Here is a 56,159-nt window from a genome sequence, read left to right on the forward strand (position 1 = left end):
ATGGAAGAGTTCGTGCCGCTGGCGGAGCGGATCGTCGAGGCGGTGCTGGAGAGCCGGCCCGGGCTGGCCACCTCCGCCGGCGACCACCGGTACGACGACCGGCTCCCCGATCTCTCCGCCGACGCGGTGGCGGCTGACCAGGGCATGCTCAAGGAAGCCGCCGACGCGCTCTCCGAACTCGACCCCGACGCGCTCGACGTCGAGGAGCGGGTCGACCACGCGCTGCTCAGCGCCCTGGTCGACCGCGAGCTGTTCGAGCTGAGCGAGATCCGGGCGTACGAGTGGGATCCGCTGCGGCACAACCCCGGCCCGCTGCTGCACGCCCTGCTCGCCCGCCCGTACGCCCCGGCCGAGGAGCGCCTGACCCACCTGGCCGGGCGGCTGTCGGCCGTACCGGACGCGCTGGCGACCGCGCGCGCGACGCTGCGCGACATGCCGCGGATCCACGCCGAGACGGCGGTCGGGCAGTTCACCGGCACCGCGGCGCTGGTCCGCGACGAGGTGCCGGCGCTGCTCGCGGAGGCGCCCGCGCTGTACGGCACGGTCGAACCGGCGGCGACCGCCGCGATCGCCGCGCTGGAGGAGTTCGTGGCCTGGCTGCGCGTCGGCCTCGCCGCCGACAGCGGGCCGGGCCGGGACCCGCGGCTGGGCCGGCGGCGCTGGGAGGCGCGGCTCTGGCACACCCTCGACACCGAGCTGGGCGCCGCGGAGATCCAGCGCCGGGCCTGGGCCAATCTGGACCGGGTCACCGAGGAGATCCGCGCGGCGGCCGTCGAGCTGGTCGGCGGCCCGGGCGACGACGCGACGGTACGCCGGGCGCTGGACATGCTCGCGGCCGAGCACCCGGACGACAAGTCCATCGTGGACCTCGCCTCGGTCACCCTGGACGAGGCGAGCGACTTCGTCCGCCGGCACGACCTGGTCACCCTGGTCGACGATCCCTGCGTCATTCAGGAGATGCCGGAGTTCGCCCGGGGCGTGGCGGTCGCCTACTGCGACTCGCCCGGCCCGCTGGAGACGGCGGCGCTGCCGACCTTCTACTGCATCTCGCCCACCCCGGCCGAGTGGCCGGCGCATCGGGTCGAGTCGTTCTACCGCGAGTACAACGACCACATGATCCGCAACCTGACCGTGCACGAGGCGATGCCCGGCCACTTCCTCCAGCTCGCCCACGCCCGCCGGCACGTCGGCCCGACCCGGGTCCGCCCGCTCACCGAGTCCGGGGTGTTCATCGAGGGGTGGGCGGTCTACACCGAGGAGCTGATGGCCGGCCTCGGCTTCGGTGGCCTGCCGGTGCGGTTGCAGCAGCTCAAGATGCAGCTGCGGATGACCATCAACGCCCTGCTCGACCAGTTGGTGCACGGCGAGGAGCTGCCCGAGTCGGAGGCGATGGCGCTGATGACCGAGCGCGGCTTCCAGGAGGAGGGCGAGGCGGCCGGCAAGTGGCGGCGGGCGCTGCTCACCTCCACCCAGCTCTCCACGTACTTCGTCGGCTACAGCGAGATGGCCGACATCGCCGCGTCCCGCCCCGAGGGGGTGTCGGTGCGGGACTGGCACGACGCGATGCTCGCGCACGACTGCCCGCCGCCCCGCCACCTGCGCACCCTGCTCGGGATCTGACCGCTGCCGGCCGTCGCGCGGGTTCAGCGCCGCGCGGCGGTCGCCGTCGCGTCGATCAGCCAGCGGGAGATGGAGTACGCCGGCGGCAGCTCCGCCGGCAGCGCGTCCAGCGGGAACCACCGCGCCTCGGCCAGCTCGTTGCCGTCCACCACCGGCTCGGCGGCCGGGTCGGCGACGGTGGCGGTGAAGCCGGCCAGCAGCACGTTCGGGCCGGAGATCGCCCAGGGCTGACTGCCGAAGTAGGCGACCGTGTCGAGCGTCAGCCCGACCTCCTCGCCGACCTCGCGGTGCACCGCCGCCTCCAGCGACTCGCCCGCCTCCACGAAGCCGGCGACCAGCGCCCAGAGTTCCGTCGGGCCGTAGGTGTGGCGGACCAGCAGCAGTTCGTCGGGGCCGTCGGCCGGGCCGGGGCGGGTGATGGCGGTGAGCACCGCGGCGGAGAGCCGGATCGGCACGTACAGGTCGCAGTCGGGGCAGCGCCGGGCCGTCTCGCCCGGCACGTCGGCCAGCTCGGCCCGGCAGGCCCCGCACCACCGGTGGGTACGCCGCCAGGTCGCCACGGCCAGCGCGCGGCCGGCGAGCGCGGCGAGCGGCTCCGGGAACGTGGCGGCGAGTGACCGCCAGCTGTGCCAGCGGCCGGCGTCGTCCTCGGCCGAGGCGGCCTCGGTCACCCAGGCCGGTACGCCGTCCAGCGTGCCGATCGGCGCCCACCGCGTCCCGGCGGGCAGGTCGGCGACGCTGAGGAAGTGGCCGTCCGGGCCGGTCAGCAGCCTGCGGCCGGCCACCGGCAGGGCCAGATCGGTCGGGTCGGGCGGCACGCTGGCGTCGGCGCCCGGCAGGAAACCGACCGCCCCGGTCACGAGGGGCTCGACGGGCGGCGGTCCACCACGCTCGCCCCGGTCGGCGGGTCGAAGGCGGTCGCCCCGACGGTCTCGGTGTAGCGGCTCAGCGACACCTCGGTCGACCGGCCGTCCAGGGTGCCGGTGAAGGTGCCGAGCACCCCTTCAGTGGTCACGCAGGCGGTGAAGTCGCCGGCGGAGCGCTGCACGTCGACGCAGGTGGCGTGGTGGCCGGCGACGGTGGTGTCGCTCTGCACGATGACCGCCGCCGGGTCGAGGGCGGCCTCGGTGAGCAGCCGGATCACGGCCGGTGGGGTGAGCTGTCCGCGCTTGGCGGCCTCCTCCCAGGCGGCCACCGCGGGCTTCCCGGCGGTGGTCACCGGCGGCAGCACCGAGCAGGAGCTCCGCCCGGCGGCGGTCTCGCACCGGGTGACCGCTTCCTGGGTCACGGTGATCTTGCCGGCCGGCCAGCTGTACGCCGCGCGCAGCGGCTCCTGCGTCTGGGCCAACGTGGCGGTCCCGCCGTCGGACAGCCGGTAGTCGGCGGCCCAGGTCGAGGTGAGCGAGGCGTCCAGCCGGGCGGCGAGGTCGTTGACGAGGTCGGCGCGGCCCAGGGCCCGGCCGGCGTCGTCCAGGGTCTGGCAGCCGGTCACCGAGAGCGACGCGATGACCGGCACGGCGAGCACGCGGAGGGCGGTCGATACGGCGGGCATGGCGACCAGCCTTGTCGATCGGGTCCACCGCATGCAAACCGGTTGCCGGTTGAGGACCGAGAATCCGGGAATGTCCCGTGTCACCCATCGCCGGTGCGGGGTTCGGGCCGGCTGCGTCGGCGCGACTCCGGTCGGGTGGAGACGTGCGACCGTCGGACGCCCGATACGCTGCGTTCAACACCTGCCCCAGCCGCACCGTCGCGGCCCATACCGGATTCGCACACACGAACGAGGAGCGACTCAGTGGCAACCATCGAGGGAATCGTCGCCCGGGAGATTCTCGACTCGCGGGGAAACCCGACGGTCGAGGTCGAGGTAGGGCTCGACGACGGCACGATCGCCCGCGCCGCGGTGCCCTCCGGCGCCTCCACCGGCGCCTTCGAGGCGATCGAGCTGCGCGACGGTGACTCCGACCGCTACCAGGGCAAGGGCGTCGAGAACGCGGTCGCCAACATCGAGGACAAGATCGTCGACCAGATCATCGGGTACGAGGCCAGCGAGCAGCGGCTGATCGACCAGAAGATGCTGGACCTCGACGGCACGGACAACAAGGCCGAGCTGGGCGCCAACGCCATCCTCGGCGTCTCGCTGGCGGTGGCCAAGGCCGCCGCGGGCAGCGCCGAGCTGAGCCTCTTCCGCTACCTGGGCGGCCCGAACGCGCACCTGCTGCCGGTGCCGATGATGAACATCCTCAACGGCGGCGCGCACGCGGACTCCAACGTCGACGTGCAGGAGTTCATGATCGCGCCGATCGGCGCGCCGAGCTTCCGGGAGGCGCTGCGCTCGGGCGCGGAGGTCTACCACGCGCTCAAGTCGGTGCTGAAGAAGAAGGACCTGTCGACCGGGCTCGGCGACGAGGGCGGCTTCGCCCCGAACCTGCCCAGCAACGCCGCCGCGCTCGACCTGATCGCCGAGGCGGTGGAGAAGGCCGGCTACCGGCTCGGCACCGACATCGTCTTCGCGCTGGACGTGGCCGCCACGGAGTTCTTCGACAACGGCAGCTACACCTTCGAGGGCAGCGCGAAGAGCGCCGAGGAGATGAGCAACTACTACACCAAGCTCATCGGCGACTACCCGATCGTCTCCATCGAGGACCCGCTCTCCGAGGACGACTGGAGCGGCTGGGCCACCCTGACCGCGGCGGTCGGCGACCGGATCCAGATCGTCGGCGACGACCTGTTCGTCACCAACCCGCAGCGCATCGCCCGCGGCATCTCCGAGAAGTCCGCCAACGCGGTGCTGGTGAAGGTCAACCAGATCGGTTCGCTGACCGAGACCCTGGACGCGGTGGACCTGGCCCACCGGGCCGGCTTCAAGTGCATGATGAGCCACCGCTCCGGCGAGACCGAGGACACCACCATCGCCGACCTGGCGGTCGCCACCGGCTGCGGCCAGATCAAGACCGGCGCCCCGGCCCGCTCGGACCGGGTGGCCAAGTACAACCAGCTCCTGCGGATCGAGGAGGAGCTGGCCGACGCGGCGCGGTACGCCGGCGCCGGCGCGTTCCCGCGTTACCGTTCGGCCTGAGACGCGAAAGGCCTCGGGGGAGGGGTGTGACGATGCAGCAGCGCCGCACACCGGGTGGCCAGCGTCCCGCCCGTCGACCGACCGGTCGGCCGGGCGGGGCCCGCGGCGCCCGGACGTCGGTCCGCGACGGCGGGGTCCGCGCGGAGGCCCGGACGGCCACCGGCCGGGTCCGGGGCGCCGAGGGCGTACGCGCCGGCAACCGCCCGGCCGCGGCCCGGCGTACGGCGGCCGGCGGCACCATCCGGCGGCTCGCCGCACCCCACCCCCGACGCTTCACCGGGCGGGCCACCGTGCTCTTCGCGGTGCTGATCGCGCTCGCCCTCGCGTACACCTATCCGGTCCGGGTCTACCTGGACCAGCAGGTGGACATCGAGCGGATGGAGGCGTCGCAGGCCGCGCAGCGGCAGCGGATCTCCTACCTGTCCGCCGAGGCCGCGAAGTGGCAGGACCCGGAATACATCAAGATCAAGGCCAGGGAGCGGTTCTACATGGTCGCCCCGGGCGAGACCCCGGTGGTCGTGCTCAACGACCCGGCGGGCGCGGCCCGGGACGCCGGCAGCGGCCGGCCGGCGACCCCGCCGAAGACCCCCGACCCCTGGTACGACACGCTCTGGTCGAGCGTCCGGGCGGCGAACGCCGACAGCCCGGAGAAGTGACCGGCCGAGCACCGAACGAGAGATGGGCACCGTGACTGTCGTACCACCGCAGGAGCCGGCGGCGGACTCCGTACCCCCGCCGAAGCGGGAACCGGCCACCGAGGCCGACCTGGCCGCGGTGGCCGCGCAGCTCGGACGCCCGCCCCGCGGCACCCGGGCGGTGGCCCACCGCTGCCCCTGCGGCCTGCCCGACGTGGTGGAGACGACCCCACGGCTGGCCGACGGCACCCCGTTCCCGACGCTGTTCTACCTGACCTGCCCCCGGGCGACGGCGGCGTGCAGCCGGCTGGAGTCGGCCGGGCTGATGAAGGAGATGGCCGACCGGCTCGCCGAGGACCCGGAGCTCGCGGCCCGCTACCGGGCGGCGCACGAGGACTACCTCACCCGCCGGGAGGCGATCGGCGAGGTGCCGGAGATCGCCGGCATCTCCGCGGGCGGTATGCCCGGCCGGGTGAAGTGCCTGCACGTGCATCTCGGCCACGCGCTCGGCGCCGGCCCCGGGGTCAACCCGTTCGGCGACGAGACGCTGGCCCTGGTGGAGAAGTGGTGGGCGGCCGGCCCGTGCGTGGACGTGCCGGCGGCGGAATGAGCGTGCCCGCCGGACCGGACCAGATCGTGGTGCGCCGGGCCCGCACCGGCGACGTACGGGGCATCCGGCGACTGATCGACACCTACACCGACGACCGTCGGCTGCTCAGCAAGGCCACCGTCACCCTCTACGAGGACGTGCAGGAGTTCCGCGTCGCCGTGGACGATGACGGCGTGGTCGTCGGCTGCGGCGCGCTGCACGTGATGTGGGAGGACCTGGCCGAGATCCGGACGGTCGCCGTGGATCCGGCCTGCCGGGGGCGGCGGATCGGCCACCGGATCGTCGGCGAGCTGATCGACGCCGCCCGGGAGCTGGGGGTCGCCCGGATCTTCGTGCTCACCTTCGAGACCCGGTTCTTCGGCTCGTTCGGCTTCACCGAGATCGACGGCGCGCCGGTGCCACACCCCGTCTTCGAGCAGCTGCTCCGCTCGTACGACGAGGGCGTCGCCGAGTTCCTCGACCTGGAACGGGTCAAGCCGAACACCCTGGGCAACACCCGGATGCTGCTGCGGCTCTGATCGAGTCCGGATCCTCCGTCGCCCTGCGTAGCCAAGCTCCCTGCCCCTGCCTACCCTCGCGGAGACTTTGCTCTGCTGCCTTATGCGCAACAGTTACGGAAAGTGCCGTCCAGCTGGCGAGGGTGCCTCACCTCCCGTGGTGGACGTGCAGCTCAGGTGGGTGTTGCTTATACGGCAGCAGAGCAAAGGCGTCACACTTCCCTTGCCTTCCCGGCAGGTCCGTCACGGTGCGTAAGAGTTGCGGAAAATAACGCTGTGTGAGCGCATCGCGGTTGGCCTTTCGCCGGGGCGACCTGCCGTAGGGTTGCTGCCGTGACGACGCGTGTGGCCGCCATCGACTGCGGGACGAACTCCATCCGTCTGCTGGTCGCGGACCTGCCCGATCCGTCCGCAGGCCCCGAGGCGCCGCTGGTCGACCTGACCCGCCGGATGGAGATCGTCCGGCTGGGCCAGGGCGTCGACCGGACCGGCCGGCTCGCCCCGGAGGCGATCGAGCGGACCCGGGTGGCGCTCGCCGACTACGCCGCCGAGATCGAGAAGTTCGGCGCCGAGCGGGTGCGAATGTGCGCCACCTCGGCCTCCCGCGACGCCTCCAACGCCGGCGACTTCCGGGCCATGGTCGAGCGGACCCTCGGGGTCGCGCCCGAGGTGGTCACCGGTGACGAGGAGGCCCGGCTGTCGTTCACCGGCGCGGTGCGCGGCCTGCCCGCGGGCGCCGAACCGCCGTACCTGGTGGTCGACATCGGGGGCGGCTCGACCGAGTTCGTGGTCGGCACCCGCGAGGGTGGGGTCGAGGCCGCCGTCTCGATGGACATCGGCTGTGTCCGGATGACCGAGCGGCACCTGCACGGCGATCCGCCGAGCCTGGACGAGATCGCCGCCGCGCAGGCCGACATCGCGGTCGCGGTGGACCGCGCGCTGGAGGTCGTCCCCGGCCGCCGGGCCGCGACCCTGGTCGGCCTGGCCGGTTCGGTCACCACCGTCGTCGCCATCGCCCAGGACCTCCAGGAGTACGACCCCGAGCGCATCCACCACACCCGGGTGTCGTACGACGCGGTGGCCGGGGTGACCGCCGACCTGCTGGCGAAGACCCGCGAGCAGCGGCTGGCCATCCCGGTGATGCATCCCGGCCGGGCCGACGTGATCGGCGCGGGCGCGCTGGTGCTCCGGGTGATCATGGAGCGGGCCGGGATGTCCTCGGTGGTCGCCTCCGAGCACGACATCCTCGACGGCATCGCCTGGAGTCTCCTGCCGGCCACGAAGCCCTAGGCTGGTCGGATGGCGGTCAGGCGGATCAAGCCGAACATCCACTCCGACGACTTCGACGGCAGCCGCCGGTTCTACAACGACCTCATCGGCCTCGGCGGCGGCGACGGGCTGGACTGGATCCTCTTCTTCGGCGGGGAGACCCGCGAGGTCCAGCTCTCGGTGATGAAGCGCGACATCAGGGCAGGCGTCCACCCCGACGTGTCGATCGAGGTCGACGACGTCGACGAGGTGCACGCCCGTTGCGTCGCCGCCGGGGCCGAGATCGTCTACCCGCTCACCGACGAGCCGTGGGGGCTGCGCCGGTTCTTCGTCCGCGACCCGAACGGCGCGGTCATCAACGTGACCCAGCACGACGAGGGGTGACCGCCGCGGTCGACGCAGCCCAGCTACCATGTTCTTGACGGTACTGCGCACTGCACAGTAGTGTGCGATGCGTGGACACCACACAACTGCTCAAGGGTGTGCTCGACCTGGCCGTCCTCGCCGTCCTGCGCGACGAGGACGGCTACGGCTACGACATCCTGCGCCGGCTGCGCGACGCCGGCCTCGACGAGGTCGGCGACGCCTCGGTCTACGGCACGCTGCGCCGGCTCTTCGCCGCCGGCCTGCTCACCACGTACGTGGTGCCCAGCGAGTCGGGGCCGCACCGCAAGTACTACGCGCTCAACGCGGCCGGCCGTGACCAGCTCACCCGCTCCGGCAAGATCTGGCGCTCGTTCGCCACCACCATGGATGCACTGCTCGACGATCGGGGGATGGCGGCATGACCGTCACTGGGCAGGAGATCACGGACTATGTGCAGCGGGTGCGGGCCGCGCTGGCCGACCTGCCGCCCACGGTCCGCGACGAGTTGACCGAAGACCTGCCGGAACACCTGACCGAGGTCGCCGCCGAGGCCGACGGTACGCTGGTGGAGCGGCTGGGCGAGCCCGAGGCGTACGCGGCCGAGCTGCGCGCCGCCGCCGGCGCCGGTCAGCCCGGCGAGGCGCACCGGGGGCTGGAGCAGCGGGTGGCCGCCGTCGCGCACCGGGCCCGCGTCCGGCTGACCGGCGCCGATGCCCGGCTCGGCCCGATCTTCGGGTACGCCACGGCGAGCGAGTTCCTCCGGCTGCTCCGCCCGGCCTGGTGGGTGCTGCGGGGCTACCTCGCGGCCATGTTCGTCACCGGGCTCACCACGGGCGGCACCTTCGGCGTGCTGCCCCGGGTGGGCGGCAACGACGTCGCCGGGCTGGTGCTGCTGGCCGGCCTGGTGCTGGCCTCCATCTGGCTGGGCCGGCGCACCGCCGAGCTGCGCCCCTGGCAGCGCCACGCGCTGCAGGTGGTCACCGTGGGGCTGGCCATCTTCGCCCTGGTCGGCGCGGTCACCATCGACGAGCGGGCCCGCTGGCAGGGCGACTACGGCTACGACCCCAGTTCGGTGCGGAGCCCGTACGACCAGATCCAGGACGTCTTCGTCTACGACGGCGAGGGCCGGCTGGTGAGCAGGGCCCGGCTCTTCGACCAGAACGGCACCCCGATCCGGCTCGGCTGGCCGACCTGCACCGACCCCTCCCTGCCGGACGTCAACCCGGTGCAGCGCGGCTACCCGTACTGCCCCGAGAACGCGCCCTACCGGCCGCAGTCGCCGGCCACCGCCCCACCGCCGCCCGGCACGGCCCCCACCACCACTGCCCCGGCCCCCACCACCACCGCCCCGGCCCCGCCGCCGTCCGGTACCGCCCCGCCGACGCCGGGCGCGCCGGCCGCGACGACGCCCCCGCCGGTCGACCCGGCGCCCGTTCCCACCCGCTGAGCGGCCGATCCTGGGAATTGACTGAACGGACGATGGGAGCGGGACAACGGATCCCGATCTTGATCGCTACGGTGTCGTCTGCTCGTCCACCCCTCGGAAGGAACTCAGTTGTCAGAGCAGGTCGCACCGCCCCCCGCGCCGCAGGCCACGCAGCCCGAGCCGGCCCTCCCGGCGCAGCCGGAACCGAAGGGGCCGGGCCTGCGCAAGGCCTTGGGCATCGTCGGCGCGGTGGTCGGCTTTCTGGTCGTCGTCGGTCTGAAGTTCGGCCTCGCCACCGCCGTCGGCAACCTCCTCGACCCGGACGAGGCGGCCGAGGCCAAGGCCGGTGACTGCATCGCCGAGCTGCCCCAGGTGACCGGCACCGAGGAGCGCTCGGTCAGCGGCGCCGACGTGGTGAAGTGCACCTCCGCCGAGGCGGTGTACAACGTGGCCGGTCGGGTGGACGGCCAGACCGAGGCCCAGGCGAAGTCGGGCGACGCGTGCGAGCAGTACATCAAGCAGGGCGACGACGGCTACGTCTTCTACAGCATCTCCCCGGGCGGCAAGGGCTACCTGCTCTGCCTGACCAAGCGGAGCTGACCCGGTACGACGGGCACGGCCCACGGCGGCGCGGGGACACCCTCGCCGCCGTCGGCGTACCCGGGTTCTCCGGATGGTGAACGCGAGGTATATGCCACTGCCCTCTCGTCTTCCCGGGGCGCTCACGGCGTGGCAGGCTACCGGCACGTAGGACCACTGGGCGACCAGCCAACGTTGACTGACCGCTAGGAGGACGGACCCATGGGCGAGATGGTGAGCTACGCCGGCAACGGAGGGACGCGCGAGGGGTATCTCGCGATACCCTCCGGCGGTGCGGCCAGCCCGGCGGTCATCGTCATTCAGGACTGGTGGGGCCTCGTACCCCACGTCCGGTCGGTCGTCGACCGCTTCGCCGAGGCGGGTTTCGTGGCCCTCGCCCCGGACTTCCGGCACGGCGGCCCGGCGAGCAAGCCCAGCGAGCCGCGGCAGATGCTGAACAGCACGCAGATGGACGAGGCGGCGGCGGACATCGCGGTGGCCGCGGACTACCTGACCGGGCGTCCCGAGGTCACCGGCAAGGTCGGCTGCGCCGGTTTCTGCGCCGGCGCCAGCCTCGCCCTCTGGGCGGCGACCCGCTCCGAGCGGATCGTCGCCACCGCCGCCTTCTACCCCCGGCTGCCCTGGGACGGGATGAGCGCCGAGTGGGCCGACTACGCCGGCAAGGCGGCGGTCATCCACTGCTCCGAGGCCGACGGCCTCTCCGGCGCCGACGGCGTGCAGGCCGTCCGCCGCGCCGTCGAGAGCGCCGGCGGCAGCTGCCAGACCTACGACTACCCGGGCACCGCGCACGCCTTCTTCAACGAGGACCGGCCGGCGAACTTCGACCAGCGCAGCGCCGCCACCGCCTGGGCCCGTACCCTCGAACTCTTCCGGGCCAAGCTTGGCTGAGCCCCGTACCCCCGACGAGGTGGTCGCCCGCGCCGCGCGGGCGACCGACCTGGCCGACCTCGACGGCGCCGTCGCCAACTGTTTCGCCTGCCCCCGCCTGGTCGCCTGGCGGGAGGAGGTCGCGCGCACCAAGCGGGCGGCCTTCCGCGGCCAGGAGTACTGGGGGCGTCCGGTGCCCGGCTTCGGCAACCCGGACGCCCGGATCGCCATCCTCGGCCTCGCCCCCGCCGCGCACGGCGGCAACCGCACCGGACGGATCTTCACCGGCGACCGCTCCGGAGACGTGCTCTTCGCCGCGCTGCACCGGGCCGGCCTGGCCAACCAGCCGACCAGCGTCGCGGCCGACGACGGACTGTCCCTGCACGACACCCGCATCTTCGCCGCCGTGCGCTGCGCGCCGCCGGACAACAAGCCCACCCCCGCCGAGCGGGACACCTGCGCCCCATGGCTGCACCGGGAGGTCGGCCTCATCCGGCCCACCCTGCGCGTCGTGGTCGCGCTGGGAGCCTTCGCCTGGGCGGCGTGGTGGCCGGTGCTGCACCAGGTGTACGGCATCCGCCCGCCCAGCCCGCGACCGGTCTTCGGCCATGGGGCACACTGGTCCGGATCGGCCGCCCCCGACCTGCTCGGCTGCTACCACGTCAGCCAGCAGAACACGTTCACCGGGCGGTTGACACCAGGGATGCTGGACGACGTGTTCACCCGGGCGAAGCAACTCGCCGGAGTGGACTGAGGCTGCGTGGGGCGGTGGCGATGAACCTCGGCGTACTGCGCAGGTGGTGGCCCGTCGCCGCGGTGATCCTGCTGCTCGCCGTTGGGGCGCTGGCCGCCGGGCACTCCTCGATCGGCGCCAGCCGCATCCCACCGGTCGCCGACACCATCCCGTACGTCCCGGACTACCCGTCCGCCGAGCCGGCCCCCTCGATCCCGATCGAGCCGCGGGACGGCGCCGAACAGACCCGGGCCGAGGTGCCGCAGTGGATCGCCACCGTGGCCATCGTCCTGCTCGGGCTGGCCATCCTGACCGCCCTCGGCTACCTGGCCTGGACGCTGCTCCGCGGCGCACTGCGCCGGACCACCCGGGCCGTCCCGGTGGCCCGCGTCCGGCGCACCGCCGAGGGCACCGCCCGGGAGGTGGTCGCCGTCCTCGACGCCGGCCTGGTCGAGCTGGACGACACCGCAACCGACCCGCGTACGGCGGTGATCGCCTGCTGGGTCCGGCTGGAGGAGGCCGCGACCGAGGTCGGCGTGCCGCGCCGGACCGGCGACACCCCCACCGACCTGGTCGGTCGGCTGCTGCGCGGCGACCCGTCCGCCGGGGTGCCCGCCATCGCCAGCGCCGACGTGCTGGACGGCTTCGCCCACGTCTACCGCGAGGCCCGGTACGCCACCCACACCGTCGACGAGCACATGCGTGACCAGGCCAGGGCGGCGCTGCGCCGGCTGCGCGGCGAACTCACCGCCCTGGCCGCCGCCGACGAGGTGCCAGCGTGAGCGCGAGGAGTGAGCCGATCCTGCGAGCCCCGCAGTCGCGAACTCAGGTGGCATCGTGAGCGAGCGGACGGGCATCGACGACCTGCTCAGCTTCGAGGAGGAGGCCCCGCCCCCCGCCAGGCGGGACCGGGGCGGGCGCGGGCGGTGGGTGTTCCGCTTCCTCGCCTCCGCCGCCGCGCTGACCGCCGTGGTACTGGTCTGCCTGCGCGCGGTCGGCCTTCAGGTCTCCGTCTGGATCGTGGTGGCCGGCGTGCTGGCGGTGCTCGCCGTCCGCCGGGTCACCGCCGCGCTCTCCCCGCCGCCCCCGCCCCGGGCCGGCGGCCGGGCCCCCGCGGGCGAGGAGCCCGACTCCTGGAACTGGGCCGCCCGGGACGCGCTGCGGGGCGCCATCAACGGCTGGGAACGGCCGCTGGACTGGTGCTCCGGCCGGCCGGAGCGGTTCGCCGAGCGGGTCCTGCCCCGGCTGGCCGAGCTGGCCGACGAACGGCTGCGCCAGCGTCACGGCGTGACCCGCGAGTCCGACCCGGCGCGGGCCCGCGCCCTGCTCGGGGAGCAACTGTGGACGTTCCTCGACACCCCTTCCCGCCGCCCCCCGTCGCCGCGCGACCTCGCGGCGATCGTCGCCGAACTGGAGAAGATCTGATGAACGACATGGACCGCCGCATCCCCGCCACCGAGGTCGGCCACCTGGCCCGGGCGGTGCTGGACGCGGTCGGAACGGTCGTGGTCGGCAAGCGGGAGGCCCTCGAACTGGTCCTCGCCGGCATCCTCGCCGGCGGGCACGTGCTGCTGGAGGACCTGCCCGGGCTCGGCAAGACGCTCACCGCGCGCTCCTTCGCGCAGGCCCTCGGGCTGGACTTCCGCCGCCTCCAGTTCACCCCCGACCTGCTGCCGGCCGACGTCACCGGCTCGTTCCTCTACGACCAGCGCAGCGGCGACTTCTCCTTCCGGGCGGGTCCGGTCTTCACCAACCTGCTGCTCGCCGACGAGATCAACCGAACCCCGCCGAAGACCCAGTCGGCGCTGCTGGAGGCGATGCAGGAGAAGCAGGTCTCCGTCGAGGGCGTGACCTACCGCCTGGACGAGCCGTTCCACGTCCTCGCCACCGCCAACCCCATCGAGTACGAGGGGACGTACCCGCTGCCGGAGGCGCAGCTGGACCGGTTCCTGCTGCGCGTGTCGTTCGGGTACCCGCAGCGTGAGGAGGAGTGGGAGGTGCTGCGCCGGCGGATGGCCCGCCGCCACGAGGAGGCCGAGATCAAGCCGGTGGTCGACGCGGCCACGCTGCGCGCCATGCAGGCCGCGCTGGAGGACGTGGTGGTGGAGGACTCCGTCGGCCGGTACATCGTGGACCTCACCGCGGCCACCCGCGAGCACCCGTCGGTGCTGGTCGGCGCCTCCCCGCGCGGCTCGCTGGCGCTGCTGCTGCTGGCCCGGGTCCGGGCGGTCTTCGCCGGCCGGGACTACGTGGTGCCCGAGGACGTCAAGGAGGTCGCCGCGCCGGCGCTGGCCCACCGGATCACGCTGCGGCCGGAGATGTGGCTGCGCCGGGTCGACCCGTCCTTCGTCGTCGGCGAGGTGCTGGAGCAGACACCCGCCCCGGCCAGCGGCGCGCTGCCCAGCCACGCGGCCGGCCGGTCGGGGCGCTGATCGTCGTGCCTGACCTCCCGGGCCCGGAGCCGGCGGGTGGCTGGGCGCCCACCTGGGCGCTCGGCCGCGCGGTGCTGCTCACCGGGCTGCTGCTGATCGCCGCGGTGCTGCTCGGCCGGGTCGACCTGGTGGTGCTGGCCGCGCCGTTCGCGCTGGGCACCGCGTACGGGCTGCGCCGCCGGCCGACCGCCGCCCCGCAGGTGGAGATCACCGCCGAGGACGCGCACCTGGTCGAGGGGGGTCCGCTGGCCGGCACGGTCACCGTCGGCAACCCGGACACCGTGTCGTACGACGTGGCGGTGGTGCGGACCCGGATCTCGCGGTGGCTGCGGGTGGAGCGGGTCGGCTTCGGCGGCGGCGGGGTCGACGTGAGCCGTTCCGGCGGCGCGGACCGGCCCTTCGTGACCTCGGTCCCGGCCGGCGCCGCCGTCGACCTGGCGTTGAGCGGCACGGCGTTGCGCTGGGGCCGGCACCGGGTCGGGCCGGCCGGGGCCCGGGTCGCCGCCGCCGACGGCCTGCTGCTCTCCCGCGCCGTGATCGCCGAGCCGGACCGGGTGCGGGTCTACCCGAAGACCGAGCCGTTCGAGGCGGTGGAGGCGATGCCCCGGGCCGCCGGGCTGGTCGGCGCGCACCACTCGCGCCGGCCGGGGGAGGGCGGCGAGCTGGCCGGCGTCCGGGTGTTCGGCCCCGGTGACCGGCTGCGCCGGATCGACTGGCGGGTCTCGCTGCGGGCCCGGCAGTTGCACGTCGCGGCCACCCTCTCCGACCGGGACGCCGAGGTGGTGCTGCTGCTCGACGTGCTGGCCGAGGCGGGCCGGCCGGGCGGAGCGAAGGGTTCTGCGTCGGTGCTGGACACCACCGTCCGGGCCGCCGCCGCGATCGCCGAGCACTACCTGCACCGGGGCGACCGGGTGTCCATGCTGGAGTACGGCCCGGCCGCGCGCCGCCTCCGTCCGGCGACCGGCCGGCGGCAGTACCTGACCGTGCTGGAGTGGCTGCTCGACGTCAAGGCGGAGTCCTCCGCGCACGAGCCGTACGACCAGATCTTCGGGCCGCAGGTGCTCTCCTCGGACGCCCTGGTGGTGGTCCTCACCCCGCTGCTCGACGAGCGGTCCGCGCAGATGCTGGCCCGGCTGGCGCGGGGCGGACGGTTCGTGGTGGCGGTGGACACCCTGCCGACCGAGCTGACCCCGCCCGGCGACAAGGGCTGGGCGCCGGTGGCGTTCCGGCTGTGGCGGCTGGACCGGGACACGATGATCTCCCAGCTCCGCGAGCACGGCGTGCCGGTGGTGCGCTGGGCCGGCGCGGGCAGCCTGGACCAGGTGCTGCGGGACGTGGCCCGGCTGGCGACCGCCCCGCGGGTCGGTGGCCGGTGAGCGCGAGGAACGCAGCGCAGCGGAGTCCCGCAGTCGCGAACGGAGGCCAGCCCCGATGAACGCGGTGTGGGAACGGGCCCGGGCGTTGCGGGTGGCGGCGAACCGGGTGAGCCTCACACCACTGCTGGTGCGGGTCGGCATCTTCTGGGCGGTGCTGGTGGGGTTGCTGCTGGCGTACCCGATGGAGCTGTTCACCCCGCGGGCGCTGCTGCTGTTCGTGGCGGTGTCGCTGTTCCCCACGGTGTCGCCGCGCCGGGTGTGGCCGACGTTCGCGGCGCTGGTCACGGTCGGTGGCTGGGTGGTCGCGTCGGCCGGGTACGACCGGCCGATCACGCTGTGGCGGCTGGTCGCCGTGGCGTCGGCGCTCTACCTGGGGCACACCCTCTGCGCGCTCGCCGCGGTGCTGCCGTACGACGCGGTGGTCGATCCGGATCTGGTGCTCCGCTGGCTCGCCCGGGCCGGCGCGGTGCTGCTGGCCGCCGCCGTGGTGGGCATCGTGCTGTCCTGGTTGGGCGGGATCGGCGGCGATGACGGTTTCCGCGCGGCGACGGTGGTCGGACTGCTGGTGGCGGTGGGGTTGAGCGGTCTGCTGGGCTCGTTGTTGCGTCGCAGATAGCGGGACGACGCGGAGAGTTGCGCAGGTCACACGGGTTGTGCTCCGTCACAAGTGGGGGTCTCGAGCGGGATTAGCCGAGCCGCCCGGGGAAAGATAGATGACGTGAATCCGAAGCGGATCCTTGTCGTGGGTGCCGGGCACGTCGGCCTGTACGCTGCTCTGCGCCTGTCCAAGAAGCTGAGCTCCCGTGAGGCCGAGGTCGTCGTCGTTGACCCGCAGCCGCACATGACCTACCAGCCGTTCCTTCCGGAGGCGGCGGCGGGCAACATCTCGCCGCGGCACTCGGTGGTGCCGCTGCGCCGTGAGTTGCGCAGGTGCAAGGTCGTGGCCGGTACGGTGACGCGGATCGACCACGACCGCAAGACCGCCGTGGTGCAGCCGATCGCCGGCCCCACCCGGGAGATCCCCTACGACCACGTGGTGGTCGCGCCCGGGTCGGTCTCCCGGACGCTGCCGATTCCCGGCCTGCACGAGCAGGGCATCGGTTTCAAGACCATCGGCGAGGCGATCTACCTGCGCAACCACGTGCTGGACCGGCTCGACGTGGCGGCCGTCACGCCGGACCCGGACGTCCGCCGTTCCGCGCTGACCTTCACCTTCGTGGGTGGTGGGTACGCCGGCATCGAGGCGCTCGCCGAGATGGAGGACATGGCCCGGGACGCGCTGCGCTACTACCCCGAGCTGAAGCCGGAGGACATGCGCTGGGTGCTGGTCGAGGCGACCCAGCGGGTGCTGCCCGAGGTCGACCGGGACATGGGCGCCTACACCGTCCAGCAGCTGCTGAAGCGGAACATGGACATCAGGCTGGACACCCGGCTGGAGTCCTGCGTCGACGGGGTGGTCAAGCTCTCCGACGGCGACTCGTTCCGGTCCGACACCATCGTCTGGACCGCCGGCGTCAAGCCGTCGCCGATGCTCGACCGGACGGACTTCCCGCGCGACGAGCGCCGGCGGGTCACCTGCCTGCCGACCCTGCAGGTCGTGGACGGCGACCGGGTCGTCGAGGGCGCCTGGAGCGCCGGTGACTGCGCCGCCGTGCCGGACCTGACCAAGGAGCCTGGCAACTACTGCTCGCCGAGTGCCCAGCACGCGGTGCGGCAGGCCGCCCGGATGGCGGACAACATCGCGCTGGTGATCCGGGGTCGTGAGCCGGTCAACTACAAGCACAAGCACGTGGGCAGCGTGGCCAGCCTCGGCCTGCACAAGGGCGTCGCCCAGGTGTACGGCGTGAAGATGACCGGCTGGCCGGCGTGGTTCATGCACCGGACGTACCACATGAGCCGGATCCCGTCGTTCAACCGCAAGGTCCGGGTCGTGGTCGACTGGTCGCTGGCCTTCTTCCTCAAGCGGGAGGTGGTCGCGCTCGGCCAGCTGCACGACCCGCGCGAGGAGTTCGCCGAGGCCTCGCAGCCGCCGCAGCCGGTGCAGCAGCCGGTCGGTGTGAGCCGGGCCGCCTGACCCGAGGTTCGCGAAAGGCCCTCCCCGACGGGGAGGGCCTTTTCGTGTCCGGGCATCTCGGCGGGGTTCAGACCCGCCAGGTCCAGGCGTCGGCGATCCGGGTGCCCGGGCCGTAGAGCCGGACCAGGGTGCGGCGCAGGCTCTCCGCGTGGGGTGCGTCGTCGGTCAGCGCGACGCAGGAGGCGCCCCAGAAGTCGGCGTCCTTGGCGGCCTGCCGCCGCTGCTCGTCGCCGATCGGCGGTTCGTCACCGCGCTTGGCGACGTCGGCCAGCAGTGCCGAGGTGGGCTGCTTGTAGGTGCCCATGGTGGCGCTGCCGCCGCGGCCGTACGGGCCGATGAAGAAGCCCTCGGGGAGGCCGAACTCCGCGTCGGCGGCCGTGGCCCAGCGCATCGGCCAGGGCTCCCTCGGAGTGGCGGCCGGCACCGGCACCAGCACCCCGCCGGGGGAGACACAGTCGCGCCAGTGGCCGCCGGCGATGAACTCCGGCAGCGCCGGACGGTCGACGGTGGGCAGCGGCCCGGGGAAGACCGAGAGCAGGGCCACCGCGACGGCGGCCGGGACGAGACGGCGGGCCCGGCCGGTCTCCCGCAGCGCCCGGTCCATCGCCAGGGCCAGCAGGGCGCCGGTCAGCGGCAGTACCGCCAGGCCGAACCGCATCGGCAGTGCGCCGTCCACCACCGGGAGGCCGGCGAGCAGCGCGTACGGCCCGGGGATGGTGCTCCGCTCGCCGTCGAGGACCACCTGCGGGCCGAGCGACAGCGCCGCCATCACCAGCCCCGCCACCGCGGAGGCGACGACCAGTGGCCGGCTCCGCAGCCAGGCCGCGCAGGCGACGGTGACCAGCAGCAGCGGCCAGCCGAGGAAGGTGTTGTATTCGGCCGGCCCGGTGGTGAGCCGGGCCGAGGTGTCGCTGCCGACCATCGACAGCGGGGAGACGGTCCACCAGCTGGCCAGGTCGGCCGAGAAGTAGTGCGGGCTGAACATCCCGTCGGCCACGCCCTGCGGGCCGGCGAACTGGAACCACAGCGGGTAGCCGAGCACGAGCAGCGCCAGCCCGGCGGCGAGCATCAGCCCGCCGGCGAAGCCGGGACCCGCCCGGCGCAGCAGCGGCCGGTCGCCCACCGCGTAGGAGATCGTCATCACCAGCAGGGTGAGCGCGGTAAGGAAGAGCACCTCCTCGCCGATGAACGCCTGCACGCTGACCGCCGCGGCCAGCCCGACCGCCGAGGTGGTGATCCGCCGCCCGTCCGGCAGGTCCAGGGTGTTCGGCCCCGGGTCGGCGGCGCGCAGCAGCCGGACGACCAGCCAGACGATCACCGGGACCAGCCACTGGGCCGTCATGTGCAGGTGGCTGTTGCTCTGCGAGACCATCCCCGGCCCGAAGCCGCAGAGCCCGGCGCCGACGGCAGCGGCCAGCGGGCGGACCCGCAGCGTCCGGCTGAGCAGCAGGTACCAGGCGGTCGCGGTGCCGGCCAGGTTCGCGCCGGCCAGCAGCGCGAAGGTGACCGGCGCGCCGAAGAGCAGGGTGACCGGGGCGAAGAGCACGCCGAGCGCGATGACCGTGGTGTTGGCCATCAGGTTCACCCCGTCCGGGGCGTTGAGCCGCTCGCTGAGCAGCCCGAAGTTGCCGAGCAGGGCCCGCGAGTCGACGGCCAGGAACCACTCGTAGAGGGTCTGGTCGGCGGGGTTGAGCGCCAGCACCCGGCCGGTCGGGTCGGGCCAGAGACCGTGGGTGAGCCAACCGGCCAGCAGGAGGTACAACAGGCAGATGCCGAGGTCGGTGCGGTGCCGGACGGCGAACGCCCACCAGCGGGCGGTGCGGCGTTCCGGCGTGGCCGGCTCGGCGAGGCCGACAGCCAGGTCGGGGTCGGCGTCGGGCGCCGTACGGGCTGCGCTGGTCACGGCATCGACCCTAGTGCGGCACCAGGCACGGGGTACGCCGGGTGCCGCCGAGCGGTTACGGTGACACTGCATCGCGCGTGTCGACGCGACGGTGCCGCCCGCCCGGGTGGTGGAACGGCAGACACGGCCGCCTTAAAAGCGGCTGCCGCAAGGCGTGCGGGTTCGACCCCCGCCCCGGGCACCACAATTTCTCAGCTTTCCCACAGCTTGCCACCCGGCGCGGGTGTGACCGGTCCGTTTACTCTTGAAGCGCACGCTTCTGCGTGCGTTGACCCCCTGAGGGAGGCCTGACAGTGAAGACCTCGAACCCGGTGCTCGCCCGGCTCGGCCAGGCGGCCGAGCGGGAGCGCTCCGCCGGGTACGCCCAGCCCGGGCCGTACGGTTACGGACAGCCCGGTATTCCCCAGCAGTACCCGGGGCAGCCCGGGTCCCCGATCGCCCCCGCGGTGTCCGGGACCATGTCGATCGACGACGTGGTGGTCAAGACCGTCGCGCTCCTGGGCATCCTCGGCGTCTCCGCCGCGGCCGCCTGGGTGCTGGTGCCGGACGCGCTGCTCGGCGCCGCCTGGATCGGCGCGGCGATGGTCGGTCTGGTGCTCGGCCTGATCATCTCGTTCTCCCGGATGGCCAACCCGGCCCTGGTCGTCGCGTACGCCGTGGTCGAGGGCGCCTTCGTGGGCCTGGTCAGCAAGGCCTACGAGACCGCCTACCAGGGCATCGTGCTCCAGGCCGTGGTGGCCACCTTCGGTGTCTTCTTCGTGATGACCATGCTCTACAAGGCGCGGGTCATCCGGGCCACGCCGAAGTTCGTCAAGGGCATGATCGCCGTGATGGCCGGCCTCTTCGCCGTCATGCTGATCAACTTCGTGCTCGCGCTCTTCGGCATGAGCACCGGCCTGCGCGACGCCACTCCGCTCGGCATCGGTTTCAGCCTGATCTGCATCGTGGTCGCCTCGCTGAGCTTCGTGCTCAGCTTCAAGGAGGTCGAGGACGGCGTCCGGATGGGGCTGCCGCAGCGCTACTCCTGGACGGCCGCCTTCGGCATCGTGGTCAGCCTGGTCTGGCTCTACCTGGAGCTGCTCCGCCTGATCAGCTACTTCCAGGGCGACGACTGACCGTCGTGCCCTCCCCGGCGCCCGCCTCCGCGACCCGCGGCGGCGGGCGTCGTCGTCTCCGGCCCCGCCGCAGGCGTTTCCCCGTCGCCGCCGGGCCGTCCGGGGCAGAGTGACACCAGGGGTACGCCGCCGAGGAGGTGACGGATGCGCAGCGCCAACCCGGTCCTGGACCGGCTGGAGGAGACCGGCCGGGAGCACCGCCTGGCCGGTGCGGGCGGCGCGGAGGCCGTCACCGTCGACGACGTGGTGACCCGCACGGTCGGGCTGCTGCTGCTCACCGGGGTGACCGCGGCGGTGGCCTGGGCGGTCGTACCGCAGGAAGTGTGGCTGCCGGCGGCACTGGCCGGCACCGCGCTGGCCGGGATCGCGCTGGTCCTGGTGATCTCACTGCGCGGCATCACCCATCCCGCCCCGATCATCGGGTACGCCCTGCTCCAGGGGCTGCTGCTGGGGGTGGCCAGCCGGGCCTTCGAGCTGGTGTACCCGGGCATCGTCGTGCAGGCGGTGCTGGGCACCTTCGGGGTGTTCCTCGGCATGGCGCTGCTCTACCGGGCCCGGGTCGTCCGGGCCACCCCACGGCTGGCCCGGCTGGTCTTCGGGACCCTCGTCGGGCTGCTCGCGATCACCCTGGTCAATCTGGTCTTCCGGCTCTTCACCGGCCGGCAGGGCGTCGAGGTCTACAGCCTCACCGGGCGGGTGGGCTGGCTGCCGTACGTCTTCTCCGGGGTGGCGATCATCGCCGGGGCGTTGAGCTTCATCCTCGACTTCGACCAGGTCGAGCGGTCCGTCCGGGCGGGCCTGCCGCGCCGGTACGCCTGGCTCTGCGCGTTCGGGCTGCTGGTCGGGCTGATCTTCCTGTACTGGCAGATCCTGCGCCTGCTGAGCTACCTGCGCCGGTGAGCGGTCGCGGCCGGTGACCGGCGGCTCGGCCGTAGACTCGGCGGCGATGAGCGCAGCGGAACTGGACCGGGCGGTGGACCTGCTGGTCCGTCAGGTGGGGCACTGGCAGCAGCCACGCTGGGCGGCGGTGGCGGCGGGCGGCAACGCGTCCCGCGCCGACCTGGTGCACAAGCTGGTACAGGAGATCGCCAACCTGGCCGCGGACACCGAGGGTGGGCCCCGTCGGGCCGTACCCCGGTTGGACAACGACCTGGCCCTGCCCGACCAGCTCCGGGTGGTCGCGGCGGACCTGGTGGCGGCCGGCCCGCCGGAGGCGGCGCTGGCCGGGGCCGCCACCGCGGTCGCGGCGACCCGGTCCGCGCTGTAGCCGGTCAGTTCTTCAGCCAGCGGCGGACCTTGCCCCGCCGGGCCCGGTCCCGGGCGGCGGCGAAGTCCGGCACGTTCCGCTCGGCGGCGGCGGCCTGCCGGGCGTGCAGCAGGCCGTAGGTGAAGGTGTTCTCCCCGTCCGCGTACGCCCGCAGCGCCTCGCGCCGCAGCACCTCCCGGGTGATCACCGAGTCCTGGTGGGCGCCGAGCAGGTCCTGAAGGTTCTTGAGCCGGTCGACCAGGGCGGCGGCGGCCTTCCCGCCGGCCGGCTGGCGCACCTCGACGGCGTAGCGCGCCGCCTTGTACGCCTTGCGCGCCTCGTGCAGCGCGACGTCCCCCTCCGCGCCGGCGAGCGCCGGATGCTTCCTGGCGAGGGCGGCGTCCAGCCGCTCGTCGGCGCGGGTGACCGCCCGCCGGACCCGGCGGGACACCCAGCGGGCGCCGGCGGCGTCGGCGGTGGGCCGCTCCAGCAGCCGGTCCAGCCGGGTCAGCAGCGCGGTGTACCGGTCGGAGTCGACCGCCCGGCCCAGTTCGTCGAGGGCGGTGGCGACGTCGGCGGCGAAGCGTTCGGTGATCCGCGCGACGACCGGGCCGAGGACCAGCTCGTCCGGTTCGGCGTGCACCGCGTCGGTGAGCCGGGCGGCCATCACCTGAGCGTCCCGGACCGGCCCGAGCTGGGCGCCGAGCCAACGCAGCTCGGCGCGGACCGCCTCGCTCTCGGGACGGTCCCAGAGGCCGCGGAACGTGCGCAGGGTGGCGCGCAGCCGGCGGGCCGCGACCCGCATGTCGTGCACGGCGTCCTGGTCACCGTGTCGGGCCGCCGGGTGGTTCGCGATCAGCACGTCGCGCTGGGCCCGGGCGTACTCGACGACCGGCGCGACGGCCGGGTCGGTCGGCGCCGACTCCGCCGCCGCGGCGAGCCGGGTACCCAGGGCGCGGTGCGACTTCGAGACCGGGACCGGCCGGGCGCCCGCGTCGCGGAGCCGGGCCTCGACGGCGTCGAGCAGTTCCTCGTCCCCGTCGACCAGCTCGACCTCGAGCTCGTGCCACGCCTGCCGTTCGTCGCTGACCAGGTCCCGGGCCTCGACGGTGTCCTCGGCGACCTCGGCCAGCACCCGGCCGGCCGCGTCGAGCAGCCGCCGCTCCACACGGCCGGTGGTGATCCGGGCGGCCGGCGCGACCGGTACGCCCCGGGAGGCGGCCCGGAACAGCCCGGCCAGCTCCGCCGGCGGGTCGGCGTCCGCCTCGCCGGCGGGGAACTGGTACTCCGTCCGGGGGCCGCCGGCCGCGCCCACCTTGAGGTGCCAGCCCGCGTCGTGCCCACCGGTACGCCGGCGCAGCGCGTATCCGCTGCGGGCCAGCCGCAGGTCGGGGGTGTCCAGGTAGACCGCGTCCAGGTCGAGGGCGGTGGCGTCGGACACCGTCGCGACGCCACCGCACCCCGTCAGGTCCGGCAGGCGGAAATCCTCGTCCCCGGAGTACTTGCGTTCCCGCTCCACGACCGTCGCCATGTCGGGGACGGTACCCGGGTCGCCGGGGGGTGAACCGGGCTCAGCTCAGCCGCTCCAGCACCATCGCCATGCCCTGGCCGCCGCCGACGCACATGGTCTCCAGACCGATGCTCTTGTCGTGCCACTCCAGGGCGTTGAGCAGGGTGCCGGTGATCCGGGCGCCGGTCATGCCGAACGGGTGGCCGATCGCGATCGCGCCGCCCATCACGTTCAGCTTCTCCTCGGGAATGCCGAGCTGCCGGTAGGAGGGGATCACCTGGGCGGCGAACGCCTCGTTGATCTCGACCAGGTCGACGTCGTCGATGGTCATGCCGGCCCGCTCGAGCGCCTGCCTGGAGGCCTCGACCGGGCCGAGGCCCATGATCTCGGGGGACAGGGCGGTGACGCCGGTGGAGACGATCCGGGCCAGCGGGGTGAGCCCCAGGTCCCGGGCCCGCTGGGCGCTCATGATCACCACGGCGGCGGCGCCGTCGTTGAGCGGGCAGCAGTTGCCGGCGGTGATCCGGCCGTCCGGGCGGAAGACCGGCTTCAACCCGGAGACCGCCTCCAGGGTGACCCCGGCGCGGGGGCCGTCGTCGGTGCTGACCACCGTGCCGTCCGGGGTGGTGACCGGGGTGATCTCCCGGGCCCAGAAGCCGTCGGCGATCGCCTTCTCGGCGAGGTTCTGGCTGCGGACGCCGAAGGCGTCCATGTCCTCGCGGGTCACGTCGTGGACCTGGGCGAGGTTCTCGGCGGTCTGCCCCATGCTCAGGTAGATGTCCGGCAGTTGGCCGGCCTCGCGCGGGTCCGTCCAGACCTCCGCGCCGCCCTCGGCGCGGCGCTTCGAGCGCTCGTGGGCCTCGGCGAAGCGCGGGTTCTCCCAGCCGCCGCCGACCAGCGCCTGCGCCTCCGGCGGCAGGCCGTCGGAGTTGCCCCGGGCGTACCGGGAGACCATCTCGACGCCGGCGGAGATGAAGACGTCGCCCTCACCGGCCCGGATCGCGTGCATCGCCATCCGGGTGGTCTGCAGCGACGACGCGCAGTAGCGGGTCAGGGTGGCGCCGGGCAGGCCGTCCAGGCCCATCAGGGTGGCGACCACCCGGGCCATGTTGAAGCCCTGCTCCCCACCGGGCAGACCGCAACCGAGGTACATGTCGTCGATCTCGGTGGGATCGAGCTGGGGGACCTTGGCCAGGGCGGCCTGGACGATGGTGGCGGCGAGGTCGTCCGGGCGGACCTCGCGCAGCGAACCCTTGTGCGCGCGACCGATGGGGGACCGGGCGGTGGCGACGATGACGGCGTCGCGGGAGGACTCAATCGGCATGGACCAACGTTAACTCGCCGGTAACTTAACGCGGAAGCTGCCCGGCCGCCGGGAAATGTCACCCTCGGCGGCGGCGGTGTCAGTGCCGCGAGGCCACGGCGGCCGCCGCCGCGACCGCCGGGAGCAGGGCGTGCGCCCAGACCCGGTAGCCGTCGGCCGAGGGGTGGAAGCCGTCGTGGCAGAACGCTCCGGCGTCGGCCCGGAACACCGGCCCGGTCTCCGTACCCAGGTCGACCACCGAGCCGCCGGCGTCGAGCACCGCGGCCGTCTGGGCGCGGGCGACCCGTCGCCCGGACCAGCCGATGACCTGGCGCAGCGGCGGCGCCACCGCGCGGACGGCGCCGAGGTCGGGGCAGGTGCCGACCACCACCTCCACGCCCGCGTCGCGCAGCCGGCGCACCGCCGACCCGAGGTAGGCCGCCGCGTCGCCCGGCCGGCGCATCGAGGTGGCGTCGTTGGCCCCGATCAGCATCACCGCCACGTCCGGACGCTCCCCGAGCAGGGCCCGGGCCACCTGGGTGGCCAGGTCCGTCGAGCGCGACCCGGAAACCCCGACGCTGGACAGGTGCACCCGGCGGCCGGTCGGGCCCTCGGCCAGCAGGTGGGCGAGCTGCCCGCCGACGGTCTCCTCGAAGCGTTCCACCCCGACGCCGAGCGCGGAGGAGTCGCCGAGCAGCACCAGCCGCAGCGGCGCGGCATCGGCCCGGCCGACCGTGGCCCGCAGGGCCAGGCCGAGCTCCGGCTGCGCGTAACTGCGGTTCCGGGCCGCCACGGCCTGCCCGGCCAGCACGGCCGCGCCGCCGAGGGTCCCGGCGGCCAGCGAGACCGCCGCCGCCTTGCCGAGCCGGAGCGCGAGCTCCGTGCCGATGCCCCGCTCGCTCCGCTCGCTCATGCCAGTTCCTCCAGGGTGGGTGAGTCGGCCGCGGCACCGGGTTGCGGCACCGCTCCGACGCCGAAGAACGACCGCCGGCGCAGCTGCGCCCAACGGCCCGCCGGCCCTCGGTCGCGGCCCCGGACCTGGGTGCCGCTGACCTCCGTGCCGGCGTGCCGGGCCGCTTCCTGGGCGGCCTGTGGCAGCGACCGTACGCCTTCGCCCCCGATCGGAACAGCCCTCCGGTCGGGACCGGTACCGAGGGCCGAGAGCACGGTCGGCAGCAGCGCCGCAGCGGCCATCGCGTACCCCTCGGCGGACGGGTGGAACCGGTCCCAGGCGAACATCCGGGTCGGCTCGGCGGCGAACCGGGGACCGAGCATGTCGCCCAGGGAGACCGTCCAGCCGCCCGCCTCGACCACCGCGACCGTCTGGGCGGCGGCCAGCTGCCGGCTCCACCGCCGGGCCAGCCAGCGCAGCGGCGGCTGGATCGGCTGGATCGCCCCGAGGTCGGGGCAGGTGCCGACGACCACCTCACAGCCGGCGGCGCGCAGCGCCCGGACGGCGTCGACCAGGTAGCGGACGGCCAGCCCGGGCGGGGTGCGGTTGGTGACGTCGTTGCCGCCGATCAGGATCACCGCGACGTCCGGGTCACACTCCAGCGCCGACTCGACCTGCGGCTTCAGGCCGGCCGAGAGCGAACCGACCACGGCGAACCGGTGCACCCGGACCGGCCGGTGCAGCCGCCGGGACAGCCCGGTGGCGAGCAGCGCGCCCAGCGTCTCCCGGCGCCGGTGCACCCCGTAGCTGGCCGCGGAGGAGTCCCCGAGGATGACCATGGTGAGCGGGGCGGCGGGCAGCTTGGCGCCGTAGACGCCGTCGCAGCGCGGTGGCGGGGCCTCCGCCACCGGAATGGTGCGCCGAGCCTGCCGGGCCTGGCCGAGCAGCACACCCCCGGTCGCCGCCACCGCGGCGGCGGTCGCGCCCGTGCCGACCGCCGCCATCAGGGCTAGCTGGCGGACGCGCTGCCAGCGCGGACCACTCGGTGGAACGGAACCAGCGACCCCCATACCGCGAGATTATCGCGCCGGCACGACACGCCGCTCTCCTCACGACGGCCGAGCGACGGCTGGGAGCCGACCGTTCTGGGTACCTGTTCCGTCGACGGCGGGCGATCGGGCGCCTGCCGCGGGTGCCGACGGGATTGCGCCGGTCGGTCACGCTGGTCGGCGGAGAGGGGCTGGACTGATGGGTAGGACGTTGAAGCGGAGCGCGGCCTTCACCGCGCTCGCCCGGGCGCTGATGGCCGGGGCACGGGGTGGCCCGTCGCTGGGGGCACGGTTGGCGGCGCTGCCACGGATGATGCGGGCCACCGCCCGGGGCGAGTACGACGGCGGCCTCCGGCTGGCCATGATGGCGGCGGCGACGGCGTACGTCGTCTCCCCGGTCGACGTGGTGCCGGAGCTGTTCCTGACGGTCTTCGGCCTGCTGGACGACGCGGTGATGGTCACCTGGCTGGCCGGCAGCGTGCTGTCGGAGACCGAGCGCTTCCTTCAGTGGGAGGCAGGTCGCAGCTCCGTCATCCCCGGGCAGGCGATCCCCTGACGGCACGTACGCTGGGCGGCGAAGAATTGTCTGCCCGGCCGCCGGCCGGCGCCGTGATCGAAGGGCACAACGAGGTGCAGTACTACGACAACGTCGTCGAGCTGATCGGCAACACCCCGCTGGTACGGCTGCGGAACGTCACCGAGGGCATCCAGGCGACCGTGCTGGCGAAGGTGGAGTACCTCAACCCGGGCGGTTCGGTGAAGGACCGGATCGCGCTGCGGATGGTGGAGGACGCCGAGGCCGCCGGGATCCTCAAGCCCGGTGGCACCATCGTCGAGCCGACCAGCGGCAACACCGGCGTCGGGCTGGCCCTGGTGGCCCAGCTCAAGGGCTACAAGTGCGTGTTCGTCTGCCCGGACAAGGTCAGCCAGGACAAGCAGGACGTGCTGCGGGCGTACGGCGCCGAGGTGGTGGTCTGCCCGACCGCCGTCGCGCCGGAGGACCCGCGCTCCTACTACAACGTCTCCGACCGGCTGGCTCGGGAGATCCCCGGCGCGTGGAAGCCGAACCAGTACAGCAACCCGGCCAACCCGCGCTCGCACTACGAGACCACCGGCCCGGAGCTGTGGAAGCAGACCGGGGGCGGGCTCACCCACTTCGTCGCGGGCGTCGGCACCGGCGGCACCATCTCCGGGATCGGCCGCTACCTCAAGGAGGCGTCCGAGGGTCGGGTCAGGGTCGTCGGCGCGGACCCGGAGGGCTCGGTCTACTCCGGCGGCACCGGCCGGCCGTACCTGGTCGAGGGCGTCGGTGAGGACTTCTGGCCGGAGACGTACGACCGGGGCGTCGCCGACGAGATCGTGGAGGTCTCCGACAAGGAGTCCTTCGAGATGACCCGGCGGCTGGCCCGCGAGGAGGGGCTGCTGGTCGGCGGCTCCTGCGGGATGGCCGTGGTGGCCGCCCTGGAGGTGGCCCGCAAGGCCGGCCCGGACGACGTGGTCGTGGTGCTGCTGCCGGACAGCGGCAAGGGCTACCTGTCGAAGATCTTCAACGACAAGTGGATGGCCCGGTACGGCTTCCTGGACAACTCGGGCGCCGAGCCGACCGTTGCCGACGCGCTGGCCGGCAAGCCGGGCGGCCTGCCCGAGCTGGTGCACGTGCACCCGACCGAGACGGTCCGCGACGCGATCGACTACATGCGCGAGTACGGCGTCTCGCAGCTCCCGGTGCTCAAGGCCGAGCCGCCGGTGGTGACCGGTGAGGTGGCCGGCTCGATCGCCGAGAAGGACCTGCTCGACGCGCTCTTCACCGGCCAGGCGCACCTGCACGACACCATCGAGCGGCACATGACCGAGCCGCTGCCGATGATCGGTGGCGGCCAGCCGGTCAGCGAGGCCGTCGGCCTGCTGGAGAAGTCGGACGCCGCCCTGGTGCTGGTGGACGGCAAGCCGAAGGGCGTGCTGACCCGGCAGGACCTGCTGGCGCACCTCGGCGCGCGCTGACCCGACGACGTACCGCGGGGCCTCCTTCCGGACCGGGAGGAGGCCCCGTGTCGTCGTACCGGGCCGCCGGAACGCACAGCGGGGGCACAACGAGGGCACAGCCGCGCCGGATGTCCGCTTCCTAGCGTCGGCGGTGGATCGAACGATCCGCCACCGAGGTCGGGAGGACCTGATGACGCAGCACGACCACCACGAGGGGCAGCGGGTCAGCCGGCGCCGGATCATCGCGGGCATCGGTTCGGTCGGGCTCGCCGGCCTGCTGGCCGCCTGCGGTCGGGACGGCGGCGGCACGGTCACCACGTCGACCGGGGCGACCGTCAGCCCGCAGGCCACCACGGCCCACGACCTGACCTCGCTCTTCTCCGGCGCGAACACCTGCACGCTGACGGCGGACACCACCCAGGGGCCGTACTACTTCGACGCCGACAAGATCCGCAGTGACCTCCGGGAGGACCGCGAGGGGACCCGGCTCCGGCTGGCGATCCGGGTGCAGGACAGCGAGCGGTGCGGCCCGCTGGCCGACGCAGTGGTGGAGATCTGGCACTGCGACGCGGCGGGCCTCTACTCGGGCGCGGAGGCCCAGTCCAGCGGCGCGGGCGGCGCCCCGGGCGGTAACGGCGCCCCGGGCGGCGCCCCGCCGGCCGGCGCCCCGGGTGGCAGCCCCGGCGGCGGGCAGGCGGCCGACCTGACGCCGACCGACGACAAGCGCTACCTGCGCGGGGCGCAGGTCACCAATGCCGACGGGATCGTGGAGTTCACCACCGTCTGGCCGGGCTGGTACCGGGGCCGGACGGTGCACATCCACGCCATGGTGCACGTCGGCGACCAGCGGGTGCTCACCACCCAGTTGATGTTCGACGAGGCGCTCAACAGCAGGGTCTTCGCCGCCCAGCCGTACGCCGCGCACACCGGCCGGGACACCTTCAACGACAACGACTCGATCTACCGGGACAGCATGCTGCTGAAGGTGACCGAGGAGCAGGGCGGTTACCTTGGCGTGATCGTCTTCTCGGCGGACTCCGACCAGGACGGGGCCTGATGGCTTATCGGGCCAGCTCGGTCGGCACCGCGACCACGTCGACGAAGGCGCCCTTGCGCAGCACGGTGACCGGCAGCCGGGCGCCGATCGCCGAGCCGAGCATCAGCCGTTGCAGGCCCTGGCCGTCCCGCACCGGCCGGCCGCCGGCGGAGAGGATCACGTCGCCGAGGTAGATCCCGGCGAGGCCGGCGGGGCTGCCCGGCACCACCTCGACCACCCGTAGCCCGCGCCGCTGGCCGGTCCGGGCGGCGATCTCCGGCGGCAGCGGGACCGGTGCCCCGGCGACGCCGAGCCATGCCCGGCGTACCCGGCCGTCGGCGGTCAGGTCGGCGATGATCTGGCGGGTGGTGGTATTGATCGGCACGGCCAGGCCGAGGCCGTAGCCGGCGACCGCGGTGTTCACCCCGATCACCCGGCCCGCCGAGTCGGCCAGCGCGCCGCCGGAGTTGCCCGGATTGAGCGCGGCGTCGGTCTGGATGACGTCCTCGATCAGCCGGGTCACCCGCCCGTCCCGGGCCGGCAGCGACCGGCCCAGCCCGGAGACCACCCCGGCGGTCACCGACCCGGCCAGCCCCATCGGGTTGCCCACCGCGACCACCAACTGGCCGATCCGCAGGGCGTCCGCGTCGCCCAACTCCACCGGCGGCACGGTCGCCTCCTCGACCCGCAGCACCGCGAGGTCGGAGAGGGGATCGGCGCCGACCACCCGGAACCGGGCCTCGGTGCCGTCGCCGAAGGTGGCCGTCCCGTCCCGGGCGCCCTGCACCACGTGGGCGCTGGTCAGCAGCAGGCCCTCGGTGCCCACGGTGACCGCCGAGCCGGCGCCCGCGCCGCGCGCGGTCCGCACCGACAGGGCGGCCACGCTGGGCAGCACCCGGGCCGCCACCCCGGTGACCACCCGGGAGTACGCGTCGAGCGCGGCGTCCTCCGCCCGCTCGGTATGCTCGATGTCCATGCAGCCGGCAACGCCGCCGGATCGACGGGCATGCCCGGATCAGCTCAGAGCGAACGGGCGTACCGCAGCTGCCGGACGGGGACGCTGCCGATGTGCTCGTCGCGGCCGACACCGGTGAACGTCCAGCCGCCGCGCTCGTAGAAGCGCCGGGCGGGCGTGTTCCCCTCCACCACCCAGAGCGCCGCCCGGGTCCAGCCGCGGGCACGCATGGCGTCCAGCGCGTCGATCATCAGCGCCCGGCCGGTGCCCCGGCCCCGCTCGTCGGGGTCGAGGTGGATGGCGTTGAGCAGCCCGGTCGCCGGCTCGCGCTCGTCGTCCGGGCCGAGGTAGCTGAAGCCGACCAGTCGGCCGTCCCGCTCGGCGACGGTCATCCGATGGTCGTCGCGCTCCCAGCCGACCCGTTCCGACCAGTACCGGCCCAGCGCCCCGGGCGCCGGCTCGGCCAGCGACTCCGCCGGCAGGAACGACGAGTACGCCGCCACCCGGGAGCGCTGGTGCAGGTCGCCGACCGGCATCAGGTCGGCGTCGGTGGCGGGACGCAGCGTGAGGGTCATCCGGCCGAGGCTACCCGGCGGGGCGGGACCTGCACGGTCATCAGGTCCTCGGCGATCACCAGGTCGCCGTCGAAGTGGGCGCGGGCCTCGTCGTGGAAGCGGCGCGGGTCGGCGTACCGCTGGGAGAAGTGGGTGAGCACGAGCCGGCGTACCCCCGACTCGGTGGCGACCCGCGCGGCCTGCGCCGCGGTCAGGTGGCCGACCTCGGCGGCGAGGGCGGCCTCCGACTCCAGGAAGGTCGACTCGATGACCAGCAGGTCGGCGTGCTCGGCGAGGGCGTACACCCCGTCGCAGAGGCCGGTGTCCATCACGAAGGCGAACCGCTGGCCCGGTCGGGTCACGCTCACCTCGTCGCGGGTGACGCGACGCCCGTCGACGTCGAGGTGGCCGACGCGGAGCAGCTCACCGACCGCCGGACCGGCGATCCCGTACGCGGCGAGCTGCTCCGGCAGCATCCGGCAGCCGTCCGGCTCGACCAGCCGGTAGCCGTACGTCTCGATCGGGTGCCGCAGCCGGCGGGCCTCCAGCGTGCCGACGCCCAGGGTGATCCGCTGCCCGTCCGCCTCGATCGGCTCGACGGCCAGCTCGGCGGTCTCGTAGAAGGAGCTGGCGTGGCGCAGCCGGGCGAAGTACTCGGCGCCGCCGGCGGGGAAGTGCACCGCCACCGGGTGCGGCACCCGGTCCAGGGAGAGCCGCTGGATGGTGCCGGGCAGGCCGAGGCAGTGGTCGCCGTGGAAGTGGGTGACGCAGATCCGGGTCAGGTCGGTGGCGGTGACGCCGGTGTGCAGGAGTTGCCGCTGGCTGCCCTCGCCCGGGTCGAACAGGATGACCTCGTCGTCCCAGCGCAGCACGTACCCGTTGTGGTTGCGCAGCCGGGTGGGGGCCTGGCTGGCCGTCCCCAGCACCACCAGCTCCCGCATCGACACGGTCTTCCTCCGTACATGAAGCGACCCCCGGGGCTTCCGCGCTCGCGCGCGGGCCGACTGGACTGGGTCGGCACCCCGGGGGTCGGGTGGCTGTCGTGGATTCGCCGCACCGCTGCCACACGGTCTCGACGATGGTGCACTGTGCCCGCCTCGCGGCGGACGGTATTTCACTGTCGAGGACAGCGGCTAGCGGACAGCCACCTCACGAGTCCGATTGCTATACAAGTCTGGACCACCTCCTTTCCCGTGTACCGCCACGCTATCCACTCTCCGACGGCGTCGGCAACGGATTTCGATCACAGAGCCGACGGGAATGGCCGCCGGCGGGGCGATGCTCGGCGTTCACCGTCCGGCCGCCGTCCGCACCCCCATCGAGGGCTGCGGTTTCCCCGGCCCCGCCCTGGCTCAGTGGCTCGACGGGAAGATCGACGGGTGGGTGGGCGACCTGGCGCTCGCGCTGCCGATCGGGTTGGCCGTCTTCACCGCGCCGCGGGCGCGCCACCCCACGCCGTCCCGAGCGTCACTCCTGCCGGTGGGACTGGCCCTGCTGCTCGGACCCCTGATCCTCGGCGCCGGCCAGGCGACCGGCGACCTGGTGGCTGCCGCCGGTCGGGTCCTCGCCTCCCCGTACACCTGGCTGGCGGTGGTGGTCTGGCTGGACTACTTCCTCACCCAGGACCGGCGGGTCGAGGACGCCGCTCGACGCTGGCCGGTCCCGCGGGCCGTCGGCGACCTGCTGCTGGCCGGGCTCCTGCTCAGCGCGGTCTTTGGCGCGCCCTGGCCGGACCGCTGGTACGGCGTGCTGATGCGGGTGTTCCTCGCCGTCATCGGGGCCGTCTGGCTCGCCCGGATGACCCGCCTGGTGCTCGACCCGCAGGAGGCGGCCCCGTCCGTCCCCCCGGCGGCGGGGGAAAGCGCTGGCCCGCCCGACGGGAGCGCCGGCACGCTCGACGGGGGCTGAGCGAACCGGCGCCGGGCGTCAGGAGATCTCGGCGATGCCGATCGGCCCCTCGCGCGGCCCTTCCTCGGAGGCCGGCTGCACGGCCAGCGACGGGAAGTCCGCCAGGTCGCCCTCCGGCTCGGCGTCCCACTCGGGGAAGACCAGGTCGCTCTGCAGGTAGAGACAGAGCAACTGGGTGAGGTGACGCAACCCCTCCAGGTGGGTGCGCTCGTGCCCGTGGGTGGCGTCCACACCGAAGCCGAGCAGCGCCACCCGGGCGTGCGCGCCCGCTTCGACGGCCGCCGCGACATCGGAGCGGTAGTACTCGAAGACGTCCCGGACCAGCTCCACCCCGTGCTCCCGGGCGATCGAGGCGAGGTTGCGGGTGAGGTGGTAGTCGAACGGGCCGACGCCGTCACCCATCGCCAGGGTGGCGGCGTCCTCCCGGGACTGCTGCCCGGGGGCGACCACCGCGGCGTCCACCGAGACGATCTCGGCGACGTCCGGGTCCAGGCCGTGGCTGGCGCCGTGGCCGATCTCCTCGGTGACGGTGACCAGCAGGTGCGCGGTGACCGCCGGGGTGATCCCGGCGTCGACCATCGCCTTGAACGCGGTCAGTACCGCGGCCACGCCGGCCTTGTCGTCCAGGTGCCGGGACTTCACGTACCCGCTCGGGGTGATCATCGGGTTGGGCAGGAACGCCACGAAGTCGCCGGCGTCGATGCCGAGCCCGCGCAGGCCGGCGATGTCGTCGACCGGCTCGTCCACCCGGACCTCGACCTGCTCCCAGCCGACGCCCTGGAGGTCGACGTCGTCGTTGTAGCGGTGCCCACTCGCCTTGAGCGGCAGCACCTGACCGGTGATCACCCGGTCCAGGTCGTCGGTGAAGATCCGCACGTGGGCGCCCTCGGCGAACCGGGCGCTGTGCGTGCCGATGGTCTTCAGCTCCAGCCGGCCGTTCTCCTTGAGCCGCTTCACCATGCCGCCGATGGTGTCGGTGTGCACCACGATCGCCCGGTCGGCGCCGGTCGCCCGGGGGCCCGGCAGGCAGGCGCTGAGCGCCCCGCGCCGGGTCAGCGTGGACGGGATGCCGAGCGCGGAGAGGCGTTCGCCCACGTACTGCTGCACGTGGTCGGTACGCCCCGACGGGCTCGGGATCTCCAGCAGTTCCAGCAGCACCTGGCGCAGGTACTCCAGGTCGATCTCCAGGGGTTTGGGGCTCACGCCGCCCCTCCCGGACCGGCCGGGCTCCAGAGCCGCTGCGGGGCGCGGGTGCCCGGGAAGAGCAGGTCCACGAAGCGCTCCGCGGTCGGCTGCGGCTCGTGGTTGGCCAGCCCCGGCCGCTCGTTGGCCTCGATGAAGACGTGCTCGGACCGGTCGGGCGCGGGGACCAGCAGGTCCAGCCCGGTCACCGGGATGTCCAGGGCCCGGCTCGCGGCCACGCAGGCTTCGGCGATCGCGGGGTGCAGTTCGGCCGTCACGTCGTGGATTGTGCCACCGGTGTGGAGGTTGGCGGTCCGGCGTACGGCCAGCACCTCCCCCTCGGGCAGCACGTCGTGCATCCGGTGCCCGGCCTCCGCCACCACCTCGCGGGTCATGTCGTCGATCGGGATCCGGGACTCGCCGCCGGTGGCGGCCGCCCGGCGGCGACTCTGCCGCTCGATCAGCTCGGTGATGTCGTGCACGCCGTCGCCGGTGACCTGGGCCGGCCGGCGGACGGCGGCGGCCACCACCTCGTGGTCGATGACGACGACCCGCAGGTCCTCGCCGGAACGCAGCTCCTCGATCAGCACGTCCGGGCAGAACCGGCGGGCCAGCTCGACCGCGGCGGTCAGCGCCTCGGCGGTGCGTACCCCGACGGTGATGCCGTTGCCCTGCTCGCCGCGGGCCGGCTTGACCACCACCGGCCCGAATTCCTCCAGGAACGCGAGGTCGTCCGGCTCGCCGGTGGCGGTGCGACCGCGCGGCACCGACAGGCCCGCCTCGGTGAGGATCCGCCGGGTGACCCGCTTGTCGTCGCAGCGGCTCATGGCCACCGCCGAGGTCAGCTCGGAGAGTGACTCCCGGGTGTGGATGGTCCGCCCGCCGTTGGTCAGCCGCAGCTCACCCCAGTGCGGGTCGGTGACCTCCACCCGGATGGCGCGGCGCATCGCCTCGTCCGCGATGATCTTCGCGTACGGGTTGAGCTCGTCGTACCCCTCCGGGGTGGCGGGCAGGAAGAGCCGCTCGTTGATCGGGTTCTTCCGTTTCACGCAGAGCGTGGCGGTGCGGTGGAAGCCGAGCCGCTCGTACAGCCGGATCGCGCCGGAGTTCTCGGCGAGCACCGACAGGTCCACGAAGGCCCGCCCGCGCTCGTCCAGCCGGTCGGCCAGGGCGGTCAGCAGTGCCTGGCCGGTGCCGGGCGGGGCGTGGTTGAAGTCGACGGTCAGGCACCACAGGCTGGCGCCGTTCTCCGGGTCGGCGAAGACCGCCACGTGGTCGACGCCGGTGATGGTGCCGACGATCTCCCCGGTGGCCGCCTCGGCCACCAGGTGCAGGAAGCGGTCGGTGCCGGCGTTGTCGACCAGCACCTCGACCGGGGCGGTCACCATGCCGTTGCGGGCGTAGATCCGGTTCACCGCGTCCGCGTCGTCGGCGTCGCGCAGCGGGCGGATCACCAGCCCGGGGATCTCCGGGCCGCCGTCGGTGGCCGCCGGCCGCCGCTCGCCCAGCGGCAGCCGGTACGTCAGCGACGGGTCGATGAACAGCTCGTCCGGCAGCCGGGAGACCAGCACGTGCGGGTCGCGCAGGTAGATGCAGATGTCCCGGGCGCCGGCCGCCTCGGAGCGCAGGACGGCGGCGACGGCGGCCTGGTCGGTGAAGGTCTGGCCGAAGACCAGCCGGCCCCAGCCGCAGTCCAGCACCATTTCGTCCGGGCCGGTGGCGGGGGTGCGCGGCTCCGGCGTGCCCGGGGCGACCGGGTCGCCGCCCGGGCCGACGTGCTCCCGGCGCCGGCCGAGCACCCGCTCCCGGTCGTTGCGCGCCGTGCCGGTGGCGAGGGTGTCCGACATGGTCAGTCGATTCCGTGGCTCTGGAGCCACATTTCCAGGAGTCCCAGTTGCCACAGCTTGTTTCCGTTCAACGGGGTGAGTTCGGCGTTCGGGTCGGCGAGCAGCGCGTCGACGTAGTCGGCGCGGAACAGGTCGCGACGCCGGGCCGCGGGCGCGGAGAGCGCGTCGCGTACCCGGTCGAGGAGCTTGCCCTCCAGGTGGGTGAGGCCCGGGACCGGGAAGTAGCCCTTGGGCCGGTCGATCACCTCGTGCGGCAGCACCCGGCGGCCGATCTCCTTGAGCACGCCCTTGCCGCCCTGGGCGAGCTTCAGCTCCGGCGGGCAACTCGCGGCCAGCTCGACGAACTCGTGGTCGAGGAACGGCACCCGGGCCTCCAGCCCGTGCGCCATGGTCATGTTGTCGACCCGCTTGACCGGGTCGTCGGTCAGCATGATCTGGGTGTCGATCCGCAGGCCGGCGTCGACCGCGGTCTGCGCCCCCGCCCGGCCCAGGTGCGCCGCCACGAACTCCCGCGCCGGGTCGCCGTCGGCCAGCCAGTCCGGGTTGAGCACCCGGGCCAGCCCGGCCGCGTCCCGGTCGAAGAACGCCTTCGCGTACGTCTCGAGCGCCTGCTCCCGGTCGATCCCGGCCAGCGGCGGGTACCAGTGGTAGCCGCCGAGGATCTCGTCCGCGCCCTGGCCGGACTGGACCACCTTGACGTGCTTCGACACCTCCTGGCTGAGCAGGTAAAAGGCGACGCAGTCATGGCTGACCATCGGCTCGCTCATCGCGGCGACGGCGGCCTCGAGCGGCGGCACCAGGTCCTGGGCGGCCACCCGGAGCTGGTGGTGGTCGGTGCCGAAGGTCTTCGCGACCAGGTCGGAGTAGACGAACTCGTCGCCCTCCCGGCCGCCGACCGCGTCGAAGCCGATGGAGAAGGTGGAGAGGCCGGTCTGCCCCTCGCCGGCGAGCAGCGCGACCACCAGGCTGGAGTCCAGGCCGCCCGAGAGGAGTACGCCGACCGGCACGTCGGCGACCATCCGGCGGCGTACCGCCGTGGTCAGCGATTCCAGCAGGGCGTCCTGCCAGTCCTGCTCGGACCAGTCGGCCCGCTCGGCGGCCCGGGTGAAGGAGGGGTCCCAGTAGACCCGCTCGTGGCTGCGGCCGTCCGGTTCGTAGACCCGCACGGTGGCCGGGGGGAGCTTGGTGACGCCGCGCAGGATGGTCCGCGGCGGCGGCACGATGCTGTGGAAGCTGAGGTAGTGCGCGAGCGCGACCGGGTCGATCGAGGTGTCGACGCCACCGCCGGCGAGCAGGGCCGGCAGGGTGCTGGCGAAGCGCACCACGCCCGGCGTCTCGGCCAGGTAGAGCGGCTTGACGCCGAGCCGGTCCCGGGCCAGTACCAGCCGGCCGGTGTCCCGCTCGCTGATCGCCACTGCGAACATGCCGATCAGGTGGTCGACGAAGTCGAGCCCCCACTCGGCGTACGCCTTGATCACGACCTCGCTGTCGCCGGTGGAGAAGAAGCGGTGCCCCTTGGCCTGCAACTCCTCGCGCAGCTCGCGGTAGTTGTAGATGCAGCCGTTGAAGACGCCGCTCAGGCCGGCGCCGGCGTCGACCAGCGGCTGGCCGCTGGCCGGGGAGAGGTCGATGATCTTCAGGCGTCGGTGCCCGAGGGCTGTGGCCCCCTGGGACCAGACCCCGCTGTCGTCGGGCCCCCGGTCGCTCATCGTGGCCGCCATGCGCTCCACCGCCGCCACATCGGCGCGTGAACCGTCACGGCGGAACTCTCCCGCAAGTCCGCACATGGCAGGCAATGCTGCCAGAGGTTGTTGCGCTTCGCCTGTTGGGACGATGTCGTTGGTGTTACGTCCTTGCTAGGATGCGCGCCAACCGCGAGCCGGGCCTTCGTGCGCGGTGGTTTTCCTGTCCCGGCCCCGCCCGGTGCCCGAATCGGACCGGGCCCGCGGTGTGACAATCACCGCAGGCCCGGAACCGGACAACAGGTCGCTCAGCCGGCGGTACGGGCCACGCCGACGGGGCAGCTCAGCCCGTTCGGGCCGTGGTTGCAGTAGCCGTTCGGGTTCTTCGTCGGCGCCAGGTACTGCTGGTGATAGTCCTCGGCGAAGAAGTAGTCACCCAGCGGCGCGATCTCCGTGGTGATCTCACCCTTGCCGGCCCGCGCCACGATCGGCGCGAACGCGTCCCGCGACGCCTGGGCGGTGGTCAGCTGCTCGTCGGTCGTCGTGTAGATCGCCGAGCGGTACTGGGTGCCGACGTCGTTGCCCTGGCGCATGCCCTGGGTCGGGTCGTGGTTCTCCCAGAAGATCTTGAGCAGGTCCTCGTAGCTGATCTTCGCGGGGTCGTAGACCACCTGGACCACCTCGGCGTGCCCGGTCCGGCCCGAGCAGACCTCCTCGTACGTCGGGTTCGGCGTCACGCCGCCCGCGTAGCCGGCGGACGTGGTCAGCACGCCCGGCAGCGTCCAGAACAGCCGCTCGGCGCCCCAGAAACAGCCCATGCCGAAGACCGCGACCCGGGAACCCTCCGGGAACGGCCCCTTGAGCGACGATGCCAGCACCTCGTGCCGGTCACCGATCGGCATCGCGATCGGGCGACCCGGCAGGGCCTGGTCGGGGGTGGGCAGCTCGGCCTTCATACGGCGAAGGAACACGGTGGGACTCCTCTCGTACCTCTTCCCCGCGTGCAACACCGCCGGGTCGGAGTTCCTTACCCGCCCCTCGCTCGTTCAGCCTGGCGGCCGCCTTCTGTATCGGCTCCTGGAGTAGTCGGTCACCCGTCTCCGGCCGCTCCGTCAGGTGCCGTCGTCGCCTTTGATCGCCTTGACCTCGGCCGCCGTGCAGCCGACCGGCTACCTCCCCGCCGGAGGACTCCTACCCACCCCCGCCACGGACCTCGGGGCGTCAGGTCAACGCCGGCACCGACGGCACATACTCACCGACGTACTGGGCGCGGGTCACCGCCTCGTAGGCGTTGATCCGGCCTCGGCCGAGTAGCCCGGCGAAAGCCGGGTTGAGGGCGTCGACGCTGACACACGAGTCCTCGATGATCCGGCGCACCTCGGCGTTGGACAGCCCCAGATTGGCCGACCAGGTCAGGGCAGCCAGTCCGGTGACGTGCGGAGCGGCCATCGACGTCCCGTCGAGAAAGGTGTACGTGTTGTCGGGATACGTCGAGTAAACGTTGGTGCCGGGTGCGCACACGTCGACGTTCGTGCCGAAGTTCGAGAAACTTGCCTTGCCGCCGTACTGGTCGAGGGCGGCGACCGCTATGACCTCGGGGTAAACCCCCGGGTACTGCGGCGAAGAGTCGGTGTTGACGTCGTCGTTGCCGGCCGCAAAACACACCAAGACGTTGTGATCGTTCACCGCGTTGGCGATGGCGTTGCGAATACCCGCGTGGTCACCGCTCGTACGCCAACTGCAATTGACGACGTAGCGCCGCTCGGGATGGGCGTCCGACTGGTCCGCGACATAGTTGATGGCGTCGGCACGGTTCTGATTCATGCCGGCTGCGAGGTCGAGCCGCAACGGCATGACACGGCACCCCGGGGCGACCCCGATCACGCCGGTTCCATTGTCGACGGCAGTGGCCGTACCGGCGACATGCGTGCCATGCCCGTCCTCGTCGGTCGGGGACTTGTCCGCGCCGTCGGCGAAGTCCCAGTCCTCAGAGCCACGCGGCAGGAGGTTGGCCGCGAGGTCGGGATGATCGAGGTCGGCACCGGTATCGAGCACCGCGACGATCACGTTCGGGTCGCCGCGGTGCAGATTCCAGGCCCGGGTGGCGGCAATGTCATTGCCTGGAAGTCCCGCTGAGTTGTTCACCAGCTGGCCGACATTCCACAGCCCCCACAGCAGGCCGAAATCCGGGTCGTCGGGAATGTAGAGAAGGTCGTTGAAGCCCGCCTCGCTGGGCTCGGCGAACACCACCTCGGGCAGCTCGGTGAAGCGCCGGACCGTGGCGAACAGTCCCGCGCCATCGGGCACGGCCACCGTGTAGTAACCGGGAGTACGCTGCCGCACCAGCACCCTGCCACCCTCATGCTCGATGATTTCCGCGGCTTCGGGCGAGGATACGTTTCGGCGGAACTGCACCGTGAACTCGTCGGGAAGGAAGAATCGCGCGTGACCTTCTGCGTCGGTGAACACCGGGGATGCATTGGCGATCGATCCCACTCCCGCCACCACGTCGGCCACGGTCAGACCCGGGGAAGGATGGATGGCCGCGAAGCCGCGTTGGAGATTCGCACCACGGCTCAGTGACCGCACCTGCGGAGCCTCGACGAGACGGGCAAGGGCGTCGTCGCCGAGGCCCTCGGTGAAAGTCACCAGGAACTCGTCCGGCACCGGCCGAAAGGAAAGCCGAATGCCACGAAGCTTGTCGACGTACCAGTGTTCGGACTCCTCGCGGACCCTTGGCCGGCCGCCGTTCATGTGAGCTGACCGAGTTGGACGCTCGTGACGTACGCCGAGGTGTCGTTGTCACCGACGACCGTGACGTCCAGGTCACTCGCCATCGCCTCGCGCAACAGCGAGATCCAGTTGCTCTGCATGACGCGGATGTGCACCGCAGGCTCAGGGTTCGGCTGCGACCACAGGATGAACGTTTCGGCGCTACCGTCGGCCGACTCGACCTTGGTCATAGCGACGTCGTCTTCGATGAGGATGCACTTGACCTTGCCGGTCTGGCTTGACATCTCTATTCCTTTCCGGGCAGCGCAGCGCCGACGCTCCGCAGATGACGGACAACATGGCTGGCGAGCGCCACGTTGCCGCGGAAGCGCAGCTGCCCAGCGAGCATCGCGGCCATGGGCGACAGGCCACCCTCGGCGAGCCGCCGCCAGGTCTGTTCGCCGGCGATGACCTCGATGTCCGGCTGCGCCGAACCACCGCGCTCCGCCGGCTCCTCCGCAACCGTGAACCCAGCCGGACCCACCAGCAGGCGCCAGTAGCGCACCGCGTCCCCGGTGATCCGGAAACCCACGGATACCGGCTTGGGATAGGTACGGAGAAGCTCACCAAATCGGTTGACGCTGCTGGCCGGATCTCCGTTTTCCGCCGCTGCCAGCCGTGGCAGCGGCTCGCAGAAATCGGAGAGCACCGGGTGTCTTCGAATTCGATCCGTAACCACTTCGCCCATCGTTCCCACTCTCGTTGGTCGGTGTCGCCAGTTGACCGCATTCGGGTAGTGTTCGGTATCCCGCGGTCTGGTAGCGGACATGTAGCGAAACCGACAACCGGTTTACCGGTGGGAATTCCTCGCGCGCCCCCGGCATCATCGGCTTCCAGAAAATGCGAATTCTGAAGATCAGTGTTCAGTAAATCAGCCAGAGAGCGAGCGCAGGAAGATCGCAAATGTGCATAGCCGGCCACACGGCTGACTATGGCCAGCAGGTCGGGGTCCAAGGTCATCTTTTGAAACGGCCATGCCCGCCCCGCTGCCACACCAAGGGGCGCGTCTACGCCAACCACTCGAGCCGGACGCCTCACGACCCTGCCGAGGCCCTGGTTTGGGCCGTCTCCTACCCATCGATGCTTCTCAGGCAGAGGAGAGGCCGGCGGTGACGGCGTCGGCGTACCTCCCGGCCTCGGCGTCGTCGGCGTACCGGTGGCGGGGCCAGAAGAAGCCGCGCAGGCCGTCGCCCTTCGTCCGCGGCACCACGTGGGTGTGCAGGTGCGGGACGGACTGGGACACCCGGTTGTTCTGCGCCACGAACGTCCCACCGGCCCCCAGGCCGGACTCCACCGCCACGGCGACCCGCTGGACCAGGCCGAAGTAGCCGGCCAGATCCTCCTTCGGCAGGTCCGACAGGGTGATCAGGTGGGTGCGGGGGATGACCAGCACGTGCCCCTTGAAGACCGGCCGGGTGTCCAGGAAGGCCACCCCGTCCGGCTCGTCGGCCACCCGGAACGCCGGCACCTCGCCCGCCACGATCCCGCAGAACACGCACCCGCTCATCGGGCCAGGTTAGGCGCCCGGCCGGTCGCCCGCACCGCGTCGATCCGGCCCCTTTCTGGTGGCCTGGCGCACCCGATGCTGCCCGAGTCGTCGCCGCCGGCAACCCGACCAGCGCTCACGGCCGCAGCGGGTTGCCCGGGGCAGAGTCGGGTCGCCCGGGACAGGGGCGGAGCGCGCGGCGGGGCGGCCCCGCCGCCATGCGGAGCGGGTCACCCCGGGTTCCGCCCGGCCCGACCAACCGGCGGACTAACGTCTGCGGAATGAGTCACGGCTTCGAGACGCTCGCCATCCACGCCGGCCAGGACCCGGAGGCCCGGACCGGCGCGGTGATCCCACCGATCTACCAGACCAGCACCTACGCCCAGGACGCCGTCGGCGCGCCCCGGCAGGGCTACGAGTACAGCCGATCCGGCAATCCCACCCGCGACGCCCTCCAGGAGTGCCTGGCCGCGCTGGAGGGCGGACCGGTCGGGCTCGCCTTCGCCAGCGGCCTGGCCGCCGAGGACACCCTGCTGCGCACCGTCTGCAAGCCGGGTGACCACGTGGTGATCCCGGACGACGCGTACGGCGGCACGTACCGGCTCTTCGCCCGGGTCGCCGAGCGTTGGGGGCTGGACTACACCCCGGCGAAGGTCTCGGACGTCGACGCCGTCCGGGCCGCGATCCGCCCCGGCACCACGAAGATCGTCTGGGTGGAGACGCCCACCAACCCGCTGCTCGGCATCGCCGACATCGCCACCCTGGCCGCCGTCGCCCACGACGCCGGCGCGCTGCTGGCGGTCGACAACACCTTCGCCTCGCCGTACCTTCAGCAGCCCATCGCGCACGGCGCGGACGTGGTGGTCCACTCGACCACCAAGTACGTCGGCGGGCACTCCGACGTGGTCGGTGGCGCGCTGATCGCCGCCGACGCCGGCCTCGGCGACGAGCTGCGCTACCACCAGAACGCGATGGGCGCGATCAACGGCCCGTTCGACGCCTGGCTCACCCTGCGCGGCATCAAGACCCTCGGGGTACGGATGGACCGGCACTGCGACAACGCCGAGCGGATCGCTGCGTACCTGGACGGGCACGCCAAGGTCGCCCAGGTCATCTACCCGGGCCTGCCGTCGCACCCGGGGCACGAGGTGGCCGCCAAGCAGATGCGCCGGTTCGGCGGCATGATCTCGTTCCGCGCGTCGGGCGGCGAGGAGCACGCCGTGGAGATCTGCAACCGGGCCAAGCTCTTCGTGCTCGCCGAGTCGCTCGGCGGCGTGGAGTCCCTGATCGAGCACCCGGGTCGGATGACACACGCAAGTGCTGCCGGCTCGCCGCTTGAAGTTCCCGGCGATCTCGTGCGACTGTCTGTCGGCATCGAGACGGTCGACGACCTGCTCGCTGATCTGGAGCAGGCGCTGGGCTGACCGCGGGCTGGGGAGGGGTGGCCGTGCAGGACATCATGCCGACCTGGGTGGGGGCGACCGCCAAGCAGATCGCCCGGGGCGTACGCCGGGGCGACGTCTCGGCCACCCAGGTCGTCGCCGACCACCTGGACCACATCGCCCGGGTCGACGCCGACCTCGCCGCGTTCCGCGCGGTACGCGGCGGGGAGGCGATCACCGAGGCGGAGAAGGTCGACGAGCAGGAGGAACTGGCCAACCTGCCGTTGGCCGGCGTCCCCGTCGCGGTCAAGGAGAACACCCCCGTCGCCGGCCTGCCCACCTGGAACGGGTCGGCGGCGGTGCGTACCGGCGTCGCGGAGGCCGACCACGAGGTGGTGCGGCGGCTGCGGGGCGCCGGCGCGGTGATCCTCGGGGTGACCCGGATGCCGGAGCTCGGCCTCTGGGCGCTCACCGACGACGACTCCGCGGTGACCCGCAACCCGTGGGACCTGCGGCGCACCCCCGGCGGATCCTCCGGCGGCGCGGCCGCCGCGGTGGCCGCCGGGCTGGTGCCGATCGCGCACGGCAACGACGGTCTCGGCTCGATCCGCATTCCGGCGGCCTGCTGCGGCCTGGTCGGGCTCAAGCCCGGCCGCGGCGTGGTGCCCTGCCAGCTCGGCGCGGAGGACTGGTTCGGCCTCACCGAGCACGGCATGCTGACCACCACCGTCGCCGACGCCGCGGTCGGCTTCCAGGTGCTCGCCGGCCGCCGGCAGGAGAAACTGGTCCCGCCGCCCCGGCTGCGGGTGGGCGTCTCGCTGCGCTCCCCGGTGCGCGGCGTCTCGCCGGACGCCTCGAACCGGGACGCGGTGGCCGCCGCCGGCCGGCTGCTCGCCGCCGCCGGCCACGACACCGTCCCCGCCGACCCGGTCTACCCGACCGCCCTCGGCCTCCAGGGCATCGCCACCTGGTTCGCGGCCGCGGCCGCCGACGTCCGGGCGGCGGGCATCGCGCCGCGCCAGCTCCAGCGCCGTAGCCGTCGGCACGTCGCGCTCGGCGAGTGGGCGCAGCGCCGGGGGTACGTCCGGGAGGCCGACCGGGCCGCCTGGCGGGACCGCTCGATCGGCTTCTTCACCGACCACTCGGTCGACCTGCTGCTCACCCCGGCGCTGGCCGGCCCGCCCCCGGAGGCCGCCGCCTGGTCCGGCCGGTCCTGGCTGGCCAACATGAAGGCGAACATCCGGTACGCCCCGTACGCCGCGCCGTGGAACATCGCCGGCCTGCCGTCCATCGTGGTGCCGGTCGGCCGGCGCCCGGACGGACTGCCGGTCGCCGCCCAGCTGATCGGCCCGCCCGGCTCGGAGCTGCTGCTGCTCGGCGTCGCCGGCCAGTTCGAGATGCAGGCGCCCTGGTCGCGGCACGCCCCCGGTTACCCCCGGGTCGGCACGGGGTCGCCGACCGCCGCGTGACGACCGTGGCGTCGCCGCCGCCCGCACCGGGGGCGGGTGGCACGATCGGGGCATGACGGAACTGGTCGGTCTCGCCGACGTACAGGCTGCGCGGGAACTGCTCGCCGGCGTCACCCGCACCACCCCGCTGGAGCCCTCCCGGCCGTTGAGCGCCGCGCTCGGCGGCCCCACCTGGCTCAAGTGCGAGAACCTGCAGCGGGCCGGGTCGTACAAGGTGCGCGGCGCGTACGTGCGAATCTCCCGGCTCTCCGCCGAGGAACGGGAACGCGGCGTGGTCGCGGCGAGCGCGGGCAACCACGCGCAGGGGGTGGCGCTCGCCGCCGGCCTGGTCGGCACCCACGCCACGGTCTTCATGCCGGTCAACGCGCCGCTGCCGAAGGTCGCCGCCACCAAGGGGTACGGCGCCCAGATCGAACTCGTCGGCAACACGGTGGACGAGTCCCTGGTCGCGGCGCAGACCTTCGCCGAGCGCACCGGCGCGGTGCTGATCCACCCGTTCGACCATCCCCACGTGATCGCCGGCCAGGGCACCGTGGCGTTGGAGATCCTCGAACAGTGCCCGGACGTGAAGACCATCATCACGGGTGTGGGTGGTGGCGGCCTGATCTCGGGCATCGCCGTCGCCGCCAAGGCGCTGCGCCCCGACGTCCGCGTGATCGGGGTCCAGGCGGCCAGCGCGGCGGCCTTCCCGCCCTCGCTGGTCGCCGGCGAGCCGGTCCGGCTGCCGTCCTTCGCCACGATCGCGGACGGCATCGCGGTGGGCCGCCCCGGCGAGATCACCTTCACCCACGTCCGCAAGCTGGTCGACGAGATCGTCACCGTCTCCGAGGAGGACATCTCCCGGGCGCTGCTGATGCTGCTGGAACGCGGCAAGCAGGTGGTGGAGCCGGCCGGCGCGGTGGCCGTGGCGGCGCTGCTGGCCGGGGTGGTCGAGGTGGAGGCGCCGGTGGTCGCGGTCCTCTCCGGCGGCAACATCGACCCGCTGCTGATGCTGCGGGTGATCGAGCACGGTCTGGCGGCGGCCGGGCGCTACCTGCGGGTCACCGTGCGCTGCTCGGACCGGCCGGGGCAGCTCGCCTCGCTGCTGACGGAGATCGCCGGGCACCGGGCCAACGTGGTGGACGTCGAGCACCAGCGGGCCAACCCGCACCTGCGGCTCGGCGAGGTGGAGGTGGCGCTGTCGGTGGAGACCCGCGGCGTCGAGCACTCCGACACGCTGATCAGCGCGCTGCGGGCCAGCGGCTACCAGGTGGTCTTCGCGGCCGAGGCGTGACACCACACGGGTGCCACGCCTCGGGCGTACGCGGAAGGGAAGCCGTCGGGTCGCGCGGACCCTGCGGCGCCGGACTCAGCCGGAGAAGGGCTCGAAGCTGACCACGGTCACCTTGATGTCCGCGCCGCTGGGCGCGGTATAGGTGCAGGTCTGGCCGGGCCGGCCGCCCAGGATCGCCTTGCCGAGGGCGGACTCCGGGCTGTAGACGGTCAGCTCGGTGGTGGAGGAGATCTCCCGCGAGCCGAGCAGGAACGTCTCGGTGTCGTCCTGGTCGTCGTCGAAGTAGATCGTCACCACCATGCCCGGCGACACCGCGTCCGCCGTCGGCGCCTCGCCGACCTGGGCGGTGCGGAGCAGCTCCTTGAGGTAGAGGATCCGTCCCTCGGCCTTGCCCTGCTCCTCGCGGGCGGCGTGGTAGCCGCCGTTCTCCCGCAGGTCGCCCTCCTCGCGCCGGGCGTTGATCTCGGCGGCGATGACCGGCCGGTTGGCGATCAGCTCGTCGAGCTCACCCTGCAGGCGGTCGTAAGCGTCCTGGGACAGCCAGGTGGCGGGCGCCTCGTTGGTGGACACAGGCGTACTCCTCGATAGTGCGGAACTGGCTGACAGGTGAGTTACCAAGTTACCAGTGCGGCACACCCCGGGGTGCCGTCGATCACCGCGGCGGTCGGGGTGCCGACACCGCCGCGCTGATGGGAGTGGATCCGGTCAGGCCGGGCGGCAGCGCAGTACCTCGCCCACGAAGGGTCGCGCGGTGGTGGTGATCCGGTGCCGGGCGGTCAGGTGTCGCTCGCCGGGGCGGGCGGTCACGGTGACCTCCTCCCGACCCACCTCGGCCCCGTCGCGGGAGCGGGCCCGCAGCAGGCAGACGGTCGAGCCCCCGGCCGGCACGGTCACCCGGAAGTCGATCCGCACCCCGTCGTCGGTGACGTCGGTGTAGGTGATCACCTCGGGGTCGTAGGTCGGGTCGCCGTACCGACCGTAGAGCTGCGTCGCGGCCAGGGTCAGCCCGGCGACCAGCGCGGCCATCAGCAGCCAGGTCAGCAGCGGGCGGCGCCGGCCGGGCTCCCGGCGCCGGCCGTACCGACCGGGCGGGAATATTGGCGCGCCGGACGGAATTGTGGCGTGCGTCTCGGTCACCGGCGGGTATCTCCTGGCGTCGTTGTCGGGGCGATCGGCAAGAATGGCAGAGTCCATCTTCCCAGCCGGGAGCTGAGCCAGGAATGGCAGGTCAGTTCCGCTGTGGCGGGCACAGACGAGGAGCGCCCACGTTGGCAGAGCAGTTGCGTCTCATGGCCGTGCACGCGCACCCGGACGACGAGTCCAGCAAGGGCGCCGCGACCACCGCGAAATATGTCGCCGAGGGGGTGGATGTCCTGGTTGTGACGTGCACCGGCGGCGAGCGCGGCAGCGTGCTGAATCCCAAGCTCGACCGGCCCGACGTCTGGGCCAACATCGGCGAGATCCGCCGCGCCGAGATGGACGCGGCCCGCGCCATCCTCGGCATCGAGCAGGCCTGGCTGGGCTTCGTCGACTCGGGGCTGCCCGAGGGTGACCCGCTGCCGCCGCTGCCGGAGGGCTGCTTCGCCCTCCAGGACGCCGAGGTGGCCGCGGGGCCGCTGGTGAAGCTGATGCGGGAGTTCCGCCCGCACGTCGTCACCACGTACGACGAGGAGGGTGGCTACCCCCACCCCGACCACATCATGTGCCACAACGTGTCCGTGGCCGCGTTCGAGGCGGCCGGTGACCCGGAGCGCTTCCCGGAGCTGGGCACGCCCTGGCAGCCGCTGAAGCTCTACTACGACATCGGCTTCTCCAAGGCCAAGATCATGGCGCTGCACGAGGGCATGCTCGCCGCCGGCCTGGCTTCGCCCTACGAGGAGTGGCTCAAGCGCTGGGAGGACCGGCCGGACAAGGGCCCGCGGATCACCACCCGGGTCGAGTGCGCGGAATACTTCCCGGTCCGCGACGACGCGCTGCGCGCCCACGCCACCCAGGTCGACCCGGACGGCTTCTGGTTCCACGTGCCGATGGAGCTCCAGCAGCGCGCCTGGCCCACGGAGGACTACCAGCTGGCCCGCTCGCTCGTCGACAGCCCGCTGCCGGAGTCCGACCTCTTCGCCGGCGTGCGCGAGACCGCCCATGCCCGCTGAGCGGCGGCGGGGCTACGCTGGAACCCCACCGCACATCGGAGAACCACCATGCTGACCGCTGCCCAGGTGCTCGCGGAGAACAACTTCGGTGACACCCGCTCGGGTGGTCTGGCCGGGCCGATGGGCCTGTTCCTCATCGTCGTCCTGGCCATCGCCACCGTCCTGCTGATCCGAAACATGAACGCCCGGTTGCGCCGGCTGCCCGACCGGTTCCCTCAGCAGGGGCAGGTGGCCGACCAGGAGCGGGCCGACTCGGCGGCCGTCGATCCGATGGACGCGGCGGCGACCGAGGAATCACGTACGAACTCCCCCAACGGGCACCAGCAGCACCGGAACGGGTAGTCAGGGCGTGAATCACGTCGATCCGCGTCGTCAGCCCCTGTTGCGGCCACCCGGATTGGCTTAGCCTTCCGCCGGGGGGACCAAAAGTCCCTGAGCCGTGCGCGGAAGGGGGGCGCCATGACCGTCGCAGCTGCGCTCGCCCTCCGCGCCGCCCGTGCTCCGGCGGACGGGGCACAGCGGTGACCTCCGGCAGGGCCGCCGATCCGATCGACCGGCCCGACACCGGGGCCACCCCGCCCGGGGTGCTCCTGCTCACCGCCGCGGTCACCGTCACCGCCCTGGCGGCCGTCCTGATCGGGCTCACCGTGCCGGCCACGTTGCCGCCCGACGACCCCGTCCCCGGGCCGGCCCGGTTCGGCATCGGTGTCGCCACGCTCGCGGTCGCCCAGCTGGCCCGACTGCGGTTCCGCACCGCGACCGGCATGGTCAGCATCACCTGGGGCGAGGCCGCGCTGATCGTCTGCCTCTACCTGGTCCCGGCCGGCTGGCTGCCGGCCGGTGCGCTGCTCGGCGGCGGCGCGGCCTGGGCCGCCATGTCGATGGCCGGCGACCGGCGACCACGGCTGGAGGTGCTCCGGATCGCGGCCTCGCTGACCGCCGCGACCGCGCTGGCCGTGGCCGTCGCCACCGCGCTCGGCGAACCACTGCTCGCCGCCCCCACCCCCGACCTGGCCCTGGCCCTGATCGCCGGCTCGGTGGCCTACCTGGCCGCCACCGCCTGGCTGGGCGGCGCCACCCTGGCTCTGCGCCACGGCGTGGCGATCGGTCCGCCGGTGCTCACCGCGCTCCGCGGCAAGCTGCTCATGTTCGTCGGCAACGTCGTGGTCGGCCTGGTCGTGGTCGCCCTCCTGGAGATCGACGCTCGGTGGCTGCTGCTCCTGCCGCCGCTGCTCTGGCTGCTCCAGCAGACCTACCGGCACCGGCTCCGGGCCGACCAGGAGCGGCGCACCTGGCGGGCGTTCGCCGAGGCGACCGCCGCGCTCAACCAGCTCGACGAGCGCGGGGTGGCCACCGCCGCGGTGACCGGAGCGCTGACCCTCTTCGGCGCCGAGCTGGTCGAGGTGGACGTGGCCCGGGGCGACGGCCGGTGGCGCCGCTACCGCTGCGACGCCTCCAGCCAGGTGCGCGACCGGGAGGTCGGCCCGCCCGGCCGGCCGGCCGAGGCGGAGCACGAGCTGACCCGTCGACTGACCGTGGGCGACGTCGACGTGGGCGAGCTGCGGGTCCGGTTCGCCTCCTCCGCCCCGCCGAGTGCCCGCGAGCGGGACGCGGTCGCGGCCTTCTCCGACGCGCTGGCCGCCGCGCTGCACGACGCGGCCACCCACCTCGAGCTGCGACTGGTCAACGCGCGGTCGTCGTACGAGGCGGTGCACGACGCGCTGACCGGGCTGGTCAACCGGGCGGCGATGCTCAGCAAGGGCGACCAGGCGCTGCGACAGCTCGCCCACGACCACCCGGTGGCCCTGCTGCTGCTCGACATCAACCAGTTCAAAGAGGTCAACGACACCCTCGGGCACGCGGCGGGCGACCAGCTGCTCCGGCTCACCGCGAACCGGCTCGGCACCATGGCCCGCGCCGGTGACCTGCTGGGGCGGCTCGGCGGGGACGAGTTCGCCCTGCTGCTCACCTCGGTCCCGGTGATCGGCGACCGGGCGGCCCCGATGGCGTACGCGCTGCGCCAGGCCCGGGAGATCGCCGAGCGGCTCGCCGCCCCGACCGAGGTGGCCGGCGTCCGGATGTCGGTCGAGGTCTCGGTGGGCGTGGTGGTGGCCGGCGCGGGCAACGCCGACCTGACCGAGCTGCTGCGCCGGGCCGACATCGCCATGTACCAGGCGAAGGAGGGCGGCGGCAGCGTCGCCGCGTACGACAGCTCCCGGGATGCCGCCAGCACCGATCAGCTGGCCCTGCTCGCGGAGCTGCGGGAGGCGTTGCAGACCGACGACCAGCTGGTGCTGGCGTTGCAGCCGGCGGTCGACCTGGCCACCGGGGCGCCGACCGGGGTGGAGGCGCTGATCCGGTGGCGGCACCCGCGGCGTGGCTGGCTGGGCCCGGCGGACTTCATCCGGCCGGTGGAGAACAGCGAGCAGCTCGGCACCTTCACCCGGTACGTGCTGGACAAGGCGCTCACCGTGGCCGCCGAGTGGGCCCGGGACGGCCTGGACGTGCCGATCTCGGTGAACCTCTCGGCGCGCAGCCTGCTCGACCCGCGGCTGCCGGCCGAGATCGCCGACGCGCTGCGCCGGCACCAGGTGCCGGCGCGCCGGCTGGTCCTGGAGATCACCGAGACGGTGGTGATGAGCGAGCTGGAGGTGATCGACGAGGTGCTGGCCTCGCTGCGGTCGATGGGCGTGCAGCTCGCCGTCGACGACTTCGGCACCGGCTTCTCGTCGCTGACCTTCCTGACCCGGATCGCGGTGGACGAGCTGAAGGTGGACCGTTCGTTCGTGATCCGGATGGCCGACTCGCCGGAGGCGGCGGCGATCGTCCGTACCACGGTGGGGCTCGCCCACGAGCTGGGGCTGCGGGTGGTCGCCGAGGGGGTGGAGACCGCCGAGCAGCGGCTCGCCCTGGCCGAGCTGGGCTGCACCGCCGCCCAGGGCTACCACTTCTTCAAGCCGATGCCGGCCGACAAGATCGGCGCCGTGCTCGGCACCCTGCGCGCCTCGGCGGAGTCCAACGTCTTCCCCCTACGCGCCGACGGCGCCTCCTGACCCACCCCCGCCTCCACCCCCGATCAACTCAGTGGGGGGTGGGGTCAGCCGCGGGGGAGGACCTCGGCGACGACGGTGGGGAGGGCGGCCCAGTCGGCGGAGGCGACGCTGGCGTGTGCCCTGGCAAGCTCGGCCAGCCGGGCTCGGGCGGCGTCCGGGTCGGTGTTGCCCACCGCTGGCGGGACGTTCTGCGCGTCGGTCATCACGAGCTGGTAGTGGTTCACGTCGTACCAGGAGGTGTCGATCCCGCCGGTGACGTAGGCGCTCGCGTCCCCGTCGAAGACCACGAACCACGGGCGCAGGGCGGTCTCGGCGTACCGGGTGCGGGGGTCGCCGGCCTGGGCGTTGTGCACCGCCGGGAAGGCCCGGGCCCGGTCCAGGGTGCCGGCCGCCGCGAGGCCGGCCAGGTGGCGGGCGTACTCGACGTCGGTGCGCAGGGTGTCGGTCGGGTTGCCCTCCTCGACGGTGCCGGGGATCAGCTCCACGAGCACCTTGCCGGCGAGCTGCTGCCGGGTCGGCCAGGCGTCGGCGCGGGCGGCGGCGTCCAGTGTGGCGTGGCCGCCCCTGAGGTCGGCGGGTCGGAACACCCGGTCGCCCAGCCGGGCGGCGAGCAGCGCGTCGAGTTCGGCGGGACCCTGCCCGGTACGGCTGCTGAAGCCGGTCTTCAGCTCCAGCTTCAGCTGGAGCGGCCCGGCGTCGGGGTGGGCGCCCAGCCAGAGCCGGATGTCGTCCAGGCAGTGCTCGAGGTTCTTGTTGCGGGTGCCGGTGTAGAGCTGGGCGGCGCTGGTGGCGGCGACACAGTTGTTGTCGTTGCCCAGCGGATTGGAGTGGCTGACCCGCCACTGCCGGGTGAACACGTCCGGCCAGACGTCCAGCTCGATCAGACCGGGCCGGGCGTCGAGCGCCTGCGCCAGATAGGTGTACGTGCCGCGTTCGTAGGCGTTGTGGGTGCCGACCACGGTGGTCGCGGAGACCCGGGTGCCGGGGTCCACCGCCGCCGACGCGGGTGCGGTGGCGGTGAGCACCACCCCGACCACCGCGACCGACGTGAGCGCTGACAGGCGACGTGATCCGCGCATGCGTACCTCCTCTGAGGCCGGTGGACGTCACCGACACGCACAGATCAAAGTCGATGAATGTGAACAAGGGAAGACCCTGTAGGGGCCGGGCGGTTGCCCCGGCGGGGTCGGCTCGGGGTGGATATGGTCGTCGGGTGAACCGACTCGCCGACGCCACCTCGCCCTACCTGCTCCAGCACGCCGACAACCCGGTCGACTGGTGGCCCTGGTGCGACGAGGCGTTCGCCGAGGCGAAACGGCGGGACGTGCCGGTGCTCATCTCGGTCGGCTACGCCGCCTGCCACTGGTGCCACGTGATGGCGCACGAGTCGTTCGAGAACGAGCAGGTCGGCAAGCTGGTCAACGACGGCTTCATGGCGATCAAGGTGGACCGCGAGGAGCGACCCGACGTCGACGCCGTCTACATGACCGCCACCCAGGCGATGACCGGGCAGGGCGGCTGGCCGATGACGGTCCTCGCCACCCCGGACGGGACCCCGTTCTTCTGCGGCACGTACTTCCCGCGCCCGAACTTCGTCCGGCTGCTGGAGTCGGTCGGCGCGGCCTGGCGGGACCAGCGCGACGCCGTGCTCCGGCAGGGGTCCGCGGTGGTCGAGGCGATCGGCGGCGCCCAGGCCGTGGGCGGCCCCACCGCCCCGCTCACCGCCGAACTGCTCGACGCCGCCGCCGCGCAGCTCGCCTCGGAGTACGACGAGACGAACGGCGGCTTCGGCGGCGCGCCGAAGTTCCCGCCGCACATGAACCTGCTCTTCCTGCTCCGACACCACCAGCGCACCGGCTCCGCGCGCAGCCTGGAGATCGTCCGGCACACCTGCGAGGCGATGGCCCGCGGCGGCATCAACGACCAGCTCGCCGGGGGCTTCGCCCGCTACTCGGTGGACGCCCACTGGACCGTGCCGCACTTCGAGAAGATGCTCTATGACAACGCGCTGCTGCTGCGGGTCTACACCCAGCTGTGGCGGCTCACCGGCGACCGGCTGGCCCGCCGGGTCGCCCGGGACGTGGCCCGGTTCCTCGCCGACGAGCTGCACAAGGCGGGCGAGGGCTTCGCCTCCGCGCTGGACGCGGACACCGCGGGCGTCGAGGGGCTGACCTACGCCTGGACGCCGGCGCAGCTCGTCGAGGTGCTGGGCGAGGAGGACGGTCGCTGGGCCGCCGACCTGTACGCGGTGACCGAGGAGGGCAGCTTCGAGCACGGCACCAGCGTGCTGAAGCTGGCCCGCGACATCGACGACGCCGACCCGGCCGTACGCGGTCGCTGGCAGGGCGTCGTCGGTCGGTTGCTCGCCGCCCGGGACGCCCGTCCCCAGCCGGCCCGCGACGACAAGGTGGTGGCCGCCTGGAACGGGCTGGCGATCACCGCCATCGCCGAGTTCCTCCAGGTCGCCGCGGTGTACGCGGCCCCGGAGGACGAGGACGCGAACCTGATGGACGGGATCGCCATCGTCGCCGACGGGGCGATGCGGGACGCGGCCGAGCACCTCGCCGCCGTGCACATCGTGGACGGGCGGCTGCGCCGCGTCTCCCGGGACAAGGTGGTCGGCGAGCCGGCCGGTGTCCTGGAGGACTACGGCTGTGTCGCCGAGGCGTTCTGCGCCATGCACCAGCTCGCCGGCGAGGGGCGCTGGCTGGAGCTGGCCGGCGGGCTGCTCGACGTCGCGCTGGCCCGGTTCGCCGCCCCGGACGGCGGCTTCTACGACACCGCCGACGACGCCGAGCGGCTGGTCACCCGGCCGGCCGATCCGACCGACAACGCCACCCCGTCCGGGCGCTCGGCGATCGTGGCAGCGCTGGTCGCGTACTCGGCGCTGACCGGGGAGACCCGGTACCGGGAGGTGGCCGAGCGGACCCTGTCGACCGTCGCGCCGATCGTCGGGCGGCACGCCCGGTTCACCGGGTACGCGGCGACCGCGGGGGAGGCGCTGCTCTCCGGGCCGTACGAGATCGCGGTGGCCACCGACGACCCGGCGGACCCGTTGGTCGTCGCCGCCCACCGGTACGCCCCGCCCGGCGCGGTGGTGGTGGCCGGCCGGCCCGATCAGCCCGGGGTGCCGCTGCTCGCCGACCGGCCGCTGGTCGATGGGCGGCCCACCGCGTACGTCTGCCGGGGGTTCGTCTGCCAGCGGCCGGTGACCTCGGTCGACGACATGGTCGCCCAGCTCAGCTGACGTCCCCCGGTCCCGGGAGCGCCGGCCGGGTCATGTCCCGGGCGGGTGCCGGCCCTCCGGGTCGGCGGTGGCGGCCGCCCGGATAGGCTGGCGGTGCTATGGATTCCCGTACCGGTCTGCCCGTCGTCGGCATGGTGGGCGGTGGCCAACTGGCCCGGATGACCCACCAGGCCGCCATCGCCCTCGGCCAGTCGCTGCGCGTGCTGGCGCTCGCCCCCGACGACGGCGCGGCCCTGGTCGCCGCCGACGTTCAGTACGGCGACCACACCGACCTGGCCGCCCTGCGCACCTTCGCGAAGGCCTGCGACGTGGTCACCTTCGACCACGAGCACGTGCCCACCGAGCACATCCGGGCGCTGGCCGACGAGGGTGTGCGGCTCTTTCCGCCGGCCGACGCGCTGCTGCACGCCCAGGACAAGCGGATCATGCGGGAGCGGCTCGGCGCGCTGGGCGCCCCGAACCCGGCCTGGCGGCCCGTCGCCGTCCCCGCCGACCTGGTCGCCTTCGGCGAGGAGCAGGGCTGGCCGGTGGTGCTCAAGGCGGCCCGCGGCGGCTACGACGGCCGGGGCGTCTGGATGGTCGAAGACGCCGGACAGGCCGCCGAGCTGGCCGCCACGCTGCTCGCCGGTGGCACCTCGCTGATCGTCGAGGAGCGGGTGGCGCTGCGCCGGGAGCTGGCCGTGCAGGTGGCCCGCTCGCCGTTCGGGCAGGTCGCCGCGTACCCGGTGGTCGAGACGGTGCAGCGGGACGGGATCTGCGTCGAGGTGCTCGCCCCCGCGCCGGGTCTGGCCGAGGAGCTGGCGGTGGCCGCTCAGCAGCTCGCCATCGACCTGGCCACCGCGCTCGGCGTGGTCGGGCTGCTGGCGGTGGAGCTGTTCCAGACCGACACGGGTCTGGTCGTCAACGAGCTGGCCATGCGCCCGCACAACTCCGGGCACTGGACCATCGAGGGCGCCCGCACCTCGCAGTTCGAGCAGCACCTGCGGGCGGTGCTCGACTACCCGATGGGGGACACCGCGCCGACCGCCCCGGTCGTGGTGATGGCGAACGTGCTCGGTGGTGAGCCGGGCGGGATCTCCATCGACGAGCGGCTGCACCACCTCTTCGCCGCCGAGCCGGGCGCCAAGGTGCACCTCTACGGCAAGCAGGTGCGCCCCGGCCGCAAGATCGGGCACGTCACGGTGCTCGGCGACGACCTGGACGACGTACGGGCGCGGGCGGCGCGGGCCGTCCGCTGGCTGCGCGAGGGGCACGAGTGAGCGCGCGGTCCCCGCAGCCGTCGACGAAGGGAACCAGCGTGAGCACCGTCGGGCTGATCATGGGCAGCGACTCGGACTGGCCGACGATGAAGGCCGCCGCCGAGGCGCTCGACGAGTTCGAGGTGCCGTACGAGGTGGCCGTGATCTCGGCGCACCGCACCCCGGTCAAGATGATCGAGTACGGCCGGGACGCGGCCGATCGCGGCATCAAGGTGATCATCGCCGGGGCGGGCGGCGCGGCCGCGCTGCCCGGCATGGTCGCCTCGGTGACCCCGCTGCCGGTGATCGGCGTGCCGGTCCCGCTGAAGCACCTCGACGG

General features: G+C 73.3%; 54 protein-coding genes, 1 tRNA gene and 1 pseudogene (1 of these 56 running past the window's edge). 35 read left to right on the forward strand and 21 right to left on the reverse strand.

All coding sequences use genetic code 11. From position 1 onward, the window contains the following. Positions 1-1,620 (forward strand): DUF885 domain-containing protein (locus tag AC5RWQ_RS21260; protein WP_494284443.1); only part of this gene is annotated, 1,620 nt, incomplete at its 5' end. A 23-nt stretch (positions 1,621-1,643) separates the two neighbouring features. On the opposite strand, the gene nudC is transcribed toward AC5RWQ_RS21260, so the two are convergent. Both nudC and AC5RWQ_RS21270 read right to left on the reverse strand, forming a co-directional pair. Next, complete coding sequence (nudC, locus tag AC5RWQ_RS21265) at positions 1,644-2,480, reverse strand: NAD(+) diphosphatase (protein WP_494284444.1); 837 nt, start codon at positions 2,478-2,480, stop codon at positions 1,644-1,646. Next, on the reverse strand, positions 2,477-3,205 hold the full coding sequence (locus tag AC5RWQ_RS21270) for a hypothetical protein (protein WP_494284445.1): 729 nt from the start codon (positions 3,203-3,205) through the stop codon (positions 2,477-2,479). Before AC5RWQ_RS21270 ends, nudC begins: the two co-directional genes overlap by 4 nt. A 210-nt stretch (positions 3,206-3,415) precedes the next feature. Between AC5RWQ_RS21270 and eno the strand changes: the two genes are divergently transcribed. The 17 genes from eno (at position 3,416) to AC5RWQ_RS21355 (ending at position 17,584) form a co-directional block, all read left to right on the forward strand. After that, positions 3,416-4,699, forward strand: a complete 1,284-nt coding sequence (gene eno / locus AC5RWQ_RS21275) for a phosphopyruvate hydratase (RefSeq protein WP_494284446.1) — start codon at positions 3,416-3,418, stop codon at positions 4,697-4,699. A gap of 32 nt (positions 4,700-4,731) precedes the next feature. Further along, on the forward strand, positions 4,732-5,355 hold the full coding sequence (locus AC5RWQ_RS21280) for an FtsB family cell division protein (protein WP_334485165.1): 624 nt from the start codon (positions 4,732-4,734) through the stop codon (positions 5,353-5,355). A gap of 31 nt (positions 5,356-5,386) precedes the next feature. Further along, positions 5,387-5,944 carry a DUF501 domain-containing protein gene (locus AC5RWQ_RS21285; RefSeq protein WP_494284447.1) on the forward strand — a complete coding sequence of 186 codons (558 nt, stop codon included), beginning with the start codon at positions 5,387-5,389 and terminating at the stop codon, positions 5,942-5,944. A 2-nt stretch (positions 5,945-5,946) separates the two neighbouring features. Then, positions 5,947-6,462: an amino-acid N-acetyltransferase gene (locus AC5RWQ_RS21290; RefSeq protein ID WP_494284448.1), complete on the forward strand. Its 516-nt coding sequence runs from the start codon at positions 5,947-5,949 to the stop codon at positions 6,460-6,462. 324 nt (positions 6,463-6,786) lie between these two features. Continuing rightward, positions 6,787-7,731, forward strand: coding sequence for a Ppx/GppA phosphatase family protein (locus AC5RWQ_RS21295; RefSeq protein ID WP_494284561.1), 945 nt, complete (start codon positions 6,787-6,789; stop codon positions 7,729-7,731). Between the two features lie 9 nt (positions 7,732-7,740). Then, positions 7,741-8,094 (forward strand): VOC family protein, encoded by a 354-nt coding sequence (locus tag AC5RWQ_RS21300; protein ID WP_494284449.1) that lies wholly within the window; start codon positions 7,741-7,743, stop codon positions 8,092-8,094. Between the two features lie 71 nt (positions 8,095-8,165). Next, positions 8,166-8,498, forward strand: a complete 333-nt coding sequence (locus tag AC5RWQ_RS21305; protein WP_334485176.1) for a PadR family transcriptional regulator — start codon at positions 8,166-8,168, stop codon at positions 8,496-8,498. After that, positions 8,495-9,523: an HAAS signaling domain-containing protein gene (locus AC5RWQ_RS21310; protein ID WP_494284450.1), complete on the forward strand. Its 1,029-nt coding sequence runs from the start codon at positions 8,495-8,497 to the stop codon at positions 9,521-9,523. Before AC5RWQ_RS21305 ends, AC5RWQ_RS21310 begins: the two co-directional genes overlap by 4 nt. Positions 9,524-9,631: 108 nt before the next feature. Continuing rightward, the gene (locus AC5RWQ_RS21315) at positions 9,632-10,102 is read left to right on the forward strand and encodes an LppU/SCO3897 family protein (protein WP_494284451.1); all 471 of its coding nucleotides are present in this window, start codon (positions 9,632-9,634) and stop codon (positions 10,100-10,102) included. A 201-nt stretch (positions 10,103-10,303) separates the two neighbouring features. Beyond that, the gene (locus tag AC5RWQ_RS21320) at positions 10,304-10,990 is read left to right on the forward strand and encodes a dienelactone hydrolase family protein (RefSeq protein ID WP_494284452.1); all 687 of its coding nucleotides are present in this window, start codon (positions 10,304-10,306) and stop codon (positions 10,988-10,990) included. A gap of 19 nt (positions 10,991-11,009) precedes the next feature. Beyond that, a complete protein-coding gene (locus tag AC5RWQ_RS21325; RefSeq protein ID WP_494284562.1) occupies positions 11,010-11,723 on the forward strand; it encodes a uracil-DNA glycosylase in 714 nt (237 codons plus the stop codon). A 20-nt stretch (positions 11,724-11,743) separates the two neighbouring features. Further along, a complete protein-coding gene (locus tag AC5RWQ_RS21330; RefSeq protein WP_494284453.1) occupies positions 11,744-12,484 on the forward strand; it encodes a DUF4129 domain-containing protein in 741 nt (246 codons plus the stop codon). Positions 12,485-12,539: 55 nt separating this feature from the next. Further along, on the forward strand, positions 12,540-13,127 hold the full coding sequence (locus AC5RWQ_RS21335; protein ID WP_494284454.1) for a hypothetical protein: 588 nt from the start codon (positions 12,540-12,542) through the stop codon (positions 13,125-13,127). Further along, complete coding sequence (locus tag AC5RWQ_RS21340; protein WP_494284455.1) at positions 13,127-14,134, forward strand: AAA family ATPase; 1,008 nt, start codon at positions 13,127-13,129, stop codon at positions 14,132-14,134. Before AC5RWQ_RS21335 ends, AC5RWQ_RS21340 begins: the two co-directional genes overlap by 1 nt. A 5-nt stretch (positions 14,135-14,139) precedes the next feature. Beyond that, positions 14,140-15,510, forward strand: a complete 1,371-nt coding sequence (locus tag AC5RWQ_RS21345) for a DUF58 domain-containing protein (protein WP_334489045.1) — start codon at positions 14,140-14,142, stop codon at positions 15,508-15,510. 55 nt (positions 15,511-15,565) lie between these two features. Then, positions 15,566-16,126 carry a hypothetical protein gene (locus AC5RWQ_RS21350; protein ID WP_494284456.1) on the forward strand — a complete coding sequence of 187 codons (561 nt, stop codon included), beginning with the start codon at positions 15,566-15,568 and terminating at the stop codon, positions 16,124-16,126. Between the two features lie 102 nt (positions 16,127-16,228). Then, positions 16,229-17,584 carry an NAD(P)/FAD-dependent oxidoreductase gene (locus tag AC5RWQ_RS21355; RefSeq protein ID WP_494284457.1) on the forward strand — a complete coding sequence of 452 codons (1,356 nt, stop codon included), beginning with the start codon at positions 16,229-16,231 and terminating at the stop codon, positions 17,582-17,584. Positions 17,585-17,651: 67 nt separating this feature from the next. On the opposite strand, the gene AC5RWQ_RS21360 is transcribed toward AC5RWQ_RS21355, so the two are convergent. Further along, a complete protein-coding gene (locus tag AC5RWQ_RS21360; protein WP_494284458.1) occupies positions 17,652-19,487 on the reverse strand; it encodes a hypothetical protein in 1,836 nt (611 codons plus the stop codon). A gap of 100 nt (positions 19,488-19,587) precedes the next feature. On the opposite strand from AC5RWQ_RS21360, the gene AC5RWQ_RS21365 reads away from it, so the two are divergent. From AC5RWQ_RS21365 to AC5RWQ_RS21380, 4 genes are all read left to right on the forward strand, one after another. Further along, positions 19,588-19,671, forward strand: a tRNA-Leu gene (locus AC5RWQ_RS21365). Between the two features lie 109 nt (positions 19,672-19,780). After that, complete coding sequence (locus AC5RWQ_RS21370) at positions 19,781-20,602, forward strand: Bax inhibitor-1/YccA family protein (RefSeq protein WP_494284459.1); 822 nt, start codon at positions 19,781-19,783, stop codon at positions 20,600-20,602. A 144-nt stretch (positions 20,603-20,746) separates the two neighbouring features. Continuing rightward, positions 20,747-21,502: a Bax inhibitor-1/YccA family protein gene (locus AC5RWQ_RS21375; RefSeq protein ID WP_494284460.1), complete on the forward strand. Its 756-nt coding sequence runs from the start codon at positions 20,747-20,749 to the stop codon at positions 21,500-21,502. Positions 21,503-21,548: 46 nt separating this feature from the next. Then, positions 21,549-21,869 carry a hypothetical protein gene (locus AC5RWQ_RS21380; RefSeq protein ID WP_494284461.1) on the forward strand — a complete coding sequence of 107 codons (321 nt, stop codon included), beginning with the start codon at positions 21,549-21,551 and terminating at the stop codon, positions 21,867-21,869. Positions 21,870-21,873: 4 nt separating this feature from the next. Here the strand turns inward: AC5RWQ_RS21380 and AC5RWQ_RS21385 are convergent, their stop codons facing one another. From AC5RWQ_RS21385 to AC5RWQ_RS21400, 4 genes and pseudogenes are all read right to left on the reverse strand, one after another. Then, positions 21,874-23,379, reverse strand: a complete 1,506-nt coding sequence (locus tag AC5RWQ_RS21385; protein WP_494284462.1) for a CYTH and CHAD domain-containing protein — start codon at positions 23,377-23,379, stop codon at positions 21,874-21,876. Positions 23,380-23,419: 40 nt separating this feature from the next. Then, the gene (locus AC5RWQ_RS21390; protein WP_334489022.1) at positions 23,420-24,682 is read right to left on the reverse strand and encodes an acetyl-CoA C-acetyltransferase; all 1,263 of its coding nucleotides are present in this window, start codon (positions 24,680-24,682) and stop codon (positions 23,420-23,422) included. Between the two features lie 79 nt (positions 24,683-24,761). Next, entirely contained in the window at positions 24,762-25,574 is an 813-nt protein-coding gene (locus AC5RWQ_RS21395) for an SGNH/GDSL hydrolase family protein (protein WP_494284563.1), read from the reverse strand. Further along, positions 25,557-26,623 (reverse strand): annotated as a pseudogene (locus AC5RWQ_RS21400) (SGNH/GDSL hydrolase family protein); the annotation flags it as partial. The gene AC5RWQ_RS21395 and the pseudogene AC5RWQ_RS21400, both read right to left, overlap by 18 nt. A 178-nt stretch (positions 26,624-26,801) precedes the next feature. Here AC5RWQ_RS21400 and AC5RWQ_RS21405 point away from each other — a divergent pair. From AC5RWQ_RS21405 to AC5RWQ_RS21415, 3 genes are all read left to right on the forward strand, one after another. Continuing rightward, entirely contained in the window at positions 26,802-27,158 is a 357-nt protein-coding gene (locus AC5RWQ_RS21405; RefSeq protein ID WP_494284463.1) for a YkvA family protein, read from the forward strand. A 74-nt stretch (positions 27,159-27,232) separates the two neighbouring features. After that, positions 27,233-28,603, forward strand: coding sequence for a cystathionine beta-synthase (locus AC5RWQ_RS21410; RefSeq protein ID WP_334489067.1), 1,371 nt, complete (start codon positions 27,233-27,235; stop codon positions 28,601-28,603). Positions 28,604-28,775: 172 nt separating this feature from the next. Beyond that, complete coding sequence (locus AC5RWQ_RS21415) at positions 28,776-29,642, forward strand: intradiol ring-cleavage dioxygenase (protein ID WP_494284464.1); 867 nt, start codon at positions 28,776-28,778, stop codon at positions 29,640-29,642. A gap of 4 nt (positions 29,643-29,646) precedes the next feature. Here the strand turns inward: AC5RWQ_RS21415 and AC5RWQ_RS21420 are convergent, their stop codons facing one another. Genes AC5RWQ_RS21420 through AC5RWQ_RS21430 form a run of 3 tightly spaced genes read right to left on the reverse strand, consistent with a single transcriptional unit; the run spans position 29,647 to position 32,077 of the window. Next, positions 29,647-30,597: a S1C family serine protease gene (locus AC5RWQ_RS21420; RefSeq protein ID WP_334489011.1), complete on the reverse strand. Its 951-nt coding sequence runs from the start codon at positions 30,595-30,597 to the stop codon at positions 29,647-29,649. Between the two features lie 44 nt (positions 30,598-30,641). Further along, the gene (locus tag AC5RWQ_RS21425) at positions 30,642-31,151 is read right to left on the reverse strand and encodes a GNAT family N-acetyltransferase (protein WP_494284465.1); all 510 of its coding nucleotides are present in this window, start codon (positions 31,149-31,151) and stop codon (positions 30,642-30,644) included. After that, on the reverse strand, positions 31,148-32,077 hold the full coding sequence (locus tag AC5RWQ_RS21430) for a ribonuclease Z (protein WP_494284466.1): 930 nt from the start codon (positions 32,075-32,077) through the stop codon (positions 31,148-31,150). The genes AC5RWQ_RS21425 and AC5RWQ_RS21430 overlap by 4 nt, the downstream gene beginning before the upstream one ends. Positions 32,078-32,390: 313 nt before the next feature. Between AC5RWQ_RS21430 and AC5RWQ_RS21435 the strand changes: the two genes are divergently transcribed. Further along, positions 32,391-33,038 (forward strand): hypothetical protein, encoded by a 648-nt coding sequence (locus tag AC5RWQ_RS21435; protein WP_494284467.1) that lies wholly within the window; start codon positions 32,391-32,393, stop codon positions 33,036-33,038. Positions 33,039-33,056: 18 nt separating this feature from the next. Here the strand turns inward: AC5RWQ_RS21435 and AC5RWQ_RS21440 are convergent, their stop codons facing one another. From AC5RWQ_RS21440 to AC5RWQ_RS21475, 8 genes are all read right to left on the reverse strand, one after another. After that, positions 33,057-34,241: an osmoprotectant NAGGN system M42 family peptidase gene (locus AC5RWQ_RS21440; RefSeq protein ID WP_494284468.1), complete on the reverse strand. Its 1,185-nt coding sequence runs from the start codon at positions 34,239-34,241 to the stop codon at positions 33,057-33,059. Beyond that, positions 34,238-36,067, reverse strand: a complete 1,830-nt coding sequence (gene ngg, locus AC5RWQ_RS21445) for an N-acetylglutaminylglutamine synthetase (protein WP_494284469.1) — start codon at positions 36,065-36,067, stop codon at positions 34,238-34,240. The genes AC5RWQ_RS21440 and ngg overlap by 4 nt, the downstream gene beginning before the upstream one ends. A 2-nt stretch (positions 36,068-36,069) precedes the next feature. Beyond that, the gene (locus tag AC5RWQ_RS21450; protein WP_494284470.1) at positions 36,070-37,854 is read right to left on the reverse strand and encodes an N-acetylglutaminylglutamine amidotransferase; all 1,785 of its coding nucleotides are present in this window, start codon (positions 37,852-37,854) and stop codon (positions 36,070-36,072) included. 203 nt (positions 37,855-38,057) lie between these two features. Next, a complete protein-coding gene (gene msrA / locus AC5RWQ_RS21455) occupies positions 38,058-38,720 on the reverse strand; it encodes a peptide-methionine (S)-S-oxide reductase MsrA (RefSeq protein WP_494284471.1) in 663 nt (220 codons plus the stop codon). A 250-nt stretch (positions 38,721-38,970) separates the two neighbouring features. Further along, positions 38,971-40,416, reverse strand: coding sequence for a S8 family serine peptidase (locus AC5RWQ_RS21460; RefSeq protein WP_494284472.1), 1,446 nt, complete (start codon positions 40,414-40,416; stop codon positions 38,971-38,973). A gap of 83 nt (positions 40,417-40,499) precedes the next feature. Further along, positions 40,500-40,766: a hypothetical protein gene (locus AC5RWQ_RS21465; RefSeq protein ID WP_494284473.1), complete on the reverse strand. Its 267-nt coding sequence runs from the start codon at positions 40,764-40,766 to the stop codon at positions 40,500-40,502. Between the two features lie 2 nt (positions 40,767-40,768). After that, positions 40,769-41,209 carry an SCP2 sterol-binding domain-containing protein gene (locus AC5RWQ_RS21470; RefSeq protein ID WP_494284474.1) on the reverse strand — a complete coding sequence of 147 codons (441 nt, stop codon included), beginning with the start codon at positions 41,207-41,209 and terminating at the stop codon, positions 40,769-40,771. A gap of 399 nt (positions 41,210-41,608) precedes the next feature. Next, complete coding sequence (locus AC5RWQ_RS21475) at positions 41,609-42,028, reverse strand: HIT family protein (protein WP_494284475.1); 420 nt, start codon at positions 42,026-42,028, stop codon at positions 41,609-41,611. 260 nt (positions 42,029-42,288) lie between these two features. Between AC5RWQ_RS21475 and AC5RWQ_RS21480 the strand changes: the two genes are divergently transcribed. The 3 genes from AC5RWQ_RS21480 to ilvA are packed head-to-tail and all read left to right on the forward strand — an operon-like array spanning position 42,289 to position 46,131. After that, positions 42,289-43,431 carry a cystathionine gamma-synthase gene (locus tag AC5RWQ_RS21480; RefSeq protein WP_494284476.1) on the forward strand — a complete coding sequence of 381 codons (1,143 nt, stop codon included), beginning with the start codon at positions 42,289-42,291 and terminating at the stop codon, positions 43,429-43,431. A gap of 17 nt (positions 43,432-43,448) precedes the next feature. Continuing rightward, positions 43,449-44,858 (forward strand): amidase, encoded by a 1,410-nt coding sequence (locus tag AC5RWQ_RS21485; RefSeq protein WP_494284477.1) that lies wholly within the window; start codon positions 43,449-43,451, stop codon positions 44,856-44,858. A gap of 52 nt (positions 44,859-44,910) precedes the next feature. Continuing rightward, positions 44,911-46,131, forward strand: a complete 1,221-nt coding sequence (gene ilvA, locus AC5RWQ_RS21490; protein ID WP_494284478.1) for a threonine ammonia-lyase — start codon at positions 44,911-44,913, stop codon at positions 46,129-46,131. Between the two features lie 75 nt (positions 46,132-46,206). Here the strand turns inward: ilvA and greA are convergent, their stop codons facing one another. Continuing rightward, positions 46,207-46,701 carry a transcription elongation factor GreA gene (greA, locus tag AC5RWQ_RS21495; protein WP_494284479.1) on the reverse strand — a complete coding sequence of 165 codons (495 nt, stop codon included), beginning with the start codon at positions 46,699-46,701 and terminating at the stop codon, positions 46,207-46,209. A 135-nt stretch (positions 46,702-46,836) separates the two neighbouring features. Then, positions 46,837-47,268 carry a DUF4307 domain-containing protein gene (locus AC5RWQ_RS21500; RefSeq protein ID WP_494284480.1) on the reverse strand — a complete coding sequence of 144 codons (432 nt, stop codon included), beginning with the start codon at positions 47,266-47,268 and terminating at the stop codon, positions 46,837-46,839. 131 nt (positions 47,269-47,399) lie between these two features. On the opposite strand from AC5RWQ_RS21500, the gene mca reads away from it, so the two are divergent. The 3 genes from mca to AC5RWQ_RS21515 all read left to right on the forward strand — a co-directional run bounded on the left by mca (position 47,400) and on the right by AC5RWQ_RS21515 (position 51,334). Further along, on the forward strand, positions 47,400-48,281 hold the full coding sequence (gene mca, locus AC5RWQ_RS21505; RefSeq protein ID WP_494284481.1) for a mycothiol conjugate amidase Mca: 882 nt from the start codon (positions 47,400-47,402) through the stop codon (positions 48,279-48,281). Between the two features lie 48 nt (positions 48,282-48,329). Next, a complete protein-coding gene (locus tag AC5RWQ_RS21510) occupies positions 48,330-48,623 on the forward strand; it encodes a hypothetical protein (protein WP_494284482.1) in 294 nt (97 codons plus the stop codon). A gap of 206 nt (positions 48,624-48,829) precedes the next feature. Beyond that, entirely contained in the window at positions 48,830-51,334 is a 2,505-nt protein-coding gene (locus tag AC5RWQ_RS21515; RefSeq protein WP_494284564.1) for a putative bifunctional diguanylate cyclase/phosphodiesterase, read from the forward strand. Positions 51,335-51,378: 44 nt separating this feature from the next. On the opposite strand, the gene AC5RWQ_RS21520 is transcribed toward AC5RWQ_RS21515, so the two are convergent. After that, entirely contained in the window at positions 51,379-52,413 is a 1,035-nt protein-coding gene (locus AC5RWQ_RS21520) for a phosphatidylinositol-specific phospholipase C domain-containing protein (RefSeq protein WP_494284483.1), read from the reverse strand. 134 nt (positions 52,414-52,547) lie between these two features. On the opposite strand from AC5RWQ_RS21520, the gene AC5RWQ_RS21525 reads away from it, so the two are divergent. The 3 genes from AC5RWQ_RS21525 to purE all read left to right on the forward strand — a co-directional run. Next, a complete protein-coding gene (locus AC5RWQ_RS21525; protein WP_494284484.1) occupies positions 52,548-54,581 on the forward strand; it encodes a thioredoxin domain-containing protein in 2,034 nt (677 codons plus the stop codon). A 98-nt stretch (positions 54,582-54,679) separates the two neighbouring features. Then, complete coding sequence (locus tag AC5RWQ_RS21530; protein ID WP_494284485.1) at positions 54,680-55,840, forward strand: 5-(carboxyamino)imidazole ribonucleotide synthase; 1,161 nt, start codon at positions 54,680-54,682, stop codon at positions 55,838-55,840. A gap of 38 nt (positions 55,841-55,878) precedes the next feature. Next, positions 55,879-56,159, forward strand: the 5' portion of a protein-coding gene (purE, locus tag AC5RWQ_RS21535; protein WP_494284486.1) for a 5-(carboxyamino)imidazole ribonucleotide mutase. 211 nt of this gene lie beyond the right edge of the window; only the first 281 of its 492 coding nucleotides appear in the window; its start codon is at positions 55,879-55,881; the stop codon falls past the right edge of the window.

The sequence above is a fragment of the Micromonospora sp. BS32 genome (assembly GCF_059089345.1).

Bases quoted from the DNA above. Each gene is read 5' to 3' on its own strand.
- AC5RWQ_RS21350 (WP_494284456.1), top strand. From the start codon at position 15,566: ATGAACGCGGTGTGGGAACGGGCCCGGGCGTTGCGGGTGGCGGCGAAC.
- AC5RWQ_RS21530 (WP_494284485.1), top strand. From the start codon at position 54,680: ATGGATTCCCGTACCGGTCTGCCCGTCGTCGGCATGGTGGGCGGTGGC.
- AC5RWQ_RS21465 (WP_494284473.1), bottom strand. From the start codon at position 40,766: ATGTCAAGCCAGACCGGCAAGGTCAAGTGCATCCTCATCGAAGACGAC.
- AC5RWQ_RS21390 (WP_334489022.1), bottom strand. From the start codon at position 24,682: ATGCCGATTGAGTCCTCCCGCGACGCCGTCATCGTCGCCACCGCCCGG.
- AC5RWQ_RS21270 (WP_494284445.1), bottom strand. From the start codon at position 3,205: ATGCGGTGGACCCGATCGACAAGGCTGGTCGCCATGCCCGCCGTATCG.
- AC5RWQ_RS21395 (WP_494284563.1), bottom strand. From the start codon at position 25,574: ATGAGCGAGCGGAGCGAGCGGGGCATCGGCACGGAGCTCGCGCTCCGG.
- ilvA (WP_494284478.1), top strand. From the start codon at position 44,911: ATGACGGAACTGGTCGGTCTCGCCGACGTACAGGCTGCGCGGGAACTG.
- AC5RWQ_RS21425 (WP_494284465.1), bottom strand. From the start codon at position 31,151: ATGACCCTCACGCTGCGTCCCGCCACCGACGCCGACCTGATGCCGGTC.
- AC5RWQ_RS21475 (WP_494284475.1), bottom strand. From the start codon at position 42,028: ATGAGCGGGTGCGTGTTCTGCGGGATCGTGGCGGGCGAGGTGCCGGCG.
- AC5RWQ_RS21470 (WP_494284474.1), bottom strand. From the start codon at position 41,209: ATGGGCGAAGTGGTTACGGATCGAATTCGAAGACACCCGGTGCTCTCC.
- AC5RWQ_RS21405 (WP_494284463.1), top strand. From the start codon at position 26,802: ATGGGTAGGACGTTGAAGCGGAGCGCGGCCTTCACCGCGCTCGCCCGG.
- AC5RWQ_RS21340 (WP_494284455.1), top strand. From the start codon at position 13,127: ATGAACGACATGGACCGCCGCATCCCCGCCACCGAGGTCGGCCACCTG.
- AC5RWQ_RS21420 (WP_334489011.1), bottom strand. From the start codon at position 30,597: ATGGACATCGAGCATACCGAGCGGGCGGAGGACGCCGCGCTCGACGCG.
- AC5RWQ_RS21280 (WP_334485165.1), top strand. From the start codon at position 4,732: ATGCAGCAGCGCCGCACACCGGGTGGCCAGCGTCCCGCCCGTCGACCG.
- AC5RWQ_RS21520 (WP_494284483.1), bottom strand. From the start codon at position 52,413: ATGCGCGGATCACGTCGCCTGTCAGCGCTCACGTCGGTCGCGGTGGTC.
- AC5RWQ_RS21330 (WP_494284453.1), top strand. From the start codon at position 11,744: ATGAACCTCGGCGTACTGCGCAGGTGGTGGCCCGTCGCCGCGGTGATC.
- AC5RWQ_RS21310 (WP_494284450.1), top strand. From the start codon at position 8,495: ATGACCGTCACTGGGCAGGAGATCACGGACTATGTGCAGCGGGTGCGG.
- AC5RWQ_RS21450 (WP_494284470.1), bottom strand. From the start codon at position 37,854: ATGTGCGGACTTGCGGGAGAGTTCCGCCGTGACGGTTCACGCGCCGAT.
- AC5RWQ_RS21510 (WP_494284482.1), top strand. From the start codon at position 48,330: ATGCTGACCGCTGCCCAGGTGCTCGCGGAGAACAACTTCGGTGACACC.
- AC5RWQ_RS21435 (WP_494284467.1), top strand. From the start codon at position 32,391: ATGGCCGCCGGCGGGGCGATGCTCGGCGTTCACCGTCCGGCCGCCGTC.
- AC5RWQ_RS21380 (WP_494284461.1), top strand. From the start codon at position 21,549: ATGAGCGCAGCGGAACTGGACCGGGCGGTGGACCTGCTGGTCCGTCAG.
- AC5RWQ_RS21320 (WP_494284452.1), top strand. From the start codon at position 10,304: ATGGGCGAGATGGTGAGCTACGCCGGCAACGGAGGGACGCGCGAGGGG.
- AC5RWQ_RS21385 (WP_494284462.1), bottom strand. From the start codon at position 23,379: ATGGCGACGGTCGTGGAGCGGGAACGCAAGTACTCCGGGGACGAGGAT.
- AC5RWQ_RS21300 (WP_494284449.1), top strand. From the start codon at position 7,741: ATGGCGGTCAGGCGGATCAAGCCGAACATCCACTCCGACGACTTCGAC.
- ngg (WP_494284469.1), bottom strand. From the start codon at position 36,067: ATGTCGGACACCCTCGCCACCGGCACGGCGCGCAACGACCGGGAGCGG.
- AC5RWQ_RS21480 (WP_494284476.1), top strand. From the start codon at position 42,289: ATGAGTCACGGCTTCGAGACGCTCGCCATCCACGCCGGCCAGGACCCG.
- AC5RWQ_RS21415 (WP_494284464.1), top strand. From the start codon at position 28,776: ATGACGCAGCACGACCACCACGAGGGGCAGCGGGTCAGCCGGCGCCGG.
- AC5RWQ_RS21375 (WP_494284460.1), top strand. From the start codon at position 20,747: ATGCGCAGCGCCAACCCGGTCCTGGACCGGCTGGAGGAGACCGGCCGG.